Genomic DNA, 57671 nt, shown 5'->3' on the forward strand with positions numbered 1-57671 from the left:
TAAATTTTAAACCAGGCGGAGTAGCTTTCCATCATGTAGTAGGGAATTTAGATATTTCAAAAGTTGTTTCCGATAAAATTAGTGTTGCATTTGGTTCAGAAATCCGGACTGAAACTTTTGAAATTACCGAAGGAGACCGAGCGTCTTGGGAGGGAGAAGGAGCCGATTCCTTTTCTGGAAATAGACCTGAAAATTCGGGTAAATGGAACCGTTACAATTTTGGAGGGTACATCGATTTGGCATATGATTTCTCTAAAAACTTTATACTAAATGGAACCGTTCGTTATGAAGATTATAGCGATTTTGGGGGCGCAACGGTTTGGAAAATCAGTTCAAGATATAAATTTCCTAATGATAAAGTTATCATTCGTGGATCCTTTTCTACAGGATTTAGAGCACCAACATTGCATCAAATTTATTCCCAAAAATCACAGTATTCATTTGTAGCAGGACAAGGAATAAAAATTAGTGGATTGATCAATAACATTTCTGCTCAGGCGCGCATTTTAGGAATCCCAAAATTAGATGCAGAAAAATCTAGAAATATGACTATGGGTATAGGGGCAAACCCTTTTAAAAATGTAAATTTCACTATTGATTATTATACAATTACAGTGAATGATCGAATACTTTTGGGAGACAAAGTGGAAACACAGTTTGGAACAGTCTCTTGGTTTGAAAACTCATTTGATTCCAGAACATCTGGATTAGATGCAGTTATGAATTATGGAGATATTCCCATTGGAAATGGGAAATTAGGGATGAATTTATCGGGAAATGTGGTTTTTGAAAACAAAAGAATTTCAGCTGTTACTAGCGATAATTTTAGTCCTACTTTAAGTGCTTTAATGTTTACCTCAAGGCCTAAAACAAAATGGGTTTTGGGTGGGGTTTATAAAATTTCAAAATACGAATTCATTCTTAATAACACCTATTTTGGAAAAACGACATTCAAGCAAGACGGTTTAAATCCAAATTTAAGAACAGAGTTTACCCCAAAAATAGTTACTGACTTAGGCATTAATTATTCCCCTACAAGTCAATTGGTTTTTGCTTTTAATGTCAACAATCTATTTAATGTGTTGCCCCAATGGAAATTTAAAGCCGAAAATGAAGCTGGAGCTGCAATTTTAAAAGATTCGTCACAAGTTAAGTCACAATTTAATTTGATTACTTTCAACGGGCGTTATTCTCAAATGACATATGAAGGATATCATTTCAGCCAATTGGGAACCCAGTTTAGTCTGGCACTTAACTATAGATTTTGATTTCAAAAAGAGCTGGTTTATTAAGGCATAAAAGAACTGTTTTAAAAATAAAAGTATGAAAACTATAAATCAATTGTTTTTTTTGTCATTGACCGTATTGTTGTTGGATGGCAATCTCGTAACCGCCCAAGAGAATGCTGGAGGGAAGGAATATGCTTTAAAAGCAGCTTTTCTGTATCGTTTTATAGATTATGTTAATTGGAAAGATTATTCTAAAAACCAAGCTTTTAAGATCGCTATTTTAGAAGGAAGCCCAATTACAACTTCATTGCTTGCTGTGCCTAAAACTAAAAAAATTGAGATTAACGAATATGGAAATTTGGAGGAAATCGGTTTTTGTAATATTTTATTTGTTCCCTACAATAGCACGATACCAATTGAAACTATTCTTTCTAAATTTTCTGACAAACCAGTATTGATAGTCACTGAGCGAAATGGTTATGGCAAAAAAGGAGCTCAAATGAATTTTGTTATTGTCGATAACAAATTAAAATTTGAGGTAAATCTAAAAGCAATAAATAAAGCGGGAATTGGAATTAGTTCATTCTTATTGCAGCACGCGATTATTGTGCAATAGTACTGAAGCTCCATTTGTCAACTTATGGAATGAAAAAGAGTTTTTAAAATATTAAAATAATATACATATGCTTAATCCACGTAACATATCCATTAAAAACAAACTCGTACTAATGCAAGTATTTACTTCTGCATTTGTACTGATAATTTGTATCACAGCCTTTGTTTTAATCGACATAAAAGGCTTTAAAGACCGTAAGGCAGTAGGTTCGAAAGCCATTGCTCAAGTAGTTGGTTTTAATAGTATTTCTGCACTTGATTTTTTGGACAATTCAGCTGCTAGTAAAATTTTATCTGAATTAAATGTTCAGCATGATATTTTAAATGCGGTAATTTTAGACAAGAAAGGAAAAGTATTTGCCTCTTATGCAAAAGAAGGTACCGATTCAAAATATCAATTTAATGTTTCTAAAGATGTCTCAGATAGATTCGAATTTACTAGTAATGAACTTTTTGTATACAGTAAAATTAAAAAAGACAATGAAGTAATAGGTAGTGTTCTTATTCGTTTTGAACTTTCGGAATTGAATAAAATAAAGATGGATGTTTTGCGTCTGGGAATCGTGCTGCTTATAGTGGGAATTGGGCTTGCATTTTTAATTGCCATTTTTATTAAAAAATACATCTCTAAACCATTGCTGAATTTAGTCACTGTTATTCAACAAATAAAAGAAACAGAAGATTATAAAATTAGAATGGCCGTTGAAGGTAAAGATGAAATTAGTACCCTTTCTATTGGTCTCAATGATATGCTAGAAACCATAGAAAAAAGAAGCAATGAAGTAGCACAATCTAAGGAGCAATTAAATAAACAAAACACACTCTTGCAATCCGTTATACAAAACATGGGAGATGGATTAATAGTTGTTGATGAAAGTAATAAATTCCTGTTGTGGAATACTGCTAGTGAAAAAATTATAGGAATTGGTGCTATTGATATCCCTAAAGAGAAATGGGCTGATACTTATGGTTTCTTTTTGCCTGATTCTAATACTCTTTTTGCTACAAATGAACTTCCGTTAGTTAGAGCGTTAAATGGAGAAGAAGTCGATAATCAGGAAATGTTTATCCAAAATTATAGAAAAACAGCAGGTCTTTTTGTTACCGTAACGGCCAGACCTTTAAAAAACACATCTGGAGAAACGGTTGGAGGAGTTTTAGTTATTCATGATATTACAGAGCGAAAAAATTCGGAAAATCTAATTAAAAAACTCAATGAAGAACTAGAGCAAAAAGTAAGTGAGCGCACTGCGCAATTAGCTGAAGCCATTGAAACCCTTAGAAAAAGTGAAGAGAAATACCGTGAAATTGTTGAAAACACAAGTGACGTGGTACACACTACTGATTACAAAGGTAACTTTACTTACATTAATCCTGCTTGTGAAAAATTAACGGGTTTCAGCCAAAATGAATTGATGGGTACCAATATAATAGATCTTGTTTCGCCAGAATGGAGAGATCGTGTGGCAGAATTTTATTTGAATCAGTTTAAAAATAAAATTGATGAAACATTATTTTCTTTTCCAATTATAACCAAAACCAGAGAACAAAAATGGATTGAACAAACGGTTATGCAATTAAGAGTAGGAAATAGGATAACTGGTCATCGCTCTATAATGAGAGACATAACCGATAGGAAACTTGCAGACCAAAAGCTAAAAGAAAGCGAAGGTCAATTGCAAACCATTTTTAATGAAGCTCCTGATGCTTTGATTGTGATTAATGATGAAGGGGACATTATAAGATGGAATCCGCAAGCCGAAAAAATATTTGATTGGTCAATTCAAGAGGTGTTAGGCAAAAAAATGAGAGATTTAATTGTTCCGGACCAGTATAAAGAAAGTCATATGAAAGGGTTTCAACATTTCCTTGAAACGGCAGAAGGGCCATATATTAATAAAACAGTTGAAATCACGGCGCTTAATAAAAAGAAAGAAGAGTTTGAAATTGAATTAACAGTATCTCAAGCAACTATTTCAGGGAAATATATTTTTATTGGATTTATAAAAGACATTTCTCTCAGTAAAAAACTAGAAAACGAAAAAATTGAAGCCGATAAATTGGTACGTCTTAATGAATTAAAATTGAAATTGATTCTAGAAAATATAGGTGAAGGAATTATTGTAACAGATACTCATAAGAGAATTGTGCTTTCTAATCATATGGCCGAAGAAATTATAGGAATTAAACAAGATTCAGGAATGCCAACGACTCTTGATTGGTCGGCTAAATATGATTTATACTATCCTGATGAGCGTACTATATTTCCAGCTCAAAACCTTCCTTTAGAAAAAGCATTAAAAGGGGAGTCTACAGATGATGTTGAAATAGTAATAGAAGACTCGGAAACACGAGATAAAAAAAGAGTAGTAATTAGTGGCCGACCCATAATTGATGATAACAACTATATTATCGCGGCTGTTGCCAATATAAAAGACATTACATCCTACAAAAACATGGAGGTTGCTCTAGAAGAAAGTGAACAAAAAATTAGAAAATTAATAGGTTTTAAAAGCGATAACAAATAGGATGATTTTCTATTTCAAGTAGCCAATTTTCAAGTAGTAATCCTTAGGGTTGATTTTAATACCTTCTTCAGGGTAAGGAAAAACAGTGATGGTTTGTAGGTTCTGTTTATTGATAGGCAAATAACGTACCAACCAATCTTTGTTTTCTTGAAAATTATTTCCAGAAATAGTTACCGCTTCATCCGTAATAAAATGTTTGTCTTGATAAACTGAAACTAGTAATTTTATTTCTCCTGCCCATATGCAGTTTACGCCTTTGGGACAACGGGAATCCGAAACGATTTGTTTTAAAACGAATTGATAGCCTTTTTTTGGGAGACATTCCTTTTGAGTAATTTTAAAATAACGTAGGTTTTTATTTTGAGCAAAAGCGGTTAAATTAAAAGTCAATAATAACAGCAGTATACATTTTTTCATTTCAAATCTATTGATTAGGTTAGGGTCAAGATTACTAGAAAATGGTTAATTTGTCTTTACAAAAAGGTTACTAGCAATCTTATTTGAAATCGTCAAATTCTTGCCATCTACTTTTATTTTTAGTGATAAATCAAAAGTCTCTTTACTTAAAATTTCAATTTTAGAACCCAAAGCAATTTCTTGCTTGTCCAGATATTTTAAAAACTCAGATGAGGTGTCTTTAACACCAACACACATTCCTTTTTGATTTACCAAAAGTTCTGAAAGTAATTGTTTTTCGATTTTGAATATTTCCCCTTGCGCATTTGGTATCGGATCTCCATGTGGATCTTCGGTGGGGTTGCCTAGAAAATCATCTAGTTTATTGATGAGTTTCTCTGATTTGATGTGTTCTAATTGTTCGGCAATATCATGCACTTCATCCCATGAAAAATCCAATTTATCTACCAAGAAAACTTCCCAAAGGCGGTGCTTTCTCACAATCATTTTGGCAGCTAGTTTACCTGGTTCTGTTAGGGAAACGCCTTGGTATTTTTTATAATTAACCAAGTCTTTTTCAGCCAATTTTTTAAGCATATCCGTAACTGATGAGGCTTTGGTTTCCATCATTTCCGCAATGGCATTAGTACTCACATCAGCATTTGAAACTACGGTAAGATGGTATATGGCTTTTAGGTAATTTTCTTCTGAAAGTGTCATTGTTGTTTTTTTTTTAGCCCCGATAGCAGCGACATCCTTTATCTTTTTTTCTTTAAAAAAGATAAAGATAAAGCGAATAGCGGGAATGAGCTCCTATGAATATTAATTTTTAACGATATATAAAGGAATGGAAATTTTATGTCTCAATTTATCGACTGTAGTTCCAAAAATCAAATCTTTGAATCCTGTGTGTCCATGCGTTCCCATCACCAAAACGTCAAAATTTCCTTTATTAATGATTTCTGGTATCACTTTGTTTGGTTTACCAAAGCCCAACTGAATACTGACTTTGAATCCTTTTTCAGATAGCATTTCTTGATATTCTTTCAATAATTTTTCATCTACCAAAGTTTCGTGATCGTCAATATGTTCTCCATAAATGAGCGCTCCAACGGTTTCAACAACATGAATTAATGTATAGTTGGCCGCAATTCCGCCTAATTCAAAAGCACTATTTAAAGCCACTTCATCGGCACTCGAGAAATCTACTGAAACAGCAATATTCTTTTTATCATATGTTTCTGATTTAGAAAAACGGAGTTTTAAGTTGTGCGGAGAATGATTGTGGAATGCAGTTTTGGATTTGGTAATTAAAGGTTTAAACACAATGAACAGCAACAAAATTAAGAAACTTATTGCTAATGGAACTACTGTTAACCACAATATCATTGGGTTATCTGAAGTTTCAAGCCAGCCACTTATTTCATCCAAAACTAATTTTGCGTTCAGCACCACGATAATTGAGGCTACGATCCATGAGGCAATTTGGGTCCATATTCCAATGTGAAACCCTTTCATTTTTGATTTATCACTCACAAAATGAATTAATGGAATGATGGCAAAACCCAATTGTAAACTCAAGATCACCTGACTAAAAATCAGCAATTTTCCGGTTACACCTTCACCAAAAATAGAAATGACAATAACGGCTGGAACTATCGCAATTAATCGAGTAATAATTCTACGTACCCACGGCTGGATTCTTAAATTCAAATAGCCTTCCATTATGATTTGTCCTGCTAATGTTCCAGTAACTGTGGAGCTTTGTCCAGCAGCGATAAGTGCAACGGCAAATAAAATGGGTGCCCATTTAGTTCCTAAAAGTGGTTGCAAAAAGCGATGCGCATCTTGAATTTCGGCTACTTCATGCATTCCTATTTTGTAAAATGTGGCTGCTGCCAAAATTAAAATGGCGGCGTTGACAAAAAAAGCAAGGTTTAAGGCAATGGTTGAATCGATGAAATTGTATTTTAAGGCTTGCTTGATGCCTTCAGTAGTTCGATCAAATTTTCTGGTTTGTACTAATGAGGAATGTAAATATAAATTATGTGGCATAACTGTCGCCCCAATAATCCCGATAGCAATATATAAAGCCGTTTCATTAGGCATGGAAGGTATTAAACCTAGAAGGACCTTATCCATTTCTGGTTGTGCAAAAATCATTTCGAATATGAACGAAACCCCAATGACCAATACTAAAGCGATAATGAACGCTTCCATTTTTCGGATGCCTTTGTTGATTAGAAATAATAACAAAAAAGTATCTAAAACGGTAATCATTACGCCTTCAATCAGCGGAATGTCGAATAGTAAATTAATACCAATGGCCATTCCTAAAACTTCTGCCAAGTCACAGGCGGCAATAGCAATTTCAGCTAAGAAATAAAGAATGTAGTTAATAAACGGGGAGTATGTTTCGCGTGAAGCCTGTGCTAAATCACGTTGGGTTACAATACCCAGTCGCGCGCTTAAACTTTGCAAAAGCAACGCCATGATGTTACTCATCAATAAAACCCAAAGCAAAGAATAGCCAAATTGACTTCCTCCAGCAAGGTCCGTTGCCCAGTTTCCAGGATCCATATATCCTACGCTTATTAAGTAGGCAGGACCAAAAAAGGCCAATATTTTTCGGAAAACTGATTTCTTATTTTGAGTGGAAACCGATTGGTTTACTTCTTCTAACGACTTACCCATTTTATAACTGTTTGATGCAAATATAATTATGTTTTTTTGTTTTATCAAATATTTATTTTAGTTTTGTCTAAATATTTATTTAAGCTATTAAAAAAATGAAAAAATCACACCTTTCTATTATAGTAATCATTTTGTTATACAATGTTGGATTTGCACAAAATATGCCTTCCATACAAACTGACAGGCCAGATCAAACCGAATGTCCTTTTATTACTCCTTTGGGTTATTTGCAATTAGAAAATGGATTTTCATTTGAAAAAACAAAACAAAATGCAAATGAAATTCAGGCAGCAGCCGTATTAGTTCGTTATGGAATCACACCCAATACGGAGCTGCGAATGATAGTGGAGCACGATCGCAACCAAACAGATTATGCAACTACAACAGGTATAAATCCTATTTTATTGGGTTTTAAAACAAAACTGATTGACGAAAAAGGAATCATTCCCACTACCTCATTTATTGGACATATTACAATTCCAAAATTGGCGTCAAATCCATACAAACAAAAATATTATACTCCTGAATTTCGCTTTACCATGCAACATACCATTAGTGATAAACAAGCATTGAGTTACAACTTGGGTGCCGAATGGAATGGGGAAACGACCGAACCTACTTTTGTTTATACCTTGACAACAGGGTATTCGATTACGGAAAAATTAGGTGGATATGTAGAACTCTATGGTTTTATCCCTCAAATTGAAAAACCAGATCATCGCTTTGACGCTGGTTTCACTTACTTATTCAACCCAAATCATCAATTAGACATTTCAGGTGGACTGGGATTATCTAAAATTTCACCCGATTATTTCTTGTCTTTGGGCTATTCATTCCGATTTAAAATATAACTTTAATTGACTATTTTTGATAAAAATTGGATAGCAACTAAATGAAAAACTACGATTACATTTTTACAGGCTCGGGTTTAGCAGCATTGATGACTGTTTATAAAATGATTCAATCAGGTAATTTTAGGGAAAAATCCATTTTGCTTATCGATGAAAATACCAAGAAAACCAATGATCGCACTTGGTGTTTCTGGCATGAAGGGCAATCAACTTGGGAGCACAGTATCACTAAAAAATGGGATTTGGCTTTATTTGCCAACGAAGCATTTAGTCGGGATTTAGAATTACAGCCGTATCAATACAATAGAGTAAAGGGATTGGATTTTTACAATCAAGTATTTGATTTGATTTCGAAACAAAAAAATATCGACTTCCTTAATGAGAAAGTGACCGATATCAACGAACTCCAAACGCATGTGTACGTTGCTACCGAAACCCACAATTTTACTGGCGAAAAACTGTTCAATAGTATCTATAGAAAGTTTGACGTCGAAAGCCAAACTAAATATCCAGTTTTGCAACAGCATTTTATTGGTTGGTTTATAAAAAGTAAAGAAGCGGCTTTCAATCCAGCGCAAGCGACTTTCATGGATTTTTCGGTAGAACAAAAAGGGAATACACGTTTTATGTATGTTTTGCCTACTTCCACAACCGAAGCGTTGCTGGAATACACCTTGTTTTCGCATGATTTATTAGCCAAAAGCGAGTACGAAGATGAAATTCAAAACTACATTACAAAACTCGGTATCACGGATTATGAAATCATCGAAAAAGAACAAGGTAGCATCCCGATGACCTGCTATCCTTTTTGGAAAAAAAACACCCAACGCGTCCTCAACATTGGAACCGCCGGCGGATGGACTAAAGCCAGTACGGGTTATACCTTCAAGAATTCTGATAAAAAATCGACTGCCTTAATCACTTTTTTACAAAAAGAAAAGGACTTCAGGAAATTCCATAAACAAACTAAATTTTGGTTTTACGATTTGCTTTTATTGGATATTCTGGATCGAAAAAATGAACTGGGAGCGAGTATATTCTCTTCAATGTTTAAAAAGGGGAGTCCCGTTTTGATTTTTAAATTCTTAGACGAAGAAACATCGCTCTATGAAGATATAAAAGTAATTTTAAAATGTCCTAAAATGCCTTTTGTCATGGCTTTAATACGATCTGGCAGGTATTTATTCCAGTAAAATCAAATGGCTATCAAACAATAACAAAACTTTATAAAGCAAATAAGGGAGTTCTTTTTAAACTTCGTAACTTTGCCTATTCAAACATTAATATTTAAAATACAAAGATATGTATCCAGAAGAAATGGTAAAACCAATGCAAGCTGAATTGACAGTAGCAGGTTTTCAAGATTTACATAGCGCAGATGCGGTAGACAATGCGATCAAAGCCGAAGGAACTACACTAGTAGTTGTGAATTCAGTTTGTGGTTGTGCAGCAAGAAACGCACGTCCAGGAGCAAAAATGAGTTTAGAAGGTGCTAAAAAACCAGATCATTTAATCACGGTTTTTGCAGGAGTTGACAAAGAAGCAGTAGATGCAGCAAGACAACACATGTTTCCTTTTCCTCCATCATCACCATGTATGGCGTTGTTCAAAAACGGAGAATTGGTTCACATGTTAGAGCGTCACCACATTGAAGGTCGCCCAGCCGAAATGATTGCTGAGAACTTACAAGATGCTTTTAACGAATATTGCTAGTATTTAACCGCAAAGAACACAAAGTATTGCGCTAAGTTCGCAAAGATTTTAACCGCAGATTCGCAAATTTTAAAATTTGTGAAGTTGCGGTTTTTTATTTGGAGCTAAATCCAGTAGTACACTATATCTTATTTTGGCAGTGTTCACCAGAATAGGATATTGTAGAGCTGGCAAGAGTGAACGGATTAATTAAAATAGCTCTAAAAACCAAATTATCTCAATTAAAATCGTTTTCCTAGTTTAAGACCAGCATAAGGAATTAGAATAGTTCCGTCTTCATTACCAGTGTCTAACCCAGGTCCAATATCTACTCCAAAATTAAAACCTTTCAATCCGTAATAACTAAGTCCGATGGGTAAATAAATAACTATAGCATTACCGTTAAGTAAATAACCATTTCCAAAATCAACATAAGTTGCTGTTAATCCGGTATTAAACATCATTTTTTGCTCTTGGATTTTACTAAAAAAAACTTTGGCTCCAATACCTACACTTGGTAGTCCAACTCCAATTTCTAAACTCACATAGTTCGAGATAATTCGTTCATAAGTCAACCCAATTACAGGGGTTGTTCCTAAAATAGTAAAGGATATAGCATTCTTTTTTAAACCTCCAAAATCGTTTTTGTTTTCCTGAGAAAACACGGTGGCGGAACTTAAAAGTACCAAAATAATAAGGATAAAGTTTTTCATGGTTTTTTGGTTTAGTTAGTTGATATTGGTTTATGGTTTGATATTTAAGCTAATAAACATTTTTATTTTTAGTAAAACTAAAAACACCTACAAATCAATAAAAGAATCAACAGTTTTTACAATTGAAGTCCTCCTCTTCTTACAAATAGACCTCCTACTAAAATGTGCCATTTCCTTTGTCAAAATTGAATAATTGCAATTCAGAACTCATTGTCAATCCAGATTGCTTCACTTGGAGTGGTAACATATTGTAGTGACGAAAAGCGATATAAAATGCCTAAACTTTAATTCTCTGCATCTCTGTAACTCTGCGCTTTGAAACTCTATTTCTCTGCAACTTTGAAACTCTCTAACTTTTCCCTACTTTTGCAAAAATAATTTTTCACACTTAAACCGTTTATAGCATGCAACTGTATAACACTTTAAGCGCAGAAGAAAGAGCCATCATGATTGATGATGCCGGAAAACAAAGACTCACTTTGTCTTTCTATGCTTATGCGCAAATTCAGGATCCAACACAATTCCGTAATGATTTATTCCGCGCTTGGGACCCGCTAGTGGTTCTTGGTCGTATTTATGTGGCCAAAGAAGGAATTAACGCTCAGCTATCGCTTCCGGCAGATAATTTCTATGCATTCAAAGAGACTATAGAAGAATATGATTTTATGAAAGGAATGCGCTTGAATATTGCCGTGGAGCATGACGATCACTCTTTCTTGAAGTTAACAGTAAAAGTACGTGACAAAATTGTTGCTGACGGATTAAACGATGAAACTTTTGATGTTACCAACATTGGAGTGCATTTAAAAGCCAAAGAATTCAATACTATTTTAGACGATCCAAATACAATTGTGGTTGATTTTAGAAATCATTACGAAAGTGAAATTGGTTATTTTAAAGGCGCTATTACACCTGATGTGGATACTTTTAGAGAGTCATTGCCTATCATTAATGAACAATTGCAAGATTTTAAAGAAGATAAAAACCTAGTAATGTACTGCACTGGAGGAATCCGTTGCGAGAAAGCTTCGGCTTATTTTAAACATCAAGGGTTTAAAAATGTATACCAGTTGGAAGGCGGGATAATTAATTATGCCAAACAAATTAAAGAAGAAAATCTAGAGAGTAAATTCATTGGTAAAAACTTTGTATTTGATCATCGCTTAGGCGAAAGAATCACTGACGATATCGTTTCACAATGCCACCAATGTGGAAAACCTTGTGATGTGCATACCAATTGTGTCAATGAAGGGTGTCATTTATTGTTTATTCAATGTGAAGAATGTGCGCAAGCCATGGAGGGTTGTTGTTCCGCCGAATGTGTGGATGTGATTCATTTACCTGAAGAAGAGCAAAAAGCAATTAGAAGAGGAATAAAAAACGGCAATAAGATTTTCAAAAAAGGAAAATCAGATGTGTTGACTTTTAAAAATAGAGAAGCCAATCAAGACCCTTTGGCCGCAGTTCCTAATCTTGCCGATTTGACAAAATCGAAAGCATTGGCTAAAAAAACGCCAAAAATTAAAAAACAATACATTGGGAAAGGAACTCATTTTTATCCAAAACCAAGCATTGGTCAATTCTTGATTGAAGAAAATGAAATAAAAATTGGAGATACAATGCTGATTAAAGGAGAAACTACTGGAGAACAAAAAGTAGTAATATCTGAAATGCTTGTAAATGATAAAGTTGCTGAAAAAGCGGTTGTGGGAGATACATGTACTTTTAAGCTTTCTTTCCGAATTCGTTTGTCAGATAAATTATATAAAATTATAGACTAACCCCTTATTTCTTAAAAATTCATTAAGACCTTTTCCAAATAGATGGAAAAGGTCTTTTTTTTTAATAAAACTTTAATTCTTTGTCAGTTGTAACTTTTGCATCTTACGCTTAAAAAATACTATCTTTACGAATTAATCGTTTTAAGAACATAAGTTGTGTTTATCACAACACTATATATAAAATTATGGCATGTACAAGTTGTTCAACTTCTGATGGTGGTTCACCTAAGGGTTGTAAAAATAATGGGACTTGCGGCACCGATAGCTGCAATAAATTAACTGTTTTCGATTGGCTTTCTAATATGAGTTTACCTAATGGGGAAGCGCCTTTTGACTGTGTTGAAGTTCGTTTTAAGAATGGGCGTAAGGAATTTTACCGCAATACGGAGAAATTAACTTTATCGATGGGAGACATTGTGGCTACGGTCGCTTCTCCAGGTCATGATATCGGAATTGTTACTTTGACGGGAGAGTTGGTTAAAATTCAAATGAAGAAAAAAGGAGCGAATTACAACGGTAATGAAATCCCTAAAATCTATAGAAAAGCATCTCAAAAAGATATTGATATTTGGTCTGCTGCACGCGAACGTGAAGAACCTATGAAAGTTCGAGCACGTGAATTGGCTATAGCCCAAAAACTAGAAATGAAAATATCTGATATTGAATTTCAGGGAGATGGATCTAAGGCTACTTTTTATTATACGGCCAATGATAGAGTCGATTTTAGACTTTTGATTAAAGATTTTGCCAAAGAATTTAGCACTAGAGTAGAGATGAAACAAGTAGGTTTCCGTCAGGAAGCAGCTCGTTTAGGTGGTATTGGATCTTGTGGTAGAGAATTGTGTTGTTCTACTTGGTTGACGGATTTTAGAAGTGTAAATACTTCTGCGGCACGGTACCAACAACTGTCTTTAAACCCACAAAAACTAGCTGGTCAATGCGGAAAATTGAAATGTTGTCTCAACTATGAGTTAGACACTTACATGGATGCGTTGAAAGGGTTTCCTGATTTCGAAACGAAGTTAGTTACTGAAAAAGGAGATGCTATCTGTCAAAAACAAGATATTTTTAAGGGCTTAATGTGGTTTGCTTACACCAATAATTTTGCAAACTGGCACGTATTAAAAATCGAAAAAGTCAAAGAAATCATTGCAGAGAATAAGCTGAAAAACAAAGTTTCATCACTTGAAGATTTTGCTATTGAAATTATTCAAGAAACAGAAAAAGACTTTAATAATGCGATGGGACAAGAGAGTTTAACTCGTTTTGACCAACCTAAGAAAAGCAAAAGACCGAACAAAAAACCGAAGAAAGTAGGTGAAAATGTTATCACTGCGGCTCCTAAAAAAGGTGGGGAAAATGCAATTGTTCCTAATAATAAAAAACCGGTACATAAAAAACAAGGAAATCCAAATCAAAAAACGCCAACTGGAACAGAGCCTGCACCAGCAAGAAAACCAATAATTATTACTAAAAATGAGTCTAAGAAATAGCTTTTTATTGCTTTTGATTACGGCAGTCTTTTTTTCATGTGATAAAAAAAGAGCTTTTGATGAGTATAAATCCGTTGGAAGTGCCTGGCATAAAGACAGTATTATATCTTTTAATTTACCGGAATTAGATTCTACGAAAAGATATGATTTGTTTATAAACTTGAGAGACAATAACAATTATAAATACAACAATCTTTTTTTGATTGTGACCTTAGAAAAACCAAATGGCTACACGAAAGTAGATACTTTAGAGTACCAAATGGCTGATCCCGATGGAACATTACTTGGGGATGGTTTCACGGATATTAAGGAAAGCAAATTGTTTTACAAAGAAAATGTGCGTTTCAGAGGAAAGTACAAAGTCAATATCAAACAGGTGGTACGGGAAACAGGGAAAGTTCCTGGAGTTGAAAGCTTGGAAGGAATAACAGAAGTAGGTTTAAGAATAGAAAAAAAAGAATAGAATAGATATATGGCTGCTAATAAAAACAATAATAAAGGTAATACTGTAGATAAAGATTTCAAGTATTATACTAAAACATTTTGGAGGTTTTTCTTTTACGGAATGGGAGCTGTCGTTCTTTTTTTCTTGTTTGCTTCTTGGGGAATTTTTGGCTCTATGCCGTCCTTTGAAGATCTAGAAAATCCCGATTCTAATTTAGCTACAGAAATAATCTCTTCTGATGGGGTTGTTTTAGGAAAATATTTTCAGAAAAACCGTTCGCAATTAAAATATTCTGATTTACCTAAAAATCTAGTTGATGCTTTGGTTGCAACTGAAGACGAACGTTTTTATGAGCATTCTGGGATTGACGGAAGAGGAACATTAAGAGCCATTGCAAGTCTTGGAACTAGTGGAGGGGCAAGTACCTTGACACAACAACTTGCCAAACAATTATTTCACGGCGAAGGGTCTAAATTTTTGCCGTTTAGAATTGTACAAAAAGTTAAAGAATGGATTATCGCCATCCGATTAGAAAGACAATATACTAAAAACGAGATTCTTGCCATGTATTGCAATGTATACGATTTTGGTAATTATTCCGTTGGGGTGAGTTCTGCTGCACAAACCTATTTCTCAAAAGAACCAAAGAACTTAACGACTGATGAATCAGCAATTTTGGTTGGGATGTTCAAAAATTCAGGATTATACAATCCAGTAAGAAACCCACAAGGGGTAAAAAACCGTAGAAATGTAGTGCTTTCTCAAATGGAAAAAGCGCATATGATAACGGAAGACCAAAAAGTGAAAATGCAAGCAATGCCCATCACTTTACATTTTAAATTAGAAAGCCATAGGGAAGGGACTGCAACTTATTTTAGAGAGTACTTACGTGATTATATGAAAAAATGGGTTGATGAAAATAAAAAACCAGACGGATCTGATTACGATATCTATAAAGACGGTTTAAAAATATATACGACTATTGATTCAAGAATGCAATTGCATGCCGAAGAAGCTGTTGCTGCGCATATGGCCAACTTACAACAAGAGTTTTTTATTCAGGCTAAAACCAATAAAAACGCTCCGTTTGTAAATATTTCTGATGCCGAAACCCAACGTATTTTAAACCAAGCCATGAAGTCGTCTAACAGATGGTCCGTTTTAAAATCATTAGATAAAAGTGACGAGGAAATAATCGCGTCTTTTAAAGTCAAAACAAAAATGACAGTTTTCACCTGGAAAGGAGAAAAAGATACCATCATGACTCCAATAGATTCTATTCGTTATTACAAACATTTTTTACAATCTGGTTTGATGGCAATGGAACCACAAACAGGGAATATAAAAGCGTGGGTTGGAGGAATCAATTACAAGTATTTTCAATACGATCACGTAGGGCAAGGAGCTAGACAAGTAGGTTCAACATTTAAACCTTTTGTTTACGCTACTGCAATCGAGCAATTAAATATGTCTCCTTGTGATTCTATCATCGATGCACCTTTTACAATCCCAGTAGGACGTCATCATGTTACTGCAGCTTGGACGCCTAGAAACTCTGATAATAAATACAGAGGAATGATTACTTTGAAAAAAGCATTAGCCAATTCGGTTAATACTATTTCGGCGAAACTAATGGATAAAGTAGGGCCAGAAGCTGTAGTTAAATTGACACATAAATTAGGTATAAAATCCGAAATTCCTTTGCAACCTTCTATAGCCTTAGGAGCTGTAGATATTACAGTGGAAGACATGGTAGCTGCTTACAGTACATTTGCTAATCAAGGAGTGTATACTAAACCGCAGTTTTTAACACGAATCGAAGATAAAAGTGGAGTTATTATTTATGAGCCCATCCCAGAATCGCACGATGTGTTAAATAAAGACATCGCTTTTGCTATTATTAAATTACTAGAAGGAGTTACCGAAGGGGGATCTGGAAACAGATTAAGAACCGAAGGTGGTGGTTATGGTTACAATAGAATCACAGGATATCCTTATAAATTTACAAACCCTATTGCCGGTAAAACGGGTACCACACAAAACCAATCCGATGGTTGGTTTATGGGAATGGTTCCTAATTTAGTAACGGGTGTTTGGGTAGGTTGCGAAGATCGTTCTGCACGTTTTAAAAGCATTACGTATGGTCAAGGTGCCACTGCAGCTTTACCAGTTTGGGCCTATTTCATGAAATTGTGTTATGCCGATTCGGAACTCAAAGTATCCAAAGAAGAATTTGAAAGACCCGCAAACCTGTCTATAAAAGTAGATTGTTATTCGGCTCCAAAAGTAAAAGATTCTACAGCTGTTCAAAACACAGATGAATTTGAATTTTAAATTTTTTAGAAGCCATTTCCAGCTCTACGCTTTATCTTTGTGGCTGAACACCAGCCACAAAGGATGCCGCTTTGATCTGGGCTAGAGATTATACTATTAATTACATCATTAGAACCAAAATATATGATTAATAAAAAAGTAAATACAGTTCAAGACGCACTGAAAGGAGTGCAAGATGGAATGACCATTATGCTAGGTGGTTTTGGCTTGTGTGGAATTCCGGAAAATTCAATTGCCGAGCTTGTTATAAAAGAAACCAAAGAACTTACCTGCATTTCTAATAATGCTGGGGTTGATGATTTTGGACTTGGATTGCTTTTGCAAAAGCGCCAAATCAAGAAAATGATTTCTTCTTATGTAGGAGAAAATGCCGAATTTGAGCGCCAAATGCTCTCTGGAGAATTGGACGTAGAGTTGACTCCTCAAGGAACTTTAGCCGAAAAATGCCGTGCAGCACAAGCGGGTATTCCTGCCTTTTTTACCCCTGCAGGATACGGAACTGAAGTAGCCGAAGGGAAAGAAGTGCGTGAATTTAATGGAAAAATGCACATTATGGAATTAGCCTACAAAGCTGATTTTGCCATCGTAAAAGCATGGAAAGGAGACGAAGCAGGGAATTTAATTTTTAAAGGAACCGCTCGTAACTTTAATGCCTGTATGGCTGGTGGTGCAAAAATTACTGTTGCCGAAGTAGAAGAACTTTTACCAGTGGGTTCATTAGACCCAAATGAAATTCATATTCCAGGAATCATGGTGCAACGCATCTTTCAAGGTGAAAAATTCGAAAAAAGAATTGAACAGAGAACTGTTAGACAAAAATAATAGATTCTGTAATCCCAAAATTTATGGTGATTACTTTTATATAAAACACTTAATTATCCTTAATTCCTTAATGGTTTAAATATAAAGTATATGTTAGGAAAAGAAGAAATCGCAAAACGAATAGCCAAAGAAGTAAAAGACGGCTATTACGTAAACTTAGGAATCGGAATTCCTACATTGGTTGCTAACTATGTTCGTAATGATATTGCTGTTGAATTTCAAAGTGAAAACGGCGTTCTAGGCATGGGCCCTTTTCCTTTTGAAGGAGAAGAAGATGCTGATATAATTAATGCAGGAAAACAAACCATAACGACTTTACCTGGAGCTTCTTTCTTTGATTCCGCTTTGAGTTTTGGAATGATTCGTTCGCAAAAAGTAGATTTAACCATTCTTGGTGCAATGGAAGTAGCTGAAAATGGGGATATTGCCAACTGGAAAATCCCAGGCAAAATGGTAAAAGGAATGGGTGGCGCAATGGATTTAGTCGCTTCGGCAGAGAATATTATTGTGGCGATGATGCACGTAAATAAAAAAGGAGAATCTAAAATTCTTAAAAAATGTAGCTTACCCCTAACTGGTGTAGGTTGTGTAAAAAAAGTAGTTACTGAATTAGCCGTGCTTGAAATAACCCCAAAAGGATTTAAATTACTAGAACATGCTCCAGGTGTAACGGTAGAGTACATTGTCGCTTCCACAGAGGCGCAATTAATAATTGAAGGTGATATTCCTGAAATGGTGATTGATTGATGCTTTATTAAACAGCAAAACAAAATAATATAGGTAGAAAATATACTTATAAAAATAGGCTGCCCTTTTTGAGGACAGCCTATTTTTATTTATTGCTATTGTTGTGGTCTATTGTAAGTAATAAATGTAACCCACATTAAGCCATACTAACCAGTCATTAGCTTTGTTTTCTTTATAAATAGCAGGGTTTGGATTTAAACCATCTACCCAGTTAGAAAAATAATATTGAAATCGTAAGTCAATCATTAAATCACGTAAAGGAGTTAATTTATATCGTGTTCCTACACTTGAAACTACTGACCAAACTGTACCTCCTTCATTTGAAAACCCATAGGGACGATTGTCAGTAGGAGTTAAGTATTTAGGGAAAGTAGTTAATGGTGTGCCTAAAGGACCTAATGTGGAAGAGGCTGTGGCATTGTAATAACTGAATTGCCCACCAAGACTTATAAATGGACCTAGACTACCTATTCTAGAAGTGAAATCTCGAATGCTAAAAGGGAAATATTCCAGTTGCATACCAATATTTGTAACAGCTGTACTTCCTCTCATTGCTCTCAATTGATCAGCACCAAGTGAAGTTCTGTCAGGGCTTACCCATTCTCCAAAATGTTTTAACTCGGTTTTGTTGTATGACAATTCACTTCTAAGTTTAAAGTGATCATTAAAATAAGTTTCAGGAGTATAACAGTTACAAGATGCCTTGTATGAAAAGTTAATATAATGAATGATTCCTATCCCTAAACCTGTATTTCCAGCATTTGTAGTTAAATTATAACGTTCTCCATAGTCAGATTGAAAAGCTACTGGACCAGCTATAATTCCTACTTCATGCGAAAAGCCAAATTGAGCATTTGAGCTGTTTGAAAAGCCAAATAAAATCAATAGAGTTAAGGTTATTTGTTTAAGCATTTTTTAGTTAAAATTTCAAGTCTTGACAAATATATAAAAAACATCATTGAACCTTTGAAATTAAAATTAAAAATAAGTAATTAAATTCCTAAAATGGCTAAGAAAAAAGCAACGTTTTCGTTTAAACTACAACTTCAAAAGCTGAATTCTTCAAGAATGATTAATAAAAAGATAAATCGATAAAACATACTTAATAATTAATTTGAAATAGTCGCATTAAATGTATATTTGTACACTCTAACGAAAACGTTTTCTTAAACGTTAATAATCTAATAATCATGTCACAAAGTATTTCTACTTTTATTGAAGAGGTTACTAAAAAAAACCCAAACGAACCGGAATTCTTGCAAGCAGTTTTGGAAGTTGCTGAAACTGTGATTCCTTTTATCGAAGAAAATAAAAAATACCAAAACAAAATGCTTTTGGAAAGAATGGTCGAATCTGATCGTATCATTATGTTTCGTGTAGCTTGGATTGATGATAAAGGCGCTACTCAAGTAAATAGAGGATACCGTATTCAAATGAATTCAGCTATCGGACCGTATAAAGGTGGACTGCGTTTTCACCCTTCAGTGAATTTAAGTATTTTAAAATTTTTAGCTTTCGAACAAACATTTAAAAATAGCTTAACTACTTTGCCAATGGGTGGAGGAAAAGGTGGGGCTGATTTTGATCCAAAAGGAAAATCAGATAATGAAGTAATGCGTTTTTGTCAAAGCTTCATGACGGAATTATCTAAACATATTGGTGCTAACACGGATGTTCCTGCGGGAGATATTGGAGTTGGAGGAAGAGAAGTAGGTTATTTATTTGGTCAATATAAAAGACTAAGAAATGAATTTACGGGTGTTTTAACTGGAAAAGGAATTTCTTTTGGAGGTTCTTTAATTAGACCTGAAGCAACTGGATACGGAGCAGTTTATTTTGCTCAAAGTATGTTAGAAACTAAAGGAAATAGTTTTGCAGGTAAAACAGTTGTTGTTTCTGGTTCTGGAAACGTGGCGCAATATGCTACTGAAAAAGCCACTCAATTAGGTGGTAAAGTGGTGACTATGTCAGATTCTGCTGGATATATTTACGATGCTGATGGTATCGATGCACAGAAATTGGCCTATGTAATGGAGATTAAAAATGAATTAAGAGGTAGAATTAGTGACTATGTTGCTAAATATCCAAAAGCTAAATATTTCGCAGGGAAACGCCCATGGGAAGTAAAATGTGATATTGCTTTGCCATGTGCTACTCAAAATGAGTTAAACGAAGACGAAGCAAAAACACTTGTTGCAAACGGATGTCTTTGTGTAGCTGAAGGGGCTAATATGCCAACAACACCAGAAGCAGTTCACGTAATCCAAAAAGCTAAATTATTATTTGCTCCTGGAAAAGCATCTAATGCTGGTGGAGTAGCTACTTCAGGTTTAGAAATGTCTCAAAATTCATTGAGATTAAGTTGGACTTCTGAAGAAGTAGATGAGAAACTAAAAGGGATTATGTTAAATATTCATGCTTCATGCGTTAAGTATGGTTCTGATGGTAATGGATATGTTGACTATGTAAAAGGAGCAAACATTGCTGGATTTGTAAAAGTAGCCGATGCTATGCTAGCTCAAGGGGTAGTTTAATCTTTTTCAAATAATAGATTAAAGCCTTCTAGCCAAATTTTGGTTAGAAGGCTTTTTTTTGATCCCAACAAAAAACGAATACTTTCGTTTGTGCTATATTTGTGAATCAATTGCAATCCAAACAATGAAAAAAAACGTTTTACTATTGCTGTTACTCTTGCTAATGCAAATGACATTTGCTCAAAACAATTTGTCATGGCAGGGCTATTTTTCATACAATGAAATTAAAGATGTATCGGCTTCTTCAAATACTATTTTTGCCGCTTCTGAAAATGCACTTTTTTCTAGAAACGCAAGCACAAACATTATTAAAACAACCAATACTGTTGATGGGCTTTCGGGTCAAACCATAAGCGCACTGTATTATAGTTCGCAATTCAATAAATCAATTGTAGGCTATGAAAATGGGTTACTCATTGTAATTAACGAAGCTGATGGGAACATGTTAAATGTGGTTGATATTATTAACAAGCAACTCCCTGCCAGCACGAAAACAGTCAATCATTTTATGGAGTATGAAGGGGTTGTTTATGTTTCTTGTGATTTTGGAATCGTACAATTTAATTTAGAAACGATGCTTTTTGGAGATACTTATTTTATTGGAGATAATGGTGCCGAAATAATTGTTTCACAAACTGCAATTTACAATGGGTTTATCTATGCGTCTACAAATAGTGGGATTCGAAGAGCCTTAATTGCTAATAAGAATTTGAATGATTATGCACAATGGCAACAAGTATCTGGGGGGAATTGGACAAGTATTGAGACTTTTGACACGGAGTTAATCGCTATAAATTCTTCAGGGGATATTCATAAATACAATTCAAGTACCAATTCTTTTGTAAGTTTTATTGCTCTTTCTCAACCTGTTTTAGATATGAGGGCAAATGATTCTTATCTAATTGTAACCACAAGCAATAGCATATTTATTTATAATAAACAGTTGGTACTAGTACGTCAAATCAATAGCAATCAAATTCCGGGTACTAGCCCTATTTTTAGTTGCGCTACCAGTATCGAGGATGTAATTTATATTGGAACAAAACAAAATGGATTGTATACAACAGTAATTACAGCTACTGATTTTGAGAATATAACACCAATGGGGCCGCTACGGAATAGTATTTTTTCACTTCAAGCAACTCCAAATCTTTTTTGGGCTGTATATGGGGATTATACTGTTGATTATAATCCGTATCCATTAGACAATTATGGAGTGAGTAAATTTTCGTCTTCGGGTTGGTTAAATATTCCGTATGATGCCGTATTGGGAGCAAAATCAATAAGCAGGGTGACTATTAATCCAAGTAATGAAAATGATGTGTTCGCTAGTTCTTTCTTTTCGGGATTGTTGAAGATTGAAAATGATGTGCCTACTTTTTTATATAACCAAACGAATAGTGGTTTAGAAACATTAACCTTTGCTGGAGCTAATTATTTTGATGTTAGAATTAATGGAGCTGCTTTTGACAAATCGGGTAATCTATGGGTTACTAACAGCAGGATTAAAAACGGTTTAAAAGTTTTAGGAACCAATGGGGAATGGCAAAGCTTTTCAATGGATAATATTTTAGATGCTAGTCAAGACAATAGTTTTGGTAGAATGGTGATTGATCGCAATGGAACAAAATGGATGACGACAAATCGAGATGGAGTTATAGCATTTAATGAAAGTAATAATACATTTAAGAAAATTACTTTTGGACCAGATACGGGTAATTTGCCCATTTCGGATGTGCGAGCAGTAGCCGTTGACAATAGAAATCAACTTTGGATAGGAACGACAAAAGGACTTCGGGTATTATCTAATGTAGGTAATTTTCAAACCGACAATCAATTGACAACCAATTCCATTATTATATTGGATAATAACCTTGCTCAAGAATTGTTGTATGAGCAGTTTATAACTGATATTGTAGTAGATGGCGCTAATAATAAATGGATAGGAACTGCAGATTCGGGTGTGTTTATGGTGTCGCCAAATGGTCAAGAAACCAAATATCATTTTACCATAAACAACTCACCATTACCAAGCAATGTGATTAATGATATTGATATAAATAGTGCAACAGGTGAAGTTTTTATAGCTACAGCCAAAGGATTGGTTTCTTTTAAAGGAGTTTCTACTGCTGCAAATGAAGATTTGACGCAAGCGTATGTGTACCCCAATCCAGTTCGGCCTGAGTATCAAGGAACGGTAAAAATTGCGGGATTAATTAATAAAGCAAATATTAAAATCACTGATATAGAAGGCAATCTTGTTTATGAAACTACTTCAGAAGGAGGAACTATAGAGTGGGATACCACTGCATTTGGGAAATATAAAGTAGCTTCGGGAGTGTATATGATTTTTATTTCGGCACAAGACGGGGTAGAAATCAAAGTGAAGAAAGTAATGATAATCAGATAATTAGTTTTTAGTTTACATTTTGGTCATTAACTACAATCCAAAACTTTAAACTTTAAACTTTAAACAAAAATAATGCTCGTAAAAACCAAAGCCATTGTCATTTCGTCGATAAAATTTCAAGAAAAAAGCTTGATTGTGAAATGCTTTACGCAATCGCATGGTTTGAAATCCTATTTTGTTCGGGATGCTTTTTCGGGTAGAAAATCAAATCAGAAAATTGCTTATTTTCAACCGCTTTCTATTCTAGAAATTGAAGCAGTACATAAGAACAAAGGCACTTTGGAAAACTTCAAAGAAATTAAGTTAAGCACGCCATTTACAAGCATTCATACAGATATTTATAAAAGTACCATCGTTATTTTTATTTCCGAAATATTGTACCATTCCATTCATGAAGAGGAAAAAAACGAATCGCTTTTCAGCTTTCTGGAAGCGGCTTTGCTTTGGCTGGATCATCATGATGAAATAGCTAATTTTCATTTAATTCTAATGCTAGAAGCTACAAAATACCTTGGTTTTTATCCTGATATATCCGATATAGATATGCCTTTTTTTGATGTAAACGAAGGTGTTTTTTCTCCTTTTCATGCGGTCAGTTCATTGACAGAGCATGAAACCAATTTGTTTAAAAAACTAATTGATTTGCGATTAGATAACGATCAAAAAGTCTTCCATGTAATCGAACGCCAAATTGTGCTGAAAATACTTATTGAATACTACAGTTACCATCTTGACGGTTTTAAAAGGCCAAAATCGTTAGAGGTATTAAAGGAAGTTTTTTCTTAAATTAAAGGAAGTTTTTAGACTTTAACCCAAGTGTATAAACAAAATTCATGTCAATTCGTGAAATTTGTGTTTAATTATTCAAAATTCCTTACTTTCGCACTTCGATTAAAGAAAAGGATAAAATGAGCACAAAATTTACTGAATACAAAGGACTTGACTTGCCAACAGTAGCGTCAGAAGTACTTGATTTTTGGAAGAAAGAAAACATATTTGAGAAAAGTGTAACTACCCGTGAGGGAAGTACACCATACGTATTTTTTGAAGGGCCACCTTCTGCAAATGGATTACCTGGAATTCATCACGTAATGGCTCGTGCCATTAAAGATATTTTTTGTAGATATAAAACTCAAAAAGGGTTCCAAGTAAAGCGTAAAGCAGGTTGGGATACTCATGGATTGCCTGTAGAATTAGGAACTGAGAAAGAACTCGGAATTACAAAAGAAGATATAGGAAAGAAAATTTCTATCGAAGAATATAACGAGGCGTGTAAAAAAACCGTGATGCGTTATACAGACGTATGGAATGATTTGACCGAAAAAATGGGGTACTGGGTAGATATGGAAGATCCATATGTTACCTATAAACCCAAATATATGGAGACGGTTTGGTGGATTTTGAAACAAATCTATAATAAAGATTTGATGTACAAAGGGTACACAATCCAGCCGTATTCTCCAAAAGCAGGAACAGGATTGAGTTCTCACGAAGTGAACCAGCCAGGAAGTTATAGAGATGTAACGGATACGACTGTTGTAGTTCAATTCAAGGCAATTAATGATACCTTGCCAGCTGCTTGGCAAGAAATTGGCGAGATTCTTATCTTGGCTTGGACAACAACTCCTTGGACATTGCCTTCAAATACGGCGCTGACAGTAGGTCCTAAAATTGATTATGTTGTTGTGAAAACTTTCAATCAGTATACTTTTTTACCAACGAATGTAGTTTTAGCCAAAAACTTAGTTGGAAAACAATTTGGGAAAGGGTTTTTCGCTAGTGAAGATGTAGCCGACTTTGAGAACTTCAAAGCAGGAGACAAGAAAATACCATTCCAAGTAATCGCTGAAGCAAAAGGAGCGGACTTAGTTGGAATCAAATACGAGCAATTAATGCCATTAGTGCTTCCGTATCAAAACCCTGAGAATGCATTTAGAGTTATTTCAGGAGATTTTGTAACGACAGAAGATGGAACAGGAATTGTACATACAGCGCCCACTTTTGGTGCTGATGATGCAAAAGTTGCTAAAGAAGCCAGTCCAGAAATTCCGCCAATGTTAGTTTTAGATACTGATGGAACAGCAGTGCCATTGGTAAACTTGCAAGGAAAGTTTATTGAAGGATTGGGTGATTATTCAGGAAAATACGTTAAAAACGAATATTATAATGATGGTGAAGCTCCAGAACGTTCTATAGACGTGGAGATTGCCATTCAGTTAAAAGAAGAAAATAAAGCATTCAAAGTAGAGAAATATGTGCACAGTTACCCACATTGTTGGAGAACAGATAAGCCTATATTATACTACCCACTAGATTCATGGTTTATAAAAATCACCGAAGTTAGAGATAGAATGTTCGAATTGAACGAAACCATCAACTGGAAGCCAAAAGCAACAGGAGAAGGTCGTTTTGGGAATTGGTTAAAGAATGCCAATGACTGGAACTTATCGCGTTCAAGATATTGGGGGATTCCATTGCCTATCTGGAGAACAGAGGACAAACAAGAAGAAATTTTAATTGGTTCTGTTGAAGAATTATACAACGAAATAGAAAAATCAATAGCTGCTGGTTTCCAAAAAGAAAATCCTTTCAAAGGGTTTGAAATTGGGAATATGGACGAAAGTAACTATGATTTAATTGACTTACATAAAAATGTAGTTGATAAAATTACTTTGCTTTCTCCTTCTGGAAAACCAATGACGCGTGAAGCTGATTTGATAGATGTATGGTTTGACTCTGGTTCCATGCCGTATGCACAATGGCATTACCCTTTTGAAAACAAAGACAAAATTGATGAGAATAAAGATTTTCCTGCAGACTTTATTGCCGAAGGAGTCGATCAAACGCGTGGATGGTTTTATACTTTGCATGCTATTGCCACTTTGGTTTTTGATAAAGTCGCCTATAAAAATGTGGTTTCGAATGGTTTAGTATTAGACAAAAACGGACAAAAAATGTCTAAACGTCTAGGGAATGCTGCGGACCCATTTGAAACTTTATCAGAATATGGACCTGATGCTACTCGTTGGTATATAATCTCTAATGCAAACCCTTGGGACAACTTGAAGTTTGACTTAGAAGGAATTGCTGAGGTGCGCCGTAAGTTCTTTGGGACTTTATACAATACGTATTCTTTCTTTAGTTTGTATGCTAATATAGATGGGTTTAAATACGAGGAAGCCGAAATTCCAGTAAATGAAAGACCAGAAATTGATCAATGGGTTATTTCTGAGTTGAACACGTTGATAAAAGAAGTAGATGGTTTTTATGCTGATTATGAACCTACAAAGGCAGCACGTGCCATATCAGAATTTGTACAGGAAAATTTGAGTAACTGGTATGTTCGTTTATGTAGAAGACGTTTCTGGAAAGGAGAATATGCTCAAGACAAAATTGCGGCTTATCAAACGCTGTATACATGTTTATTGACGGTAAGTAAGCTTAGTGCTCCTATTGCTCCTTTCTTTATGGATAAGCTTTACAGAGACTTAACTTTAACAACACAATCAGAAAAGTATGACAGTGTACATTTGGCCCAGTTTCCAATTTCGGTTGAAAACTATGTTAATAAAATGTTAGAGAGTAAAATGCAGAAAGCACAGACCATTTCATCACTAGTTTTATCACTCCGTAAAAAGGAAATGATTAAGGTGCGTCAACCCTTGCAAAAGATAATGATTCCAATACTTGACGAAGCACAAAGGCTTGAAATCGAGGCGGTTTCTGACCTTATAAAAGCGGAGGTAAATGTTAAAGAAATACTACTTTTGGATGATGCTTCGGGTGTCTTAGTAAAGCAAATTAAACCTAATTTTAAAACTTTAGGGCCAAGATTTGGTAAAGATATGGGGTTGATTTCTAAGCAGATACAAGGGTTTTCGGCAGATGATATTAACAAGCTAGACAGTGAAGGTACTATAGATGTTGTTATTGGTGGAAAAAGCATAACTTTAACATTAGAAGATGTTGAGATTTCATCTCAAGATATTGAAGGTTTGTTGGTTGCTAATTCAAATGGAATCACGGTTGCGCTTGATATTGTTATCTCACCGGAATTGAAGAAAGAAGGAATAGCAAGAGAGTTAGTGAACAGAATTCAGAACATTAGAAAAGATTCTGGATTTGAAGTGACAGATAAAATAAAAGTACACTTACAGCAAAATGATGTTTTAAAAGAAGCTGTAGGCTCTAATGAAGAATATATAAAATCAGAAACCTTAACAGAAGAATTGGTTTTTGATGAAGAGATTGAAAATGGCATAGAAATTGAATTTGACGAGATAAAAACAAAAATAAAAATTACTAAATAATTAGGATATGGTAGATGCACCAACAAGATACTCTGACGCTGATTTAGCAGAGTTCAAAGAAATAATTCTAAATAAAATTAACAAAGCGCAAGCTGATTTAGATTTGATAAAGAGCGCCTACATGAATGATTTAAATAATGGTACGGATGATACATCTCCAACATTTAAAGCATTTGAAGAAGGAAGCGAAACCATGTCTAAAGAAGCCAACTCACAATTAGCGATTCGTCAAGAAAAGTTTATTCGTGATTTGAAAAATGCTTTATTCCGTGTAGAGAATAAAACCTATGGTTTGTGTAAGGTAACCGGTAAATTGATTAGTAAAGAAAGACTAAAAATTGTACCTCACGCAACGATGAGTATTGAAGCTAAAAATCTACAACGATAAGCGCTTTTTCAATTTAAATATTTAACGCTCCATTGGGAGCGTTTTTTTTGATAAAATTATTACTTTTACGCCACTTAAAAATTAAAAAATGTCATTACGAAAAGCGTATCTACTTATCTTCATTGTATTAATCGTTGATCAAGTTTCGAAAATATTTGTAAAAACTAATTTTGTATTAGGGGAAGAAGTAGAAGTTTTTAATTGGTTTAAAATTCTTTTTATTGAAAATGAAGGAATGGCTTGGGGGACAAAAATACCCGGAGCATATGGTAAGTTATTCCTTACCCTTTTTAGACTAGTCGCTGTGGGCGGGATTGGATATTGGTTGTGGGACTCTGTAGAGCGAAAACACAGTTCTAATTACTTAATTATAGCCATTGCCTTAATTTTGGCAGGTGCCTTTGGTAATATTATTGATTCTGTTTTTTACGGTGTTATTTTTGACGATAGTAACGCACAATTAGCTACACTATTTTCTGAAAAGCCCTATGGAACATGGTTTCACGGTCAAGTAGTGGACATGTTTTACTTCCCATTTTGGCATGGAAGTTTACCAAGCTGGATTCCTGTTTGGGGCGGAAGAGATTTTACTTTCTTTAATGCTATTTTTAATGTTGCTGATATGGCAATATCAACTGGAGTAGGGATATTGATTTTTTTCAATAAAAAAGCGTTTCACCATAAATTAGATTAATTCTTCAACGAATAATTTGCAAAATAAAAAACAAAGACCCATTCAGTATATTTGAATAGGTCTTTGTTTTTTATTAGATTTATTTGTTGTGTCCTGGTGCATAACGTTTAGCGCTTTTTCCACCATATATTTTTTTAGCTTGACCTGGCGGAAGTTTTTTGGCTTTATAAGTAGATCTGCTGGTTCTGGTTTGAATGCTGCAGCTTGATATTGAAGCAGTAAATACAATAACCATAAAGGTTAAAGCAAATCTTGAGTATTTAAATGTTTTCATAACTGAATTAGATTTTATCTGATGCGAAAGTACGAATTCAATTTTAAAAAGTGTGAAAAGAATTTGGTGTCACGCAATAATCTAATTTCACATCACCCTCAAAGATATCAGTAATTAATTCTTCGGGTTCAAAGAATGAGAGTCCAATTTTGATTACATCTGGTTTGCAGTCCGAAAGAAACTTGTCATAAAAACCCTTACCATATCCCACTCTATTTCCTTTAATGTCATAAGCCAAAAGAGGAATGAAAACAACGTCAATTTTTTTTGAAGGTACTTCAATACCATCAATTGGTTCTGGAATATTGTATTTGTTTTTCTTTATTTTTGTGTTATCAGTAAGTAAAAAGTGGGTCATTTCTCTTGTCGTAAAATCAGATTTTGAAATAATAATTTCTTTATCTTTCCCAGAAAGAAGATGTAAGATCAATTCAGTATCGACCTCTTTGTGTTCTACAATAGAAAGAAAAATATGGAAATACGTTTTCTCCCAAATGGGGAGTGCTAATAGTCTATTGGCAATAGCCAAACTCATCTCCTCAATTTCTATCTCACTAAGATTTTGTCTTAACTTTTTATACTTAGTTCGTAATTCTTTTTTATTACTTTCCATCACCAATAGTTTTAGAAATATGATAAATTGCATCCCCTTGATATACAATAGGTGAATGATTGGCATTTATTATGTAACCGTCATTGGGTGCTTTTACTTTGCGTTCAAATTTCCCAAATGGATCAGTAATTGTTGCTAAGACAGTTCCTTTTTTTACAAATGAACCAATATAACCACTATCATGTAATAAACCAGAACACTTGGCTCTTATCCAAGCCGATTTTTCAATATAAATGGTATTCTTTTCTTGTTTTTCAATACTATGTTTGGGGTCCAGCATGTTTAAATGTGACAAAATTCGTTTTACTCCATCAATTCCAGCATCAGCGATTGATTCATTAATGTCCAGTGATTTTCCACCTTCAAAAAGCAGCATTTTTACGTTTAGCTTCGAACTTGAATTTCTAAAGGAACCAGCAATATTTTTTGAGTATAAGGTAAATGGTGCATTAAAAACATCGGCCAATATTTTTAATTCTGTATTATTTGGTGCAAGTCGTATTTGTGGGGCGTTAAATCGGCTTGCGCCTCCAGCGTGAAAATCTACAGCATAATCAACTAATGGCATTATTTCTGTTAGAATATGATAGGCAAATCGACTCGCTAAAGATCCTTTTTTACTTCCAGGGAAAACTCGATTTAAGTCTCTACCATCAGGAAATTGACGGGACATGTTTACAAATCCAAACATGTTGATTATGGGAATACAGACAACAGTTCCTGTTTTAGGCTTATTGATTTTTTTTGTAATTATTTGGCGAACAATTTCTACTCCATTGATTTCATCGCCATGTATCCCAGCTGAAAAAAGGACAATAGGACCATCAATTTTTGATCGCGAAACAATAATTGGAATTTTAAGTTTTGCCGTATTATGCAGTTTTGCGATTTCCATGTCAATGGTTTTGCTTTCGCCTGGTAAAATAGATTCTCCTAAAATTGTTATTGTTTTTGTGCTTCTCATATTTAATAAAAAAGCTAAATGTAGAGATTATTATTTGGAATTCGTAAATTTGAAATGAATTCAAGAATTAACTTCAAATTAATACAATCACAATAGGTCAATATGTACCACTGTGTATCTTTGTGAAATAATAATACAATGCAAAACCCAACGCTAGATCTTCAAATACAAACATTACCTGATAGCCCTGGAGTTTATCAATATTATGATAAAGAGGGAAAAATATTGTATGTAGGAAAAGCTAAGAATTTAAAGAAAAGAGTTTCTTCCTATTTTAATAAAGTTCATGATACTGCAAAAACGAATGTACTTGTCAAGAAAATTGTAACGATAAAGCACATTGTAGTTCCTACAGAAACCGATGCGCTTTTATTAGAAAACAACTTGATAAAAACATTACAACCCAGATATAATGTATTGTTACGGGATGATAAAAGTTATCCTTGGTTGTGTATTAAGAAAGAACCTTTTTCGCGGATATTTGCTACTAGAAGAATGGTTAAAGACGGTTCAGAATATTTTGGTCCCTACACTAGTTTTAAAACCGTCAATACTATTTTAGAATTAATAAAGGAATTATATCCCTTACGAACCTGCAATTTTGACTTAAGTAAGTCCAATATAGAAAGTGGTAAATTCAAAGTTTGTCTTGAATATCATATAGGAAACTGCAAAGGTCCATGCGAAGGATATGAATCATTAGAAGTGTATCAAAAACAAGTAGATGCTATTCGCGAAATTCTAAAAGGGAATTTTAAAGAAAGCATGAAAGACTTTAAAAAAGTAATGACGGACTTGGCGCATAACATGCATTTTGAAGAAGCGCAAAAAATAAAAGAAAAAATAGAAGTTCTCGAAAATTATCAATCGCGCTCTACTATTGTGAATCCAAAAATCACGAATATTGATGTATTCTCCATTGTTTCGGATGAAGCAGCAGCCTATGTCAATTTTTTACAAATTTCACATGGCTCGATTATTCGTTCGCATACGATGGAAATCAAGAAAAAATTAGAAGAAACGGATGAAGAATTGTTGGAGCTGGCAATTATAGAATTGAGAGAGCGATTTCAATTGCTGTCAAAAGAAGTATTAGTGCCATTTGCAGTTGATTTGGGAGAAAATATAAAAGTTACTGTGCCACAGCTTGGAGATAAAAAGCAAATTCTAGACCTTTCTATTCGCAACGCTAAATTTTACAGAATAGAACAATTAAAACAATTGCAAATTGTAGATCCAGACCGTCATGCCAATAGAATCATGGCACAAATGAAAAAAGATTTGCGATTGCCTGTGGAGCCAAGACATATTGAATGCTTTGATAACTCAAATATTCAGGGAACAAATCCTGTTGCAGCTTGTGTGGTTTTTAAAGATGGGAAACCAAGTAAGAAAGATTACCGCCATTTTAATATAAAAACAGTTGAAGGTCCAGATGATTTTGCATCGATGACTGAAGTGGTGTATAGACGGTACAAACGATTACTAGAAGAGGAAGAGCCGCTGCCGCAATTGATTATTATTGATGGAGGGAAAGGGCAGCTTTCTGCAGCGCTTAAGAGCATTGATGATTTGGGATTGCGCGGGAAGATTGCGATAATAGGAATTGCAAAACGTCTTGAAGAATTGTTTTACCCAGGAGATTCAGTGCCTTTATATTTAGATAAAAAATCTGAAACTTTAAAAGTAATACAACAATTAAGAAATGAAGCGCATCGATTTGGGATTACGCATCATAGAGACAAAAGAAGTAAAGCAGCATTAAATTCATCTATAGAATCAATTCCTGGAATTGGAGAAAAAACGATGTTAGCATTGATTCAACAGTTTAAAAGTGTAAAAAGATTAAAAATAGCAACAGAAAAAGAAATTTCTGACGTTATAGGAGTATCAAAAGCAAAAAAAATTGTCGACTTTTACAAATCTGTAACGAAATGATGGTAAGATAGATACAAAGCAAAATAATTTATGAAAAAATATATTCTTTTAATCTTCCTATTTTTTACAAGTTTTATATTGCTTTCCCAAGTCCAAAACAAACCTAAAGTAGGCTTGGTGTTAAGTGGCGGTGGTGCCAAAGGATTTGCTCATATAGGTGTTTTGAAAGTACTGGAAGAAGCAGGTGTTAAAATTGATTATATTGGAGGAACAAGTATGGGCTCAGTAGTTGGGGGATTGTATGCTTCAGGTTATACAGCATCACAAATAGACTCTATATTTCAATCCACTAATTTTGATGAATTAATAAATGATTTCATTCCTAGGTCTTCTAAAAATTTTTATGAAAAAAGGAATGATGAGTTATATGCATTAGTCTTGCCTTTTGATAAATTTAAAATTGGTATACCGGAAGCGCTTTCTAAAGGGATGTACAATTTTAACTTATTAAGCAGCTTGACTAGAAACGTAAGGCATGTAAGAGATTTTAATAAATTACCAACTCCATTTTTATGTATAGGTTCTAATATAGAAACAGGGAAACAAGTAATTTTAGATAAAGGGAATTTGGCGCAAGCGATGATTGCCAGTTCTGCATTTCCATCTTTGTTTTCTCCAGTTGAAATTGACGGAGCGCTTCTGGTGGACGGAGGAGTTACTAATAACTATCCAATTGATGAAATTCGAAAATTGGGTGCTGATATCATAATTGGGGTGGATGTTCAAGATGATTTAAGGGACAGAAACTCGCTTAAAGATGCTACAAAAATTTTAGTTCAAATTACCAATCTTCATTCGATAGAAAAAATGAAAAGTAATATTGAAAAAACGGACATTTATATAAAGCCTGATATAAAAGACTATGGTGTGATATCATTTGATAAAGGAAAAGAGATAATTAAAAAAGGAGAAGATGCTACTTTTTCAGTTTATGAAAAGATAAAAGTGTTGGGGGAGGGCTCAAATTATTACAGTAAACCTAAATTAAAAATTCAATCGGACAGTTTACAATTAAAGAATATAAATTGTAATGAATTAGATAATTTTACAAAAGAATATGTTTTAGGGAAGTTGCGTTTCAAACCAGGTTCAAAAATAACATACCAACAACTAGAAAAAGGAATAAACAACATTAATGCGACTAATAACTTTAGTGTTATAAACTATACATTAAATTCCAATGCTGGAGATGATGATTTAGACCTTAATTTAAAAGAAAACCCAATAAAATCTTATTTGAAATTTGGTTTACATTACGATGATTTATTTAAAAGTGGAGTTTTGGTAAATTTCACTCGCAAAAAAACTTTTTTTAAAAATGACATTGCTTCATTAGATATTGTTTTAGGGGATAATTTTCGATATAATTTTGATTATTATATCGAAAATGGATACAATCTAAGTTTGGGGTTTAAGTCTAATTTCAATCAATTTAGTCGAAACATACCAAGTGAGGTCAGTGGTTTGGATTATGGTGCTTTGGGAGTAAATTCAATCTTTGTCGATTTTTCGGATTTGACAAGCCAAGCCTATTTTCAATCCCTGTTTGTTCAAAAATTTTTAATAGGTGCTGGAGTTGAGTATAAATATTTAAAAATTAAGTCGGAAACCTTAGCAAATACGGATCCTATAATTGACAAAAGTAGTTATCTGAGTGTTTTTGGATATATGAAATACGATACTTTTGATAACAAAGACTTTCCGAAAAAAGGGTTGTATTTTTCGGGAGATATTCAGTCCTATTTCTTGTCATCAAATTATACGGGAAAGTTTAATCCTTTCTCTATTGCCAAAGCTGATTTTGGTGTAGCTGCCACATTATTCAAACATGCCACAATAAAAATTCAATCCGAAGCAGGTTTTTCATTTGGTAATGAGAGTGTCCCTTATTTCAATTTTGTATTAGGAGGGTATGGTTTCAATACCATTAATAATTTTAGACCGTTTTATGGTTATGATTTTTTAAGTATAGCGGGCAATAGCTATATAAAAACAACAGGAACGGTTGATTATGAGTTTTATAAAAAAAACCATTTGAATTTTTCGGCTAATTTTGCCAATTTGGGCAGTAATATTTTTGAAACAGTTGATTGGATATCAGTTCCTAAATATTCGGGTTACGCAGTAGGATACGGTTTAGAAACTATTGTTGGTCCTTTAGAAATTAAATATTCATGGTCACCAGAAAACGCAAAAGGGTATACTTGGTTTAGCATCGGATTTTTATTTTAAATTCAATCTATTTCATTAAAAATTCCGATATTTGTTATAATGAAAACAAAATGGACAGGTTTATTAGAGTATCTTCAATTCCTTATCAAGAGAAATCCTGAATAAGTCACTATTTTTTGATTTAGAATAACGAATAGCAAAGCCTACTCGCTTTATTAGTTACACTTTAAAACAAAAAAATCATGCCATTATATCATAAATTAGGGGTTTTCCCTCAAAAAAGGCACACTCAATTTGAAAAGCCAAATAGAGGTTTGTACTACGAACAGCTCTTTGGGACTGAAGGATTTCATGGAAACTCTTCATTGCTATATCATGTCCATAGGCCAACACAGGTAAAGGAAATCAATAAGTCCTACTCAGTTGAACCTAAAATTGCTATTGGGAAAAACATAAAATCATTATTGCTTAAAGGGTTTGAATTAAAATCCGCAGATGATTTTTTAGACAGTCGCAAAGCCATGCTAGTCAATAAAGACTGTACCATTGGACTGGCAGCACCTCGGAAATCATTGACAGACTATTTCTATAAAAATGCCGATGCTGATGAAATGATTTTCATCCACAAAGGGAAAGGAAAATTGCGTACCATGATGGGAAACATTCCTTTTGAGTATGGAGATTACTTAATCATACCGCGCGGAATTATCTATCAAATTCAATTTGACACAACAGATAATCGTTTGTTCTATGTAGAGTCATTTGCGCCGTTTTATACCCCTAAGCGCTATAAAAATGAGTCGGGTCAACATTTGGAGCACTCACCATTTTGTGAGCGCGACTTTATTTTGCCAAATGAATTAGAGACGCACGATGAAAAAGGAGATTTTTTAATCAAAATCAAAAAAGAAGGAATGATGCATGAAGTAGTGTATGCTACGCATCCTTTTGATGTTGTGGGTTGGGACGGTTACAATTTTCCATACGGATTCAGTATTCATAACTTCGAGCCAATAACGGGTCGTATTCATCAACCGCCACCAGTGCATCAAACGTTTGAAACTTCAACATTTGTAGTATGTTCGTTTGTTCCTAGATTATATGATTACCACCCAAAAGCAATTCCAGCGCCTTACAATCATAGCAATATTGATAGCGATGAGGTTTTGTATTATGTAGATGGTGATTTCATGAGCCGCAACAATATAGAACAAGGACACATCACATTGCACCCCAAAGGAATTCCCCACGGTCCAGCGCCAGGGGCCATGGAGCGTAGTATTGGTCACACAAGTACTGAGGAATTAGCCGTTATGGTAGACACTTTTCGCCCACTTATGGTAACCGAAGAAGCTATGGGACTAGACGATGGGCAATATTATAAGTCGTGGGTGGAGTAGTTTAAGGAGCTATTTCCTGCTATCTGTTGCAATCTTTTTTTTCGGTAAAAACCTTAAAAAAGGATTTCCACTACTATCAGGGCTAGGGCTTAAGTGCAAATAAATAACAATTTTCAAATCAATAAAATTTGTGTAAATCAATTTGATCCGCAACAGCTGGGTACTAAAAGTAGGTTTCACATAAAAAAATAAATACAATGGCAAAGGAAGTTAAATCAGTAGAATACGGACTAGAAAAAATATTTGAAGGAGCGCAAGATTTCCTTCCATTATTAGGAACGGATTATGTAGAATTCTACGTAGGAAATGCAAAACAATCGGCGCATTATTATAAAACTGCTTTTGGATATCAGTCCTTGGCGTATGCTGGATTAGAAACAGGAGTTAGAGATCGTACTTCTTATGTGTTAAAACAAGATAAGATTCGTATTGTACTTACTACACCGTTAACACAAGAGTCTCCAATACATGAGCATTTGAGAAAACACGGAGATGGAGTAAAAGTTGCGGCACTTTGGGTTGAGGATGCTACAAGCGCATACGAAGAGACTATGAAACGTGGTGCACGTTCTTTTATGGAGCCTACTGTAGAGAAAGACGAACATGGAGAAGTAGTGCGCTCTGGAATTTATACCTATGGTGAAACCGTTCATATATTTGTAGAACGTAAAAACTATAATGGTGTTTTCTTACCAGGATATAAAGAATGGAAATCGGATTATAATCCAGAGCCAACAGGATTGAAATACATTGACCACATGGTAGGAAATGTGGGTTGGAACGAAATGAACACTTGGGTGAAGTTCTATGAAGAAGTAATGGGGTTTGTAAATTTCCTTTCTTTTGATGACAAACAAATCAATACGGAATACTCTGCTTTGATGAGTAAAGTAATGTCTAATGGAAACGGAAGAATAAAATTCCCAATCAATGAGCCAGCCGAAGGAAAGAAAAAATCTCAAATCGAAGAGTATCTGGACTTTTATGGTGGACCAGGAATACAGCATATTGCCATCGCTACTGATGACATTATTAAAACGGTAAGCCAGTTAAAAGCAAGAGGAGTAGAATTTTTATCAGCGCCACCTCATACCTATTATGAAGCAATTCCGGAACGTTTGGGAGCGCATATGGGTATGATGAAAGAAGATATCAATGAAATTGAAAAATTAGCCATTATGGTTGATGCCGATGAAGATGGATATTTATTGCAAATTTTCACAAAACCAGTACAGGACAGGCCAACTTTATTTTTTGAAATTATTCAAAGAATGGGTGCTAAAGGTTTTGGAGCAGGTAACTTCAAAGCACTTTTTGAATCAATAGAACGTGAGCAACAATTGCGAGGAACGTTGTAAAATGCGATTTTTTTTGCATAATGTGAAAAAATAACTATTCAAACGAGTGTAATTTTGTCAATGTTTTGTTAAACTTTTTTTTTTGAATATAAAACTAAACTTGTTGACTACCTTTGCACTCGCAAAATGGAAGGGGTGGTTTCCTTCCGTATTGATATAAATTTCATAATTTATAGTTTTTTGGTTAGTTAATAGCATAAAAACTCAGTCATTATTTGACTGAGTTTTTTTGTTTTAATATATTTGGAACAACTTTTGCAAGAACAGTCAGTAAAAGACAAAGTAAGTTATGAAAAAAATAATACTATTCTTAATATTGATTTTAACTGTAAGTTTTGACTCTCATAATGATGACGCCTATGATGTGGGTGAATGGTTTAAGTTTCGAATCCATTATGGGTTTGTCAATGCAGGTTATGCCACGCTTGAAGTAAAAGACGCCACCGTCAATAATAAAAAAGCATTTCATGTAATTGGGAAAGGATATACCACAGGGATGTCTCGATTTTTCTTCAAAGTAGATGATTTATACGAAAGTTATATCGATAAAGAATCTGGGAATCCATCCCAATTTGTAAGAAAAATAAACGAAGGGGGCTATACCAAAAGTCAAGAAGGGTTTTTTAATCAATCGTCGAATAAGATTTTGGTGAAAGATTATAAAAATAAGAATGAAAAAACCTTTGTAATTCCCAAAAATACTCAAGATATCTTATCGGCTTTCTATTATTTAAGAAATTATCCAAGTATTGATAAAATTAATCCTGGGGAATCGATCGTGATTGATATGTTTTTTGATGATGAAACCACAAAATTTAAGTTAAAGTTTATAGGTCGTCAAGATATTACCACTAAATTTGGCGTCGTGTCTTCAATGGTTTTTAGACCATTAGTTCAATCAGGACGTGTTTTTAAAGAACAAGAAAGTTTAACTGTCTGGATTTCAGACGACGACAACAGATTGCCTATTCGAATAAAAGCAGAGCTTGCGGTAGGGTCAATCAAAGCAGATCTAGATGCATTTAAAGGATTAAAAAATCCGTTTAAAATAAAAAACTAATGAACATTAATGCGAATAAAGAAGCAATTTTAAAAGAAATTGAACTTAAATATGATTCCATAAATCAAAAAACAGAAACGCAACTCGAGGGCTTACTTTGGTCAAAACCCATTACATATTGGGATTATATCCAAACTGATGCCTTATTGAATTTACAAATTCAAAGAACGACACTCCCAGATGAAATGGTTTTTATCATGTATCATCAAGTAAATGAATTAATTTTTAAAATGATTCTTTGGGAAATGAATCAAATTGGTTATTCTCAAAATAGTAATGCCGAATTTTTTTCAGAACGATTAATGAGAGTGAGTCGTTATTTTGATATGCTTACCACATCATTCGGTATTATGGAAGAGGGCATGGATGTTGATCAATATATGAAATTTAGAACTACTCTTACTCCTGCAAGTGGTTTTCAAAGCGCACAATATCGCTTAATAGAATTTTCTTCTACTGATGTAATTAACCTTATTGACTATCGTTTTAGAAATAAAATAGAGGTTAAAGATTCTTATGAAAATGCATTTGAACATTTGTATTGGCAAGCAGCCGGAAAAGATTATCAAACAGGTGAAAAATCCTATTTGCTAGAAGAATTCGAAAAAAAATACAAAGGAATTTTCATGCGTCACATGGAAGAATATAGCACCATTAATATTTGGCAAAAATTCAAACAACTACCAGAAATAGAACAAAAAAAACCGGAAATTATAAAGGCAATGCGTCATTTTGATTATACGGTAAATATTACTTGGGTGATGCAGCATTTAAATGTTGCCATAAAATACATCGATCAAAGCGGTAAGGGAGATGGAGAAGCTACTGGAGGAAGTGATTGGAAAAAATACATGCACCCTAAATACCAACGAAGGATATTTTTTCCAGAATTATGGAGCGATGAAGAGTTGGCTAATTGGGGTGTAGAAAAGTAAGTTGAATTAAAAAAAAGAGACGGTTTGAAGCAGGTATTCATGATTATCATAGTATTAACCACAATACTATCTTGTAATAAGTCTAATGATAAATCCGAAAATGTAGTTAAGGTTAAAACCGTAAAACCAATTGCAGACAATTCTGATTTTGGGTTTAATTATTCTGATTTTAATGTTGTACAAGATACTGTAAAAAGAGGGGATACTTTTGGAACAATTATAGATAAACAAAATATTGGAGATAGAAGAGTATTTGAGATTGTCAAAAGTGTAAAAGACACTTTTGATGTTAGGGTAATACGACCTAATAAACCTTATACGATGCTTCGGTCAAAGGATAAAACAAATAAGTTACAGGTTTTTATTTATCAACCCGATGCTATAAATTATTATATTTTTGATTTACGTGATTCTGTAGTTGTAGCTCATAAAAGAACCAGGCCCATAACCATTAAAAGAAGATCTATTGGCGGGGTTTTAAAAGGATCTCTATCAGAAACCTTAGGTAATGCAAGTGTTGAAGCAGCTTTAGCTAATAAAATAACAAAAATATATTCTTGGTCCATTGACTTTTTTAAACTTAAAAAAGGGGATCGATTTGGCATCATTTTTACGGAAAGATTTATCAATGACTCTGTATATGATGGAGTAGAAGATCTGGAAGCGGCATTTTTTGAATATAAAGGTAAAATCATATATGCCTTTCCTTTCGCTCAAAACGAATCTTCGGGCAAAATTGAGTATTATGATGAGGAGGGAAAAACATTGAAAAATTTCTTTCTTAAAACACCTATTAAGTTCAGTCGAATTACTTCTAGATTTACAATGAGTAGATTTCATCCTGTACAACACAGATGGAAAGCTCATAAGGGGACTGATTATGCTGCGCCAACAGGAACGCCTATTTCAACTACAGCTTCGGGAATAGTTGAAAAGACGGGATATACAGCTGGAAATGGTAATTATGTCAAGGTGAAACACAATGGAACTTATTCTACACAATATTTACATATGTCAAAAATATTGGTGAGACGTGGTCAACATGTAAATCAAGGAGATGTGATAGGAAGAGTTGGTAGTACGGGATTAGCTACTGGCCCTCATGTGTGTTATCGATTTTGGAAAAACGGAAAACAAGTCGATGCCTTAAAATTAAACTTACCAAATGGAGAGCCTATGTATGGAGCTAATAAAACTCGATTTTTAAAATATATAGAGCCCTTAAAGTTTGAATTAGATAGTATAGCTAATTTATAATTTTAATCATAGTTTACATAATTTAGAGAGAACAGGTCAATTTATAATTGATTTTGTTCTCTCTATTTCATTGTAGCCCTATTATCTTTCCTATTTCTATTAAATTGTTATATAAATCAAAAGTGTTTATCATTTAAAACTAAATTCTGTATTTTTGCAAAAAAATAATATTAATATTAGAATCTCGATATAAATGGCCTTAAATACAATAAATCCTACAGATACCCTTTCGTGGGGGAAGCTTCAGAATCATTTTACTGAAATGCAAAAAGTTTCTATGAAAGAAATGTTTGAAGAAGATAAATCAAGAACTGAAAAATTTAATCTACAATGGAATGATTTTTTAATTGATTATTCTAAAAACATTATCAATCAAGAAACAATTACTTTATTGTTGGATTTGGCAAATGAAGTGGGACTAAAAGATGCAATTTCTGAATATTTTGAAGGAGCATTAATAAATCAAACCGAAAATAGAGCGGTTCTTCATACTGCCTTAAGAGCTAAGGAATCAGCTGTTGTAAATGTTAATGGTGAAAATGTAGTCCCAGAAATATTTGATGTAAAAAGTAAAATTAAAGCTTTTACAAATGAAGTAATTTCAGGAGCTAGAAAGGGATATACAGGAAAAGTATTTACCGATGTGGTAAATATTGGTATTGGTGGATCCGATCTTGGCCCTGTTATGGTTGTGGAAGCCTTGAAATTTTATAACAATCAGTTAAATGTTCATTTTGTTTCAAATGTTGATGGGGATCATGTAAATGAAGTTGTTAAAAAGTTAGACCCAGAAACTACACTTTTTGTAATTGTTTCTAAAACGTTTACAACACAAGAAACACTTACGAATTCTGAAACAATTAGAAAATGGTTTTTAAAATCGGCTACACAAGAGGATGTTGCGAAACATTTTGTTGCGGTTTCTACTAATATTCAAAAAGTTACCGATTTTGGAATTAATCCTGATAATGTTTTTCCAATGTGGGACTGGGTTGGTGGACGATTTTCCTTATGGAGTGCAGTTGGGCTTACTATTAGTTTAGCAATTGGCTTTGATAATTTTGATGAATTATTAGGTGGTGCTAATGAAATGGACAATCATTTTAAAACGGCAGATTTTGATAAAAATATGCCAGTGATTTTGGCTTTATTAAGTGTTTGGTATAATAATTTCTTTGGTGCCGAAAGTGAAGCATTGATTCCTTATACACAATATTTACAAAAACTAGCTCCCTATTTGCAACAAGGAACTATGGAGAGTAATGGTAAAAGTGTAGGGAGAGACGGTAAGCCTGTTAATTATGAAACGGGAACTATTATTTGGGGAGAACCAGGAACAAATGCACAACATGCTTTTTTTCAATTAATCCATCAAGGGACAAAATTAATTCCATCAGATTTTATTGGTTATGTAAAGCCATTATATGGAGATGAAGATCACCACGATAAATTAATGTCTAACTTTTTTGCACAAACTGAAGCTTTGATGCAAGGAAAGTCGGCAGTCCAAGTTCAATCAGAATTTGATAAACAGGGACTTTCAGCCGATAAAGCTAAATTCCTTCTTCCATTCAAAGTGTTTAATGGTAATAAACCTACCAATACTATTCTTATTGATAAATTAACACCAAATTCTTTAGGTTCGTTAATTGCATTATACGAGCACAAAATTTTTGTACAAGGAGTAATATGGAATATTTTCAGCTTTGATCAATGGGGTGTAGAATTAGGGAAACAGTTGGCTAATTCTATTTTGGAAGAAATCAATACTGAAAAAGTTAAAAGTCACGATAGTTCAACTGAATTTTTATTGAATTATTTTTTGAAGAATAAATAAATTATATTTTTTTAATTTGTTATAAAAAAACTCGAATTTTACTAAAATTCGGGTTTTTTTATTTTTCCCAACTCTGTATTTTATATTTACTTTTTTTACTGAATTGCTATTTTCAGTGGGTTATTGAGGTTTATTTCGCATTATTTTCTGTAAAATGGATGATTTAACCATTTTTTATTTATAAAAATATAATTTAAAAGAAAATTTTCTTAACATTGCGTTAACTTTTTAAGGTAAAAATGTTATAATTTTGCCAAAAATAATAAACTAAATAAAAATGAAGACAATGAAAAATTGGTTACTCTCTGGATTACTGTTTTTAGTAGCTGTAAGTGCGTTTTCTCAAGGGAAAATAACTGGTACTATTACTGATGGTCAAGGTTCATTACCTGGTGCTAATGTTGCTATTAAAGGTTCAGCGACTGGAGTATCTGCGGATTTTAATGGTAAATTTTCAATTAATACTACAGTTACATCTGGAGAATTAGTTATTTCTTTTATAGGTTTTGAACCTAAAACAATCAAATTTTCTGTTGCAAATGGTGCTACAAAAAATTTAGGCGCTATTGTTTTAACTTCAAATTCTAACGATTTAGATGAAGTGGTTGTTACAAGTACTATTCTTGGAATTGCAAAAGACAGAAAAACTCCGGTTGCTGTTTCAACAATTAAAGCATCTGAAATTCAAGAAAAATTAGGAACTCAAGAATTTCCTGAAATCTTAGCAAATACTCCTTCTGTATATGTTACTAAACAAGGTGGTGGTTTTGGAGATTCAAGGATTAATATTCGTGGGTTTGATCAAAGAAACGTTGCGGTAATGATAAATGGGGTTCCTGTAAATGACATGGAAACGGGTGCTGTTTATTGGAGCAACTGGGCTGGACTTTCTGATGTTACTTCTGCTATGCAAGTACAAAGAGGTTTAGGTTCTTCAAAATTAGCTATTTCATCTGTTGGGGGAACAATAAATGTTGTTACTAGAACTTCAGAAATGAAAGAAGGTGGGTCAGTTTCTACAGGTTTTGGTAATGCAAATTACTTGAAAGTACAAGGTTCTTACTCTACAGGTTTAATGAAAAATGGTCTTTCTGCTTCGGTATTGTTAAGTTCAACTACTGGAGACGGTTATGTTGACGGAACTAAATTTGAAGGGAAAAATTATTTTATTGCTTTTGGTTATAAACCAAATGACAAACATGATATTCAATTTACTTTTACAGGTGCTCCTCAATGGCATCACCAAAGAAGTTTTGCAAATCCATTATCAGAATATATTAAATATGGTAAAAATGGAGAGCCAAATATTAAATACAACTCAGATTGGGGTTACAAAAATGGTGAAGAATATTCTTTTTCTAGAAACTTCTATAGTAAACCAGTTGCCTCTTTGAATTGGGATTATAAAATCAATGACAAAACAAGATTGTCATCTGTATTCTATGGTTCATGGGGTAGAGGTGGAGGAACTGGAAGTATTGGGAAAAGTCCTTATTCTTCAGCTTATAAAACTGCTGATGGTTTGCTTCCTATTGATGAGTTTGTTAAATACAATACAGGTCAATCTAATTCAGTAGGTACAACTGCTGTGCCTTACCTTAAATCAGTTGGTGGAGAACGTATCGCAAGTTCTTCAAGTTCTACTGGTGGTTTTATTAGAAGAGCGTCTATGAATTCACATAACTGGTACGGTGCAGTTATAGATTTAAATACAAAATTATCGGATAAATTGACTCTTGATTTTGGTGTTGACGCAAGATCTTATGTTGGATTTCATTACAGAGTTTTGACTGACTTACTTGGTGCTGATGGATTTAAAGATACTTCAGATAAAAACAATCCATCAAGAGTGTTATACAAAACTTACGATGCTACACCAAGCTTGAATCCTTTTGTAAATATTAAAGATCAAGAAAAAATTGCTTACAATAACAATGGTTATGTAAACTGGTTAGGTGCTTTTACACAATTAGAATATTCTAATGAAAACCTTTCTGCATTCTTTCAAGGAGCAATTTCTGAGCAAGGTTTCAAAAGAGAAGATACTTTCATCTATTTAGCATCTGATCCTCTTTATAAAACTAAATTTGAAAATTTATTAGGAGGAAATGTTAAAGGTGGTGTGAATTACAACATTAGCGAAAAAAGCAATGTATTTGTAAACACAGGGTTTTATTCAAAACAACCATTCTTTAATGCGGTTTATCCAAACAATCAATCAATTGTTGCTTCAAATTTAGTTAATGAAAAAGTGTTAGGTTTAGAAGGGGGATATGGTTTCCGTTCTTCAATGTTTAGTGCTAATTTAAATGTGTATTACACTTCTTGGAAAGACAGATACCAAAGAAATTCTGATTCAGCGGCTGATAATATTGGTGGATATTATGACTTTAATGGTTTAACAGAAATTCACTCAGGTGTTGAGCTTGAAATGAATGCTAAGCCATTACCAAAATTAAGCTTGAATGCAATGGTTTCTATTGGAAACTGGATATATAAAGGGAACGTAGCTAGTAATAGATACGATGCTGAAAACAATAAAATAAGTGGTGGTACTTCTACAACTTTATACTTAGATAAATTAAAAGTAGGAGATGCTGCTCAAAATACAGCTAGTATTGGAGCAAGATATGAAGTGTTTGAAAGAGTAAGTTTAGATGCTAACTATAGAGTTGCTGATAAATTATACGCTTCAATTGACCCTACTAAATTTACAACTGAACAAAATGATGGAACATTGCAATTGCCATCTTATGGTTTAATGGATGCTGGATTTTCATATAAAATGTTAGTTGGTAAAGACAAAGAAGATTCTGTTAGTTTTAGATTAAATGTAAACAACGTTTTAGACGAAGTTTATATCTCTGAATCAAGAACTAATAACTTTGCTACAGGTAATACACCTACTTATGATGGTGTTGCTACTACAAATCAAGTTTATTTCGGATATGGAAGAACTTGGAACTTTAGTTTGCGTTACAACTTCTAAGAGTTAAATTAATAAATACTAAAACGGCATTCACTTTAAGTGTAATGCCGTTTTTTTATGCTTTTTTGTTTATATTTGTTTAAAAAAAATAATTACTCTATGTACGAATTTATTGTAAAATTTCATTCTGGTTGGGCATATTTGGCTCTTTTGTTATTAGTAGTTGCAGTTGTTAATGCAATTCTTGGTTTTGTTGGGAAAAAAGAATTTACTGCTAAAGACAGAAAAATTGCTATTTTTGGATTGATAGGGACACATACGCAATTGTTGATTGGATTGATATTGTATTTTGTTTCACCTAATGGATTTTCTGCTATTGTTAATTCAGGAATGGGTGAAGTAATGAAAAATGCTTCACTTAGATTAACTGCTGTAGAGCATCCAGTGATTAATATTATTGCAATAACGCTCATTACAATAGGTTGGTCAAAGCACAAAAAATTAACAACAAGCGAATCTAAATTTAAAACATTTACTATTTTTTATACGTTAGGTTTAGTACTAATTTTAAGCAGAATACCATGGAGTTTGTGGTTTTAAAATAAAAAAAGTCCTTTTTACAGGGCTTTTTTTATCTAGGTACGGTTTTTGTAAAAATGCATTACATAAAAAAGAAATATGAGAAAATTAATAACATTGTTTTTTTTAATAGCTATTATAGGTTTGGCAAGTAGTCAAAGCTCCATTGCGGATAAGATAAAAACATCTCTACAAAAACCTACAATACAAAAAGACACTGTAAAAAAAACAAAAACGATAATTGCACAGCAAGAAGTGGAGAAAGACACTTTGACAGAAAAAATGGGAAAATTGCTTCCTTATAAAAAAGGGTCACATGCTTCTTATTATGCTGACAAATTCCATGGTCGACGTACTGCTAGTGGAGTCCCATTTGATATGAATAAGTATACTGCTGCCCATAAAAAATTCCCTTTTGGGACTAAATTAAAGGTGACAAATGAGGCAAACGGTAAGTCGGTTATTGTAGAAGTTATTGATAGAGGTCCTTTTGTAAGATCAAGAGAAATTGATCTTTCTAAAAGAGCTTTTATGGAAATTGCTAAAAATAAAGGGATAGGAGTTATGACAGTTACTATTGAAGTTTTTTCAAAATAACTATATAACTATCCCCATGTTTTATAGGGATTAGCGCTTAGATAAGAATTGTAATAGCGCTTGTCATTTGTTACTTCTTGTCCTAGCCAATATGGTTTTTCGAAATTTTCATTTTCTGAAGTAAGTTCTATTTCGGCTATAATTAGGCCTTCGTTTTCTCCGTGAAATTCATCTATTTCAAAGGTATGATTATCTACTTTTACCTCAAAACGGGTTTTGTCAATTATCCCTTTTTCACATAGTTCAAGTAATTTAGTTGCTTCGTCGATTGAAATTTCTTTTTCCCATTCAAAACGTGACATTCCAGAGCTATTTGAAACTCCTTTTACGGTCATAAATGCACGATCTCCTTTTGTTCGAACTCTAACAGTTCTTTGTGGAACGGAGCTTAAATAACCCTGTTTAATTCTGTTCTGAGTAAAAGCTTCTTTTTTGAATGCTTCTGAGGTAACCAAAAATTTTCGTTCTATTTCAATCATTTCTTATCGATTTGTCTTTTTTGGAGCTTTTTCCAGCTCTTCACTGTATCTTTCTTGTCCTTAATTTTTAGTTTAAAGATAAGAGCTAAGTTCAGGACAAGAAAGGATGTCGCTTCGATCTGGGCTAAAAGATGACATCAAATGTATCAAATAATTCCCTTCATTTGAATGTTTTCAAGTAAAACCTATTTAAATTTGTGTCATGCTTGATAACCCAATTAATAGAAAAATTATTCACATTGACATGGATGCATTTTATGCTTCTGTAGAGCAAATGGATAATCCTGATCTACGAGGGAAGCCCATTGCAGTTGGGGGGTCAGAAAACAGGGGGGTCGTTGCTGCTGCTAGTTATGAGGCTAGGAAGTTTGGAGTACGTAGTGCGATTAGCGGTGTTATGGCTAAAAAAAATTGTCCAGATCTTATTTTTGTAAAACCTCGTTTTGATAGATATAAAGAGATTTCTGGAAAAATCCATAAAATTTTTAGAGAATATACGGATTTGATTGAACCGCTGTCGCTAGACGAAGCATATCTTGATGTAACAATAAATAAAAAGGGAAACCCCAGCGCGAGTTTATTAGCCGAAGAAATTAGATTACGTATTTTTAAGGAAGTAGGGCTAACAGCTTCTGCAGGAATTTCTATTAATAAGTTTGTTGCTAAGATTGCTAGTGATTATAATAAACCGAACGGACAGAAGACAGTAAATCCGGATGAAGTTATTTCTTTTTTAGAAGTACTACCTATTCGTAAATTTTACGGTGTAGGTAAAGTTACAACTGAAAAAATGTATCAGTTGGGAATTTTTACGGGAGTTGATTTAAAAAGTAAATCACTAGAGTTTCTTGAGAAACATTTTGGGAAGTCTGGAGGCTTTTATTACCATGTAGTTAGGGGAATTCACAATAGTGAAGTTAAATCGGATCGAATAACTAAATCTGTTGCTGCAGAACATACTTTTGACGTTAATCTTTCGTCGGAGGTTTTCATGATTGAGCAATTAGATAAAATCGCTACATCATTAGAAAAAAGATTGAAAAAACATACGATTTCTGGAAAAACAGTTACCTTAAAAATTAAATATAGTGATTTTACACAGCAAACAAGAAGTAAAACATTGCCCTATTATATTTCGGACAAAGGACTGATTTTGGAAACAGTTAAAGAACTTTTGTATCAAGAAAAGATGAAAGACTCCGTTCGTCTACTTGGAATAGCTATGGGAAATCTAAATACAGAAGTTAAAAAAGCGGTAGTGGTTCAACTTAAATTTGCCTTTTAAGCTAGGGAATGTGTAAGGTTCAACAATAGTTAAAACATTCTTATTGGTGTATTATTTTTCGAATATCAATTATATTTGATAAAAATAAGTCTCATGATTAACTTTGAACACTACGAAAATGCTGTCGCTGAACATCATAAGAGTATAAGAATAAAAACGACTCCAGTATCTTCTTGGGATTTTCATTGTGTCATGATAAATGATATGAAAAATTCATTTATAGATTTTAATATGTTAGAGCAAATTGCCTCTATGTATAAATGGAAGAATCCATATTGGGATATAAAAAATAAGCTTTCAGAAGAAGAAGTGATTATTGTAACTGATGCTCAGTTGTCGATTGTTTTTGCCTCGCAAAACATCACTAAAATGAACGGTTATACACCAGATGAAGTGATTGGTCAAAGTCCAAGTATGTTTCAGGGGAAAAAGACTAGTGCTTTTGTATCAAAACAAATTAGAAAAGCAATTCAACTTAAGCAACCATTTGAAAAAAAGATTTTGAACTATAAAAAAAATGGAGATATATACACCTGTTTAATTAATGGTTATCCCATCTATAATGTAAGCGGTGAATTTTCACACTTCATTGCTTTTGAAAAAGCAGCATAAAAAACCCTTCCAAATTTGAAAGGGTTTTTATGAGAGCTATTTTTTCAGTCTTTACTTGAAAGCTTAGAGAGTAATCGTAAGAATTCGATATACAACCAAACCAAAGTTATCATTAACCCCATGGCTCCAAACCATTCCATGTATTTAGGCATTTTTTCCTGAACTCCTTTTTCTATTCTGTCAAAATCTAAAAATAAATTAAGAGCAGCAATTATAATTACGAAAATGCTGATTCCAATACTCATCATAGAATTACCATAATGTACCGGTTGGAAACTCGTGAACATAGAGAATACCCATGAAATAAGATAATAAGTGGCAATAGCAAGCGTAGCAGCTACCACCACTGATTTAAATTGTTCAGTAACTTTGACGATTTTAAATTTATACAAAGCCAAACAAACTATAAAAGTTACAAAAGTGGCTCCAACGGCCTGAATTACAATTCCAGGATATTTAGCCTCAAAAATGGCTGAAATACCACCAATAAAGAGTCCTTCAAATAAAGCGTATCCAGGAGCTAAATAGGGAGAGTATTGCGGTTTGAATGCAGATATTACAACTAACACTAATCCTACAATAGCGCCACCAAAAGCTGGAACCATTGGATTCATGCCATTGAAAGTCATCCACCAGATAACCATCGCAGAAGCAGTAAGTAGCATGAATAAAAGCAGTGTTTTATTTATTGTTCCAGACAGAGTCATTTCTTGATTGTAATCAATGACGGTGGCCTGATGTACTTGATCTTTGCTTGTAGCAGAAAAAGATTTATTATTTAAAAAAGGGTTTTTTGATTTGAATTCCATAGTAGTTGAACTAATTTTTATCAAAGATAAATGAAAAATAAACGAAGCACAAAAAAATCCGTCTTGTTTGATTTCTTACAAGACGGATTTTTTTATTATAAGCTTTGCTTATTCTATTTCAGAAACTCTCATGGTATTTACCATTCCTTTTTCTTTTATAGGCATTGCAGCTAAGTTGATAAGAAAGTCCCCTTTAGTAACATATCCTTTTTCTCTTGCTATTTCATTTATATCAGTAACAGTCTCATCTGTACTTACTACTTTATCATAGAAATAAGATTTAACTCCCCATAATAAACTTAGCTGAGTTAAGATTCTTTTGTTAGATGTAAATACTAGAATATGTGCTGATGGTCTCCAAGCTGAAATTTGAAATGCAGTATACCCACTATTTGTCAAGGTACAAATTGCTTTTGCTTGAATAGCATTAGCCATAAGGGCAGCGTGACGACAAATTGTTTTAGTAATAAAACGTTTTGTTTTTATTTGTGGTGTGTTTTGTGGTACTTGAATAAGCGGTGAGTCTTCAACTGCTTTAATGATTTGTGTCATTTTTTCAATTACCTGTACTGGATAATTACCTGTAGCCGTTTCTCCTGAAAGCATAACTGCATCTGCACCGTCCATTACTGAGTTCGCAACGTCATTTACTTCAGCACGTGTTGGAGTTAAGCTAGTAATCATAGTTTCCATCATTTGCGTCGCAACAATAACTGGAATACGAGCCATTTTAGCTTTACGTATTAATTCTTTTTGAACTAGAGGTACTTCATGAGCAGGAAGTTCAACTCCAAGATCGCCACGAGCAACCATTAATCCATCACAGTAAGCCACAATCTTATCGATGTTTTCTAATGCTTCAGGCATTTCGATTTTTGCAACAATCGGAATTTTATATTCTGAATGTTCTGCAATTAAGTCCTGTAAATCTTTTAAATCTTGAGGTGTTTTCACAAAAGATAGAGCAATCCAATCTACTTTTTGTCCAATTGCAAATATAGCATCAGCGATATCTTTCTCTGTCATTGCTGGAAGAGAAATTTTAGTATTAGGTAAGTTTACTCCTTTTTTTGATTTCAACTCACCACCTTGTATTACTCTTGCAACAACTTCGGTTTTTTTATCAGTTTCAACAATCTCAAAAATAAGTTTTCCGTCATCCAATAAAATTCTTTCCCCAGGATTTACATCGTTTGGGAAATTTTTATATTTCATGAACACTTTTTGTGCTGTTCCAAGAACTTCTTCAGCAGTAGTAAAAGTAATTAAGTCACCGTCATTTACAACTACTCCTTCATTCATTACTCCTACACGAAGCTTTGGTCCTTGTAAGTCTCCAAGTATCGCTGTAGTGTATCCAAATTCTTCGTTAAGTCCTCTTATGAGATTGATTTTTTCTGTAACATCAGAATAATCTGCGTGTGAGAAGTTAACTCTAAACACATTTACCCCTGCGTCGATCATATCTTTTATAATCTCTCTGGTACTACATGCAGGTCCAAGTGTGGCTACAATTTTGGTTTTTTTGTTTGTAATCATTTTTATTAAAAAATTAAATTGTTTTTTGATTTTATTTGATTTGTATCTACTGTATAAACGGTAGATATACTTTCAATGGTATTTAATATTTCTTTAATTTTTGACACATTAATCGTGTCTTGAGTATTTTCAATTTTTAAAAAATAATCTGCTTTTTTAAATTCTGGGAGCAAATAAACTTTTGTCGAAATCTCCATTGTTATATTTGAAAATAAATTTTGAGCTGTATCTTTTGTATCCTGATAAACCTCATTTTTATTTTGAATTAAATTCCAAGAAACAGCATTTTCGGAGTCATAATAATAAAATCTGGAAAATTTTGTTTCTCCTTCTTTTATGTTAATTTGAACTTCATCCTTACTTTTTCCTAGAATTATTGGAAGTTTTTGATTGATAAAAAACGCTAATCGATAATCTTCCAGTGCAGTATGTATAGCAATAAGATTATAGTCTATTTCGTCAAATTCTCCAAGATCCAGTTTATGAATAGCCATATTCATGTAAAATATGCTGTAAATATAGTATTTCTATCGAAGTTAAAGAACGGAAAATGTAATGATTTCGTTAATTTATGAACGAAAACGTTGTAGTTTTAATGGATTTAATATTATTTCTTATCCATTTTTTCTTGAAATGCAAAATAAGCACGTTGTGATGCTTTTTCTTCAGCCTTCTTTTTTGATGTTGCTCTTGCTTTTGCGATGACTTTTTCATCAATACTTAATTTAACTCCAAAAAGACGTTCTCCATCAATGCCGTTATCTTCATAAATGTCATAATGGAATATTTTCTTTTCTTTTTGACACCATTCGATAACTAAACTCTTATAACTGATTACTTTTCCTTCTAACCTTGAAATATCTACATAAGGAAGAACTACTCTTTTTTGAATAAATTTTTCGCAATATTCATATCCTTTATCAAGATATATTGCGCCCACTAATGATTCAAAAATATTTCCATGAATATTTTCTCCAAAATGTTGCACGGGTACTTTGCTTTCAATAAAGCGAATTAAATTTAGGTCTTTTCCTAATTCATTCAAGTGTTCTCTACTTACAATTTTTGACCGCATCTTTGTGAGGTATCCTTCATCACCATGTGGTGCTTTATTGAATAAATGTGCGGCTATTACAGCACTTAACATGGCGTCACCTAAAAACTCTAGTCTTTCGTAATTTATTGGGTTGCCTTCTGAGTTTAATTTATTTGAAGAACGGTGTGTGAATGCTTTTCTGTAATGGTCAATATTTTTTGGCGCAAAGCCTAAAATTTTTTGAATAGCATCAAAAAAAATCCCGTCTTCTAGAGAACGGGATTTCGAAAATATTTTTCTTATTATACTCATAGGTTGGTTACAAGTCTAATTTTTTTACTAATACGCATGCGTTGTGTCCACCAAATCCAAAAGTATTACTCATAACCACTTTCATGTCTCTTTTTTGAGCTACATTAAAAGTAAAGTTTAATTTAGGGTCAATATTTTCATCATCTGTAAAATGATTTATTGTTGGAGGAACTAATCCGTGTTTCATGGAGAGAATTGAAGATATGGTTTCAACAGCACCAGCGGCACCTAGAAGGTGACCAGTCATTGATTTTGTTGAATTCAAATTCATGGTGTATGCATGATCGCCAAAAACATGCTCAATTGCTTTTGATTCGGCTAAATCTCCTAATGGAGTTGAAGTTCCGTGCATATTTACTCCATCTACATCTGTAGGCTTCAATCCAGCATCTCTTAAGCAATTTAACATTACATTTTTAGCACCTAATCCTTCAGGATGTGGAGCTGTAATGTGATGTGCATCTGCAGACATACCGCCTCCACCTATTTCGCAATATATGTTTGCACCTCTAGCGATTGCGTGTTCGTATTCTTCAAGAATTAAAGCTCCAGCACCTTCTCCAAGTACAAAGCCATCTCGGTCTTTATCCATAGGTCTTGAAGCAGTTTTTGGATCATCATTTCTTGTTGATAGTGCATGCATGGCATTAAATCCACCCATACCAGCAATTGTTACTGCGGCCTCAGATCCACCAGTTACCATGACATCTGCATGTCCTAGTCTAATATAGTTAAAAGCGTCAATAATGGCGTTTGTAGAAGAAGCACAAGCTGAAACGGTTGCGAAGTTTGGACCTCTAAAACCATATTTAATGGAGATATGACCACTGGCAATATCTGAAATCATTTTTGGTATAAAGAAAGGATTGAATTTTGGTGTACCGTCGCCAGCGGCGAAGTTCAACATTTCGATTTGAAATGTTTCAAGTCCTCCAATTCCAGAACCCCATATTACACCCGCTCTGTCTTTGTCTAATTTTTCAAAATCAAACCCTGCATCACGAACTGCTTCTTCAGATGAAACCATTGCATATTGTGCATAACGGTCCATTTTTCTTGCTTCTTTTCTGTCTAGAAAATCTTCAACATTAAAATTTTTCAATTCGCAAGCAAACTGTGTTTTGAATTTTGTAGCGTCAAAATAAGTAATTGGAGCTGCGCCACTAACACCGTTAATAAGAGCGTTCCAATATTCTTGAATATTATTTCCTATAGGAGTAAGAGCACCTAAACCTGTTACAACAACTCGCTTTAATACCATAACTTATGTATTTTGTTATCTTTAAACAAATAAAACCCACGCTTTCTTTACTGTATTGTTATTACAAAAAAGCCGTGGGTATTAGATTATAAATATCTTTTGGATTGAACTTCAATCCCGAATTTCATATTTAAAAAAATAATAACACCCGCTTACATAGTTGCAAGCGAGTGTGTGTTTATTATTTTTTAGCTTCTTCGATGTAAGAAATAGCTTGACCAACAGTAGCAATGTTTTCTGCTTGATCGTCTGGAATTTGAATGTCAAATTCTTTTTCGAATTCCATAATAAGCTCAACAGTGTCTAATGAGTCAGCTCCTAAATCATTAGTGAAGCTTGCTTCTGTTACAACTTCGTTTTCGTCAACGCCTAATTTGTCTACGATAATCGCTTTTACTCTTGATGCAATGTCTGACATAATCTTTAATTTTAGAATTTAATTTGTTGGCAAAAATAAAAAACTTTATTTTAAAACAACCAATAAGTTAATAAATGTGTCAACTAAATTATAAAATAAATTAAAACAAAGGCTTCTCAATGTTATTTATTTTCATTTTTTATTCCTTTTTTTGCGTTACTAAAATTGAGTTGATTATGAAAAAAATAGTTGTTTTCGCTTCTGGATCGGGTACTAATGCTGAAAATATCATAAAGTACTTTAAGGAAAATGAAAGTGGGACTGTTGTTGCAGTGTTTACAAACAATTCTAAGGCAATGGTTATTGAGCGTGCAAGTAAACACGAAGTTCCGACGGAAGTTTTTTCTAAAGACGATCTATTTGAAGGCAAAGTACTACAAAAAATTAAGGCAATTCAACCTGATTTGATCGTTCTTGCCGGATTTCTATTGAAATTCCCCGAGAATATTATTCATGCTTACCCCAATAAAATCATTAATATTCATCCTGCATTATTACCTAAATATGGAGGAAAAGGAATGTATGGTATGAATGTGCATAGAGCGGTGGTTGAAAATAGAGAATCAGAAACTGGAATTACGATTCATTATGTTAATGAACATTATGATGAAGGAGGGATTATATTTCAAAAGAAAGTGACTGTTTTAGGTACGGATACATCAGAAGTTGTTGCCGAAAAAATACACGATCTAGAGCAAAGGTATTTCCCAGAAGTTATAGGAGGTCTTTTGAAAAAATAAAACAATACATTTTTATCGCTAGATAAATTAAAATTCAATAAATGGACTACGAAGTACATATATATACTGATGGTGCTGCAAAAGGAAACCCTGGAAAAGGAGGCTACGGTGTAGTCATGGAAAGCGTTGTGGAGGGTAAGACGTATAGAAAAGAATTTTACGAAGGTTTTAGACGAACTACTAATAATAGAATGGAGCTACTGGCGGTAATTGTAGGTTTAGAAAAATTGAAAAATCCCAATACAAAAGTGTTAGTGGTGTCGGATTCGAAATATGTAGTAGATTCTGTTGTTAAAAAATGGGTGTTTGGCTGGGAGAAAAAGAAATTCGTTGACAGAAAAAACTCCGATTTATGGAAACGGCTACTAATTATCTATAGAAAACACCAGGTTGATTTTAAGTGGATTAAAGGGCATAATAATCATCCTCAGAATGAAAGATGTGATGAACTTGCTGTTATGGCTTCCATGCAAAAAGAGGTTTCGGTTGATACTTTTTATGAGAAAGAAGAAGGTAAAGTTTTATGAAAATTTTGCGAGTTTCAACCTTTGCAACTCTGAAACTTATAAACTATCTTTGCGCCTTAATTCGAAATTCATAAAATGAACAAATTATTGATTGTTGGAACTGTTGCTTTCGACGCTATTGAAACTCCTTTTGGTAAAACAGATAAAATTTTAGGTGGAGCTGGAACTTATATTGGTCTATCGGCTGCTTTTTTTAATTTACAATCTGCCATAGTTTCTGTGGTTGGGGATGATTTTCCACAAGAATATTTAGATTTATTGACCGAAAGAAATATTGATATTTCTGGTCTTGAAGTAGTTAAGGGAGGTAAGACATTCTTTTGGAGTGGGCGCTACCATAACGATTTGAATTCTAGAGATACTTTAGATACGCAGTTAAATGTATTGGCTGATTTTCAACCCAAAGTACCTGAAAATTATAAAAATGCTGATGTAGTAATGCTTGGAAATTTACATCCGTTAGTACAAAGTAGTGTTTTGGACCAAATGGAAACCAAGCCTAAGTTAGTTGTTTTAGATACAATGAATTTTTGGATGGATTGTGCATTACCTGAATTGCTTGATGTGATAAAACGCGTTGATGTGATTACGATTAATGATGAAGAAGCAAGACAACTTTCTGGAGAATATTCTTTAGTTAAGGCTGCAGCCAAAATTCAAGCAATGGGACCAAAGTATGTTGTAATTAAAAAAGGGGAGCATGGTGCATTATTATTTCATGATAAACAAGTTTTCTTTGCGCCCGCCTTGCCATTAGAAGAAGTATTTGACCCTACAGGAGCAGGGGATACATTTGCAGGTGGATTTGCAGGGTTTATTACTCAAAGTGAAAATGTATCTTTTGAGAATATGAAAAATGCCATTATCTATGGATCTAATTTAGCTTCTTTCTGTGTGGAGAAATTTGGTACAGAGCGAATGGTTGATTTAGATAAAAATGAAGTAATTTCAAGATTGAAACAATTTAAATCGTTAACACAATTTGATATAGAATTATAACATTCAAACCTCGGAAACGGGGTTTTTTTGTTCAAAATAAAAAGTAAGGATTATCCAGTTAAAAGAAGTTTTTCTTAAGCTAGGTTAAGATATGGAGAACAAAAAAAGTCGGAATTTTGTAATTTCAAAACATAAAATATTAAAGGTTACGAAAGTGAGTTTAATATTATAAAAATAAACACAACAAACAACTACACAATGAGCGATGCTTTACAACACGAATGTGGAATAGCCTTAGTTAGACTACTTAAACCGCTTGAATTTTATAAAGAGAAATACGGAACTGCTTTTTACGGAATACAAAAAATGTATCTCCTTATGGAAAAGCAGCACAATCGAGGTCAAGATGGTGCTGGTTTTGCAAGCATAAAAATGGATGTTAATCCAGGGGAGCGTTACATTAGCCGCGTACGATCCAATAATGCGCAACCAATCCAAGACGTCTTTGCTCAAATAAATGATAGAATAAATGAGGAGATGTCTTCTCATCCTGAATATGCTGATAACGTAGCGCTTCAAAAAGAAAACATTCCCTATTTGGGGGAATTGTTTTTAGGACATGTTCGTTATGGAACTTTTGGAAAAAACAGTATTGAAAGTGTACATCCTTTTTTACGTCAAAGTAATTGGATGCATCGAAATCTTATTTTGGCTGGGAATTTTAACATGACTAATGTTAAGGAGCTTTTTGAGAACTTAGTTGAATTAGGGCAACATCCAAAAGAAATGGCGGATACGGTTACAATTATGGAAAAAATTGGTCATTTTCTAGATAAGGAAGTGATGCAATTGTATCAAGATTGTAAAGAAGAAGGTTTGTCAAAAAGAGAGGCGTCACCTGTAATTGCAGAGCGACTAGATATCGCTAAAATTTTAAGACGTTCCTCTAAAAACTTAGATGGAGGATATGCTATGGCAGGACTTTTAGGACATGGTGACTCATTTGTGTTTAGAGACCCAGCAGGAATTCGTCCAGCTTATTTTTATCAAGATGACGAAGTTGTTGTTGTCGCTTCTGAAAGACCGGTTATACAAACTGTTTTTAATGTTCCTTTCGAAAAAGTG

The 57671-nt window shown here is 33.6% G+C and carries 50 protein-coding genes (2 of these 50 cut by a window edge); 35 read left to right on the top strand and 15 right to left on the bottom strand.

The annotated features are described in order from the left end of the window. The 3 genes from AB3G36_RS04490 to AB3G36_RS04500 all read left to right on the top strand — a co-directional run. Positions 1-1268 carry the 3' end of a TonB-dependent receptor gene (locus tag AB3G36_RS04490; protein WP_367756424.1) on the top strand. Its footprint begins 1594 nt before the window's first position, so 1268 of the gene's 2862 nt are visible here — the last part of the coding sequence; its start codon lies beyond the left edge, outside the window; it ends in the stop codon at positions 1266-1268. 55 nt (positions 1269-1323) lie between these two features. Further along, complete coding sequence (locus tag AB3G36_RS04495; RefSeq protein ID WP_367756426.1) at positions 1324-1845, top strand: YfiR family protein; 522 nt, start codon at positions 1324-1326, stop codon at positions 1843-1845. A gap of 112 nt (positions 1846-1957) precedes the next feature. After that, positions 1958-4372 carry a PAS domain S-box protein gene (locus AB3G36_RS04500; protein ID WP_367756428.1) on the top strand — a complete coding sequence of 805 codons (2415 nt, stop codon included), beginning with the start codon at positions 1958-1960 and terminating at the stop codon, positions 4370-4372. A 9-nt stretch (positions 4373-4381) separates the two neighbouring features. Here AB3G36_RS04500 and AB3G36_RS04505 read toward each other — a convergent pair whose 3' ends face one another. From AB3G36_RS04505 to AB3G36_RS04515, 3 genes are all read right to left on the bottom strand, one after another. Further along, positions 4382-4789: a hypothetical protein gene (locus AB3G36_RS04505; RefSeq protein ID WP_367756430.1), complete on the bottom strand. Its 408-nt coding sequence runs from the start codon at positions 4787-4789 to the stop codon at positions 4382-4384. 45 nt (positions 4790-4834) lie between these two features. Continuing rightward, complete coding sequence (locus AB3G36_RS04510) at positions 4835-5488, bottom strand: metal-dependent transcriptional regulator (RefSeq protein ID WP_367756432.1); 654 nt, start codon at positions 5486-5488, stop codon at positions 4835-4837. A gap of 102 nt (positions 5489-5590) precedes the next feature. Beyond that, a complete protein-coding gene (locus AB3G36_RS04515) occupies positions 5591-7462 on the bottom strand; it encodes an Nramp family divalent metal transporter (protein ID WP_367756434.1) in 1872 nt (623 codons plus the stop codon). Between the two features lie 95 nt (positions 7463-7557). Here AB3G36_RS04515 and AB3G36_RS04520 point away from each other — a divergent pair, with 95 nt between their 5' ends. From AB3G36_RS04520 to AB3G36_RS04530, 3 genes are all read left to right on the top strand, one after another. Continuing rightward, positions 7558-8313, top strand: a complete 756-nt coding sequence (locus AB3G36_RS04520; RefSeq protein WP_367756436.1) for a transporter — start codon at positions 7558-7560, stop codon at positions 8311-8313. 41 nt (positions 8314-8354) lie between these two features. Next, entirely contained in the window at positions 8355-9506 is a 1152-nt protein-coding gene (locus tag AB3G36_RS04525) for a lycopene cyclase family protein (protein ID WP_367756438.1), read from the top strand. A 109-nt stretch (positions 9507-9615) separates the two neighbouring features. Further along, positions 9616-10026, top strand: coding sequence for a BrxA/BrxB family bacilliredoxin (locus AB3G36_RS04530; RefSeq protein WP_367756440.1), 411 nt, complete (start codon positions 9616-9618; stop codon positions 10024-10026). Between the two features lie 221 nt (positions 10027-10247). Here AB3G36_RS04530 and AB3G36_RS04535 read toward each other — a convergent pair whose 3' ends face one another. Then, entirely contained in the window at positions 10248-10718 is a 471-nt protein-coding gene (locus tag AB3G36_RS04535; RefSeq protein WP_367756442.1) for a hypothetical protein, read from the bottom strand. 404 nt (positions 10719-11122) lie between these two features. Between AB3G36_RS04535 and AB3G36_RS04540 the strand changes: the two genes are divergently transcribed. From AB3G36_RS04540 to AB3G36_RS04565, 6 genes are all read left to right on the top strand, one after another. Further along, the gene (locus tag AB3G36_RS04540) at positions 11123-12499 is read left to right on the top strand and encodes a rhodanese-related sulfurtransferase (protein WP_367756444.1); all 1377 of its coding nucleotides are present in this window, start codon (positions 11123-11125) and stop codon (positions 12497-12499) included. Positions 12500-12684: 185 nt separating this feature from the next. Then, a complete protein-coding gene (locus tag AB3G36_RS04545) occupies positions 12685-13992 on the top strand; it encodes a stage 0 sporulation family protein (RefSeq protein ID WP_367756446.1) in 1308 nt (435 codons plus the stop codon). Continuing rightward, the gene (locus AB3G36_RS04550) at positions 13976-14455 is read left to right on the top strand and encodes a gliding motility lipoprotein GldH (protein WP_367756448.1); all 480 of its coding nucleotides are present in this window, start codon (positions 13976-13978) and stop codon (positions 14453-14455) included. Before AB3G36_RS04545 ends, AB3G36_RS04550 begins: the two co-directional genes overlap by 17 nt. A 9-nt stretch (positions 14456-14464) precedes the next feature. Continuing rightward, a complete protein-coding gene (locus AB3G36_RS04555) occupies positions 14465-16771 on the top strand; it encodes a penicillin-binding protein 1A (RefSeq protein WP_367756449.1) in 2307 nt (768 codons plus the stop codon). A 123-nt stretch (positions 16772-16894) separates the two neighbouring features. Continuing rightward, positions 16895-17593 (top strand): CoA transferase subunit A, encoded by a 699-nt coding sequence (locus AB3G36_RS04560; RefSeq protein WP_367756450.1) that lies wholly within the window; start codon positions 16895-16897, stop codon positions 17591-17593. A gap of 90 nt (positions 17594-17683) precedes the next feature. Continuing rightward, positions 17684-18340, top strand: coding sequence for a 3-oxoacid CoA-transferase subunit B (locus AB3G36_RS04565; RefSeq protein WP_367756451.1), 657 nt, complete (start codon positions 17684-17686; stop codon positions 18338-18340). Positions 18341-18448: 108 nt separating this feature from the next. Here the strand turns inward: AB3G36_RS04565 and AB3G36_RS04570 are convergent, their stop codons facing one another. After that, positions 18449-19252: a glutamate dehydrogenase gene (locus tag AB3G36_RS04570; RefSeq protein WP_367756453.1), complete on the bottom strand. Its 804-nt coding sequence runs from the start codon at positions 19250-19252 to the stop codon at positions 18449-18451. Positions 19253-19530: 278 nt separating this feature from the next. Between AB3G36_RS04570 and gdhA the strand changes: the two genes are divergently transcribed. The 6 genes from gdhA (at position 19531) to AB3G36_RS04600 (ending at position 28676) form a co-directional block, all read left to right on the top strand. Beyond that, positions 19531-20874 (top strand): NADP-specific glutamate dehydrogenase, encoded by a 1344-nt coding sequence (gene gdhA / locus AB3G36_RS04575; RefSeq protein ID WP_367756455.1) that lies wholly within the window; start codon positions 19531-19533, stop codon positions 20872-20874. A gap of 124 nt (positions 20875-20998) precedes the next feature. Continuing rightward, entirely contained in the window at positions 20999-23284 is a 2286-nt protein-coding gene (locus tag AB3G36_RS04580) for a T9SS type A sorting domain-containing protein (RefSeq protein WP_367756457.1), read from the top strand. A gap of 72 nt (positions 23285-23356) precedes the next feature. Then, on the top strand, positions 23357-24070 hold the full coding sequence (gene recO, locus AB3G36_RS04585; protein WP_367756459.1) for a DNA repair protein RecO: 714 nt from the start codon (positions 23357-23359) through the stop codon (positions 24068-24070). 122 nt (positions 24071-24192) lie between these two features. Then, positions 24193-27594 (top strand): isoleucine--tRNA ligase, encoded by a 3402-nt coding sequence (ileS, locus tag AB3G36_RS04590; protein WP_367756461.1) that lies wholly within the window; start codon positions 24193-24195, stop codon positions 27592-27594. A gap of 7 nt (positions 27595-27601) precedes the next feature. Continuing rightward, the gene (locus AB3G36_RS04595) at positions 27602-27982 is read left to right on the top strand and encodes a TraR/DksA family transcriptional regulator (protein WP_367756463.1); all 381 of its coding nucleotides are present in this window, start codon (positions 27602-27604) and stop codon (positions 27980-27982) included. An 88-nt stretch (positions 27983-28070) separates the two neighbouring features. Continuing rightward, entirely contained in the window at positions 28071-28676 is a 606-nt protein-coding gene (locus AB3G36_RS04600; RefSeq protein WP_367756465.1) for a lipoprotein signal peptidase, read from the top strand. A 79-nt stretch (positions 28677-28755) separates the two neighbouring features. On the opposite strand, the gene AB3G36_RS04605 is transcribed toward AB3G36_RS04600, so the two are convergent. From AB3G36_RS04605 to AB3G36_RS04615, 3 genes are read right to left on the bottom strand one after another with little or no spacing between them, the layout of a single operon-like run. Continuing rightward, positions 28756-28950 carry a hypothetical protein gene (locus AB3G36_RS04605; RefSeq protein ID WP_367756467.1) on the bottom strand — a complete coding sequence of 65 codons (195 nt, stop codon included), beginning with the start codon at positions 28948-28950 and terminating at the stop codon, positions 28756-28758. A 43-nt stretch (positions 28951-28993) separates the two neighbouring features. Then, entirely contained in the window at positions 28994-29563 is a 570-nt protein-coding gene (locus tag AB3G36_RS04610; RefSeq protein WP_367756469.1) for a 5-formyltetrahydrofolate cyclo-ligase, read from the bottom strand. Further along, positions 29553-30527: a succinylglutamate desuccinylase/aspartoacylase family protein gene (locus tag AB3G36_RS04615; protein ID WP_367756471.1), complete on the bottom strand. Its 975-nt coding sequence runs from the start codon at positions 30525-30527 to the stop codon at positions 29553-29555. The genes AB3G36_RS04610 and AB3G36_RS04615 overlap by 11 nt, the downstream gene beginning before the upstream one ends. A gap of 138 nt (positions 30528-30665) precedes the next feature. On the opposite strand from AB3G36_RS04615, the gene uvrC reads away from it, so the two are divergent. From uvrC to AB3G36_RS04670, 11 genes are all read left to right on the top strand, one after another. Further along, complete coding sequence (gene uvrC, locus AB3G36_RS04620; RefSeq protein ID WP_367756473.1) at positions 30666-32465, top strand: excinuclease ABC subunit UvrC; 1800 nt, start codon at positions 30666-30668, stop codon at positions 32463-32465. A 30-nt stretch (positions 32466-32495) separates the two neighbouring features. After that, positions 32496-34697: a patatin-like phospholipase family protein gene (locus AB3G36_RS04625; protein WP_367756475.1), complete on the top strand. Its 2202-nt coding sequence runs from the start codon at positions 32496-32498 to the stop codon at positions 34695-34697. Between the two features lie 182 nt (positions 34698-34879). Further along, entirely contained in the window at positions 34880-36037 is a 1158-nt protein-coding gene (locus AB3G36_RS04630) for a homogentisate 1,2-dioxygenase (protein ID WP_367756477.1), read from the top strand. Between the two features lie 197 nt (positions 36038-36234). Next, complete coding sequence (hppD, locus tag AB3G36_RS04635; RefSeq protein ID WP_367756479.1) at positions 36235-37395, top strand: 4-hydroxyphenylpyruvate dioxygenase; 1161 nt, start codon at positions 36235-36237, stop codon at positions 37393-37395. 289 nt (positions 37396-37684) lie between these two features. Continuing rightward, complete coding sequence (locus tag AB3G36_RS04640) at positions 37685-38455, top strand: DUF3108 domain-containing protein (protein WP_367756481.1); 771 nt, start codon at positions 37685-37687, stop codon at positions 38453-38455. Next, entirely contained in the window at positions 38455-39390 is a 936-nt protein-coding gene (locus tag AB3G36_RS04645; RefSeq protein ID WP_367756483.1) for a tryptophan 2,3-dioxygenase family protein, read from the top strand. Before AB3G36_RS04640 ends, AB3G36_RS04645 begins: the two co-directional genes overlap by 1 nt. 24 nt (positions 39391-39414) lie before the next feature. After that, positions 39415-40647, top strand: a complete 1233-nt coding sequence (locus AB3G36_RS04650; RefSeq protein WP_367756485.1) for a peptidoglycan DD-metalloendopeptidase family protein — start codon at positions 39415-39417, stop codon at positions 40645-40647. Between the two features lie 193 nt (positions 40648-40840). After that, the gene (gene pgi / locus AB3G36_RS04655; RefSeq protein ID WP_367756487.1) at positions 40841-42484 is read left to right on the top strand and encodes a glucose-6-phosphate isomerase; all 1644 of its coding nucleotides are present in this window, start codon (positions 40841-40843) and stop codon (positions 42482-42484) included. Positions 42485-42761: 277 nt separating this feature from the next. Beyond that, positions 42762-45473 (top strand): TonB-dependent receptor, encoded by a 2712-nt coding sequence (locus AB3G36_RS04660; protein WP_367756489.1) that lies wholly within the window; start codon positions 42762-42764, stop codon positions 45471-45473. A gap of 99 nt (positions 45474-45572) precedes the next feature. Further along, on the top strand, positions 45573-46013 hold the full coding sequence (locus tag AB3G36_RS04665; RefSeq protein WP_367756491.1) for a hypothetical protein: 441 nt from the start codon (positions 45573-45575) through the stop codon (positions 46011-46013). 78 nt (positions 46014-46091) lie between these two features. Continuing rightward, on the top strand, positions 46092-46589 hold the full coding sequence (locus tag AB3G36_RS04670; RefSeq protein ID WP_367756493.1) for a septal ring lytic transglycosylase RlpA family protein: 498 nt from the start codon (positions 46092-46094) through the stop codon (positions 46587-46589). 8 nt (positions 46590-46597) lie between these two features. Here the strand turns inward: AB3G36_RS04670 and AB3G36_RS04675 are convergent, their stop codons facing one another. Continuing rightward, on the bottom strand, positions 46598-47068 hold the full coding sequence (locus tag AB3G36_RS04675) for a CYTH domain-containing protein (protein ID WP_367756495.1): 471 nt from the start codon (positions 47066-47068) through the stop codon (positions 46598-46600). A 202-nt stretch (positions 47069-47270) separates the two neighbouring features. On the opposite strand from AB3G36_RS04675, the gene dinB reads away from it, so the two are divergent. Together dinB and AB3G36_RS04685 are read left to right on the top strand one after the other, a co-directional pair. Then, positions 47271-48353 carry a DNA polymerase IV gene (dinB, locus tag AB3G36_RS04680; protein ID WP_367756497.1) on the top strand — a complete coding sequence of 361 codons (1083 nt, stop codon included), beginning with the start codon at positions 47271-47273 and terminating at the stop codon, positions 48351-48353. Positions 48354-48446: 93 nt separating this feature from the next. Continuing rightward, positions 48447-48965: a PAS domain-containing protein gene (locus AB3G36_RS04685; protein WP_367756499.1), complete on the top strand. Its 519-nt coding sequence runs from the start codon at positions 48447-48449 to the stop codon at positions 48963-48965. A 44-nt stretch (positions 48966-49009) separates the two neighbouring features. Here the strand turns inward: AB3G36_RS04685 and AB3G36_RS04690 are convergent, their stop codons facing one another. From AB3G36_RS04690 to AB3G36_RS04715, 6 genes are all read right to left on the bottom strand, one after another. Beyond that, a complete protein-coding gene (locus AB3G36_RS04690; protein ID WP_367756501.1) occupies positions 49010-49774 on the bottom strand; it encodes a Bax inhibitor-1/YccA family protein in 765 nt (254 codons plus the stop codon). A 108-nt stretch (positions 49775-49882) separates the two neighbouring features. Next, the gene (pyk, locus tag AB3G36_RS04695) at positions 49883-51313 is read right to left on the bottom strand and encodes a pyruvate kinase (protein WP_367756503.1); all 1431 of its coding nucleotides are present in this window, start codon (positions 51311-51313) and stop codon (positions 49883-49885) included. Between the two features lie 5 nt (positions 51314-51318). Continuing rightward, on the bottom strand, positions 51319-51807 hold the full coding sequence (locus AB3G36_RS04700; RefSeq protein ID WP_367756505.1) for an IPExxxVDY family protein: 489 nt from the start codon (positions 51805-51807) through the stop codon (positions 51319-51321). 113 nt (positions 51808-51920) lie between these two features. Beyond that, on the bottom strand, positions 51921-52661 hold the full coding sequence (rnc, locus tag AB3G36_RS04705; protein ID WP_367756507.1) for a ribonuclease III: 741 nt from the start codon (positions 52659-52661) through the stop codon (positions 51921-51923). Positions 52662-52668: 7 nt separating this feature from the next. Beyond that, positions 52669-53922, bottom strand: a complete 1254-nt coding sequence (gene fabF, locus AB3G36_RS04710) for a beta-ketoacyl-ACP synthase II (protein WP_367756509.1) — start codon at positions 53920-53922, stop codon at positions 52669-52671. Between the two features lie 181 nt (positions 53923-54103). Then, positions 54104-54340 carry an acyl carrier protein gene (locus AB3G36_RS04715; protein ID WP_007137004.1) on the bottom strand — a complete coding sequence of 79 codons (237 nt, stop codon included), beginning with the start codon at positions 54338-54340 and terminating at the stop codon, positions 54104-54106. Between the two features lie 176 nt (positions 54341-54516). On the opposite strand from AB3G36_RS04715, the gene purN reads away from it, so the two are divergent. The 4 genes from purN to AB3G36_RS04735 all read left to right on the top strand — a co-directional run. Continuing rightward, positions 54517-55080, top strand: a complete 564-nt coding sequence (gene purN, locus AB3G36_RS04720; protein ID WP_367756521.1) for a phosphoribosylglycinamide formyltransferase — start codon at positions 54517-54519, stop codon at positions 55078-55080. A gap of 41 nt (positions 55081-55121) precedes the next feature. Then, positions 55122-55607, top strand: a complete 486-nt coding sequence (rnhA, locus tag AB3G36_RS04725; RefSeq protein ID WP_367756523.1) for a ribonuclease HI — start codon at positions 55122-55124, stop codon at positions 55605-55607. A 75-nt stretch (positions 55608-55682) separates the two neighbouring features. Then, positions 55683-56606 (top strand): PfkB family carbohydrate kinase, encoded by a 924-nt coding sequence (locus AB3G36_RS04730; RefSeq protein ID WP_367756525.1) that lies wholly within the window; start codon positions 55683-55685, stop codon positions 56604-56606. A gap of 198 nt (positions 56607-56804) precedes the next feature. Further along, positions 56805-57671, top strand: partial view of an amidophosphoribosyltransferase gene (locus AB3G36_RS04735; protein WP_367756527.1) — the start only. The gene runs 1032 nt beyond the window's last position; the window shows 867 of its 1899 coding nt (coding positions 1-867); its start codon is at positions 56805-56807; its stop codon lies beyond the right edge, outside the window.

This window comes from Flavobacterium sp. WC2430 (genome assembly GCF_040822075.1).
In the GTDB taxonomy this organism is placed as follows: Bacteria; Bacteroidota; Bacteroidia; order Flavobacteriales; family Flavobacteriaceae; genus Flavobacterium.

Coding starts and splice junctions, on each gene's coding strand:
- AB3G36_RS04495 (WP_367756426.1), top strand. CDS start 1,324: ATGAAAACTATAAATCAATTGTTTTTTTTGTCATTGACCGTATTGTTG.
- AB3G36_RS04500 (WP_367756428.1), top strand. CDS start 1,958: ATGCAAGTATTTACTTCTGCATTTGTACTGATAATTTGTATCACAGCC.
- AB3G36_RS04505 (WP_367756430.1), bottom strand. CDS start 4,789: ATGAAAAAATGTATACTGCTGTTATTATTGACTTTTAATTTAACCGCT.
- AB3G36_RS04510 (WP_367756432.1), bottom strand. CDS start 5,488: ATGACACTTTCAGAAGAAAATTACCTAAAAGCCATATACCATCTTACC.
- AB3G36_RS04515 (WP_367756434.1), bottom strand. CDS start 7,462: ATGGGTAAGTCGTTAGAAGAAGTAAACCAATCGGTTTCCACTCAAAAT.
- AB3G36_RS04520 (WP_367756436.1), top strand. CDS start 7,558: ATGAAAAAATCACACCTTTCTATTATAGTAATCATTTTGTTATACAAT.
- AB3G36_RS04525 (WP_367756438.1), top strand. CDS start 8,355: ATGAAAAACTACGATTACATTTTTACAGGCTCGGGTTTAGCAGCATTG.
- AB3G36_RS04530 (WP_367756440.1), top strand. CDS start 9,616: ATGTATCCAGAAGAAATGGTAAAACCAATGCAAGCTGAATTGACAGTA.
- AB3G36_RS04535 (WP_367756442.1), bottom strand. CDS start 10,718: ATGAAAAACTTTATCCTTATTATTTTGGTACTTTTAAGTTCCGCCACC.
- AB3G36_RS04540 (WP_367756444.1), top strand. CDS start 11,123: ATGCAACTGTATAACACTTTAAGCGCAGAAGAAAGAGCCATCATGATT.
- AB3G36_RS04545 (WP_367756446.1), top strand. CDS start 12,685: ATGGCATGTACAAGTTGTTCAACTTCTGATGGTGGTTCACCTAAGGGT.
- AB3G36_RS04550 (WP_367756448.1), top strand. CDS start 13,976: ATGAGTCTAAGAAATAGCTTTTTATTGCTTTTGATTACGGCAGTCTTT.
- AB3G36_RS04555 (WP_367756449.1), top strand. CDS start 14,465: ATGGCTGCTAATAAAAACAATAATAAAGGTAATACTGTAGATAAAGAT.
- AB3G36_RS04560 (WP_367756450.1), top strand. CDS start 16,895: ATGATTAATAAAAAAGTAAATACAGTTCAAGACGCACTGAAAGGAGTG.
- AB3G36_RS04565 (WP_367756451.1), top strand. CDS start 17,684: ATGTTAGGAAAAGAAGAAATCGCAAAACGAATAGCCAAAGAAGTAAAA.
- AB3G36_RS04570 (WP_367756453.1), bottom strand. CDS start 19,252: ATGCTTAAACAAATAACCTTAACTCTATTGATTTTATTTGGCTTTTCA.
- gdhA (WP_367756455.1), top strand. CDS start 19,531: ATGTCACAAAGTATTTCTACTTTTATTGAAGAGGTTACTAAAAAAAAC.
- AB3G36_RS04580 (WP_367756457.1), top strand. CDS start 20,999: ATGAAAAAAAACGTTTTACTATTGCTGTTACTCTTGCTAATGCAAATG.
- recO (WP_367756459.1), top strand. CDS start 23,357: ATGCTCGTAAAAACCAAAGCCATTGTCATTTCGTCGATAAAATTTCAA.
- ileS (WP_367756461.1), top strand. CDS start 24,193: ATGAGCACAAAATTTACTGAATACAAAGGACTTGACTTGCCAACAGTA.
- AB3G36_RS04595 (WP_367756463.1), top strand. CDS start 27,602: ATGGTAGATGCACCAACAAGATACTCTGACGCTGATTTAGCAGAGTTC.
- AB3G36_RS04600 (WP_367756465.1), top strand. CDS start 28,071: ATGTCATTACGAAAAGCGTATCTACTTATCTTCATTGTATTAATCGTT.
- AB3G36_RS04605 (WP_367756467.1), bottom strand. CDS start 28,950: ATGAAAACATTTAAATACTCAAGATTTGCTTTAACCTTTATGGTTATT.
- AB3G36_RS04610 (WP_367756469.1), bottom strand. CDS start 29,563: ATGGAAAGTAATAAAAAAGAATTACGAACTAAGTATAAAAAGTTAAGA.
- AB3G36_RS04615 (WP_367756471.1), bottom strand. CDS start 30,527: ATGAGAAGCACAAAAACAATAACAATTTTAGGAGAATCTATTTTACCA.
- uvrC (WP_367756473.1), top strand. CDS start 30,666: ATGCAAAACCCAACGCTAGATCTTCAAATACAAACATTACCTGATAGC.
- AB3G36_RS04625 (WP_367756475.1), top strand. CDS start 32,496: ATGAAAAAATATATTCTTTTAATCTTCCTATTTTTTACAAGTTTTATA.
- AB3G36_RS04630 (WP_367756477.1), top strand. CDS start 34,880: ATGCCATTATATCATAAATTAGGGGTTTTCCCTCAAAAAAGGCACACT.
- hppD (WP_367756479.1), top strand. CDS start 36,235: ATGGCAAAGGAAGTTAAATCAGTAGAATACGGACTAGAAAAAATATTT.
- AB3G36_RS04640 (WP_367756481.1), top strand. CDS start 37,685: ATGAAAAAAATAATACTATTCTTAATATTGATTTTAACTGTAAGTTTT.
- AB3G36_RS04645 (WP_367756483.1), top strand. CDS start 38,455: ATGAACATTAATGCGAATAAAGAAGCAATTTTAAAAGAAATTGAACTT.
- pgi (WP_367756487.1), top strand. CDS start 40,841: ATGGCCTTAAATACAATAAATCCTACAGATACCCTTTCGTGGGGGAAG.
- AB3G36_RS04660 (WP_367756489.1), top strand. CDS start 42,762: ATGAAGACAATGAAAAATTGGTTACTCTCTGGATTACTGTTTTTAGTA.
- AB3G36_RS04665 (WP_367756491.1), top strand. CDS start 45,573: ATGTACGAATTTATTGTAAAATTTCATTCTGGTTGGGCATATTTGGCT.
- AB3G36_RS04670 (WP_367756493.1), top strand. CDS start 46,092: ATGAGAAAATTAATAACATTGTTTTTTTTAATAGCTATTATAGGTTTG.
- AB3G36_RS04675 (WP_367756495.1), bottom strand. CDS start 47,068: ATGATTGAAATAGAACGAAAATTTTTGGTTACCTCAGAAGCATTCAAA.
- dinB (WP_367756497.1), top strand. CDS start 47,271: ATGCTTGATAACCCAATTAATAGAAAAATTATTCACATTGACATGGAT.
- AB3G36_RS04685 (WP_367756499.1), top strand. CDS start 48,447: ATGATTAACTTTGAACACTACGAAAATGCTGTCGCTGAACATCATAAG.
- AB3G36_RS04690 (WP_367756501.1), bottom strand. CDS start 49,774: ATGGAATTCAAATCAAAAAACCCTTTTTTAAATAATAAATCTTTTTCT.
- pyk (WP_367756503.1), bottom strand. CDS start 51,313: ATGATTACAAACAAAAAAACCAAAATTGTAGCCACACTTGGACCTGCA.
- AB3G36_RS04700 (WP_367756505.1), bottom strand. CDS start 51,807: ATGGCTATTCATAAACTGGATCTTGGAGAATTTGACGAAATAGACTAT.
- rnc (WP_367756507.1), bottom strand. CDS start 52,661: ATGAGTATAATAAGAAAAATATTTTCGAAATCCCGTTCTCTAGAAGAC.
- fabF (WP_367756509.1), bottom strand. CDS start 53,922: ATGGTATTAAAGCGAGTTGTTGTAACAGGTTTAGGTGCTCTTACTCCT.
- AB3G36_RS04715 (WP_007137004.1), bottom strand. CDS start 54,340: ATGTCAGACATTGCATCAAGAGTAAAAGCGATTATCGTAGACAAATTA.
- purN (WP_367756521.1), top strand. CDS start 54,517: ATGAAAAAAATAGTTGTTTTCGCTTCTGGATCGGGTACTAATGCTGAA.
- rnhA (WP_367756523.1), top strand. CDS start 55,122: ATGGACTACGAAGTACATATATATACTGATGGTGCTGCAAAAGGAAAC.
- AB3G36_RS04730 (WP_367756525.1), top strand. CDS start 55,683: ATGAACAAATTATTGATTGTTGGAACTGTTGCTTTCGACGCTATTGAA.